We start from the raw sequence: 57,671 nt of genomic DNA on the forward strand, positions 1-57,671 counted from the left end.
GTTTTCTACTACTACCCCTGCATGCAAGAATGGAACAATTGCCAATCCACTGCCAAATACAAAGGCTCCTGCTTTTGTAAAGAAAATAGCTATCTTCATTAATACAGATGTATCGTAATTCCAAAAGCCTATTCCTAAAATAATGAATGAATTACTTGTTTTTTTGAAAGCCCATTTGGGTGGGGCTTTTATAAACATATACAACAAACCTGCAGCAACAAACAGTAAAATATTTTCCTGTTTTGTAATAACAGTTATCGCAGCGCCGGTAACAAAAAACAACCATAGCAACCAATTGGCTCTTAATGATTCAAGACTAAATTTTCCAATAGACTTGGTTGTTAGTTTATAAGTACTAATGACAATGATTCCAATAACGGCAGCCCCTACTCCATAAAATACAGCTTGCATCCAACTTAGCCCTCCATACAATTTGTAAATCATTCCTAACAATACTACCATAATAAAAGATGGAATAACAAAAGCCAATCCGGCTAACGTTGCGCCGATAAAACGATAATGTACAAAGCCCAGATAAATTCCAAGCTGTGCAGCCAAAGGGCCTGGAGCTAATTGCGCTAATGCTAATCCTTGTTTGTATTCATCCTCAGATATCCATTTTCTATTTTCAACAAGATCTTTATGCATATAACCTACTAATGCAACAGGACCGCCAAAGCCTGTGGTACCAAGCTTCAGAAAATATAAAACAAGCTGCTGTAAAGTATAATTGGGGCGAAGCTGATTCTGCATACAACTACTCTTCTACTAAATGTAATCATTAAAATGAGTGAACAATTGCTTTCGCAATGGTCTTTAATGTATCGAAACCAAAAGTCAATTTGATCAATGTATTTAAACTCAGAAAAATAATAAATGAACCAACAAATATCATTAGTGGCTTACGCCTAACCTTACGTACCAGATAAGCTGCAAACGGAGCTGCAAATACACCACCTATTATCAAACCTAATATCACCTGCCATAAGCCCGGCTCTAATCCTAAAAAAATTCCGAATATTATTGAACTTGAAAATGCAACAAAAAATTCAGATGCATTTACTGAACCGATAGTATACGTAACACTTCTACCTCTGCCCAATAAAGTAGATGTTACGATTGGGCCCCAACCACCACCACCTACGGCATCAAAAAAAGAGCCTACCAAAGCCAAAGGAGTTAATTTTGTTTTTTGTGGCTTTACAGGTTTCTTTTGAAGTGCTTTCCTAATTACTATAGCTCCTAAAACAAGTGTATAAAAAGTCACAAATGGTTTAAAATATTTTTGAAACTGATCTTCCGTAACATACCCTCCCTTTTCCAAAAGACTTAGTATAAGAGCTCCAGTTATCGAACCAATAATTCCCGGTATCACTAAACTTCTGAACAATTTCTTATTTACATTCTTTAGTCTAAAATGCGATATCCCCGATGCTCCGGTAGTAAACACTTCTGCTATATGTATGCTGGCACTACTTTGTGCAGGACCAACACCAAGGCTAGCAAGAAAAGCAGTACAGGTTGCACCATAGGCCATCCCCAGGGCACCATCTACCATTTGTGCAAATAACCCAACCAATAAATAAAACAGAAAACTCTTTGTTAAAAATGAGCTAAGTGTGTTGTACACCTTATTATGAGTTTCAGCAGAAGTTTGCGTAAATGTAATAATAGCTGTTGCTATCAAACCCAAAATAATAAGACTTATTATGAGCCATTTGATATATTTACTACGTCTATTCTCTTCATTGACCAGATCTATATATTGCTCCTGATGCTCCTCGGTAGCCGACGATTCTATAATATCATCAATAGGTGTATGTTCGTGCTGTGTCATATTATTTTAATTGAACCGACCAATTTCGGCTAAATGACTGCAAAGATACTTCTTTACATTAACCCACCAAATTAGTAGACTATTATTTTAAAAAATATTACTTTTTTTCAACTAAGCCTTTCGTAAGGTCGTTCAAATGGTCAACCTTCGCCTGAAAATCACCTGTTAGTGTGTTTCGTATTGCTTGAATATTATCTAATAGCTCGTCCAATTCATTAGGTAAAGCATCCTGAAGCACTTCCTTTAAACGCTTAGCAATTGTAGGCGATTTCCCATTCGTAGAAATCGCAATTTTTAAATTACCTTTTTGCACTACTGAGCTCAAATAAAAATCGCAGAGATCCGGTTTATCTGCCGCATTTACCAACAAACCTTTTTCATTGGCATCTTTTACTACCGCAGTACTAACAGCAACGTCATTTACTGCTGCAAAAACAAGATCAACCTCCTGCATATCAGTAACAGCATACGATTTTTCAATCAAGTTAATCGAAGGATAATTTCTGGCCAACGATTTGATCTCATCGCTGATTACTGTTGCAACCAACTTAATTTTTGTAGCAGGGGAATTTTGCAGTATGGCTGATAACTTTTCCATGCCAACATAACCGCCTCCAACTATTAGGATTCGGAGATGCTCTAACTTTAAAAAAACAGGAAACAAGTTATTTTTATCCATTGCTTTTATTTTTAAAAGAAATAGTTTTTTGAAAAAGCAATACGATATAATGTTGTGAACTTGAAGGTAATTTACTCCACATATACCCGGCTGTTAGTTGCGTTGTTTTACCGGTAGTAAAAATACCGGCAACCGATACCCTATTCTGCTGAAATAAAAAATTACCTTTTGCTAACTGACGCATATATTCTTCTCCTATCTGGAGCTTTATTTTTTCTGTCAAATCCTGAACCAATGCTACACGGTATCTTAAACGCAATGCATTGTAGGCATCAGCCTTACTGGTAGCTTCAAAAAAACGTTCTTCCGGACGAAAGCGATTCAATAACAACAGGTTTTTGTTTAGACGAGTTTCCAAAAGTACTTCTTGCCACAATCTATATTCAGATCCAAATTCATGCACATCCTTATCAATTGCCAAACGATTATTAAATAATGCAACCCCGGCCGAAGCACTCCATTTATTATTGATGATTCTTTTTACCGCAGTTCTAAACGTATATTGATTAGCAGAAGATGAAATACTAATGGTTCTGTAGCTAACATCACTGATCCAATGCCATTTATCATTCACTTTTGCAACCAATTGCAATGCATCCCAGGTAAATAATTGATTGTTCTGCCCTACACTGAATTTTATGGTAAATAAAAATATTAATAGCAATAATTTCTTCATCATACTAAAAAGTACAAAGTCAAGCTTTAAAACTTGACTTTGTATATCATTTATTTTACTAATTGTTTTCGAATGGTAAAATCACCGAAGGTTTCACCCTTGTTCCTTTCAGCTTTGTATAATCCAAACAAACTATCCATTTCAGTTAGCAATTCTGTCTCATTCAAACTTTCTTTATACTTTTTATTCAAACGCAGACCTTCATTATCACCTCCAATGTGTAAATTATATCTGCCCGGGTGTGTACCAATAAAACCAATTTCTGATGCTGCAGATCTGCCACAACCATTCGGGCAACCTGTCATACGAACGATCAGTTCTTGATCAGCAATCCCATGCTTTTCTAATAATGGCTCCATTTTAGAGATCATTTCAGGCATATAGCGTTGAGCTTCCGCCAATGCTAAAGGACAAGTAGGTAAAGCCACACAAGCAATTGCATTTTTGCGAACCAAAGACGCACTCTCTGTATGTTCAATTATCTTGAATTTGCGAAGCACTTCTTCAATCGCTGCTTTATCTTTATCTGCCACATCACTGATAATAATATTTTGTGTAGCAGTAAACATAAAATTAGATTTGTTCAATTTTGCTACTTCAAGCAAAGCTGTTTTCAAAGCAACTTTTTCATCATCCAATACTCTTCCATTTTCTACAAAAACGGTATAATACCATAAACCTTTATTACTTTTTGTCCATCCGTAAATATCCTTTCTTTCGGTAAATTCAAATGGTTTTGCCGGTGCTAATTTGAAACCAATACGTGCCTCAACTTCTTCTTTGAACTTATCAACCCCTAATTTATCTACCGTATATTTTAAACGAGCCAGTTTACGATCCGTACGATTCCCAAAATCTCTTTGTACAGTAAGAATTTCATAGATCGTTCTTAATGTCTTTTCTTCTGTATCAGTAAAACCAATAACTGTTGCCAATCTTGCATACGTTTCTGCATTACCGTGAGTTGCAGATAAACCACCACCAATAGCAATGTTAAAACCTATCAGCTTATCATTCTCTACAATTGCTACCAAGCCGATATCATTAATAAACACATCCGAATCATTGTTTGGCGGAATTGCAATACCTATTTTAAATTTTCTTGGGAGGTAATGTTTTTGATATAAAGGATCTTCTTCTTCCTTTTTATCTACGATCATTTCATTGTCAACCCAAATTTGATAATACGCTTTTGTTTTAGGCATCAATAAGTTACTGATCTTATCTGCATACGCAAACACTTCTTCATGCACAGTAGATAAAGCCGGATTAGATGCGCAGGTAACATTGCGATTAACATCACCGCAAGTTGCAATAGAATCGAGATGAGCTGTATTAAATGCCTGAATGGTTGGCTTTATTTTTGATTTATATAATCCATGCAACTGAATTGTTTCACGAGTAGTAATTTTAATTACACCAGTAGAATTTTCATTCGCAATATTATTACATGCTATCCATTTTTCAGAACTGATCAAACCTCCCGGTAAACGTAAACGGATCATGAATGAGTACAAACGATCTAATTTCTTTGCAGCTCTCTCCTCTCTTCTATCCCTATCATCCTGCTCGTACATGCCATGAAATTTGATCAAGGCTTTATCATCTTCACGGATCGCTCCTGTAATTTCATCCAGCAAACTTTCTTTGATGGTACCACGAAGTCCATCACTTGCTACTTTAATTCCTTCTATCGCCGTTAATTTTTTCTCTGCCATTTCAATTCAAAATTTAAAATTCAAAATTTAAAACAAGTCTAATAAACATCCTTCTCATACCTACCCTCTTCCTTCATCTGCTCTAGATATGCTTTCGCTTCTTCAATTGTTTTTTTACCGTATTGTTCTATAATGTGCAACAATGCATTTTCAACATCAACACTCATCGGATCTTTTTTACCACAGATATAGAAAGACGCTCCACCTATGATCCACTCGTATAGCGACTCCCCATGCTCTAACATTCTATGCTGTACATAGATCTTTTCTTTTTGATCTCTTGAGAATGCAACATTTATTTTAGTCAGTACACCTGTTTCATTCCAGTTCTGCATTTCCGTTTGATACAAAAAATCGGAAGCAAAATGTTGTTCACCGAAGAACAACCAGTTTCTTCCTGTTGCGCCGGTTGCATCTCTTTCAGCTAGGAAAGAACGGAACGCCGCAATACCTGTACCAGGCCCAACCATAATGATATCTTTATTATCAGCCGGTAAACGGAAACGTTTGTTTGGTTGAACAAAGAAATTTTGTTTTCCGTTTACTTTTAGTTTGCTCAAATAATCAGAGCATAAACCAAAACGTTTCTGGCCGTCCTTTTCATACACATCTTTCGCAACGATAATGTGTACTTCACCTTCGTGTGCTTTTGGTGAAGAAGCAATGGTGTACAATCTTGGAGAGATCGCATTCAAACCTACCAATATCTCTTCAAATTGAGATGGCACTTTTACCGGGTAATTTCTTACAAGATCTAACAGATCATATCTGCCGGCTGGAATATCATGCCCCGTTGCATCCGCATATTGCTTGACCAATCTTTCTGTAAGATGAATTATATTTATTTTACGTTTTAATAATTCGTAAATGGTGAATTTCTCTTTCTTAAATTCCAGCGATTTATTACCATCGACATTTGTCTTAGCAATAATATCGGTAACAATTTGTGAGTCATTTTCAGGAACTATGCCAATAGAATCACCACAGGTATATTCTATACCTTCAGCTTCAATTTCTATATGATAGGTTTCCTTATTAGAGCCTCTATCATTCAGATCTATATTTTTTGTAACTATTCCTGTGTAGGCAGCCTTACCTACTTTTTTAGCTGCAGGTGTTGCATGGCCGTTAGCGGATGCAGCCGGTGCTGCTGCAGGCTTTTCATTTAATGCTGCTAATACTTTATCAAACCAACCATTAGCATCAGCTTCATATTCTACATCGCATTTTTGAATAGGAACAATTCTTTTGCCTCCTAATTTTTCAAATTTCTGATCGATGTTTTCACCCACGTTACAAAACAATGGATACGATGTATCTCCTAAAGCCAATACACTGTATTTCATTTTAGCAACAGAAAAATTTCCTGCTTCAATATGATCATAAAATTTCTTTGCAGCATCAGGTGCTTCTCCATCGCCATGGGTGCTCATCAACACAAAAAAATATTCTTCTTTGGGAAGATCCGTTAATTTGTATTGATCTGCGCCAAACACTTTTGCGTTGATGCCATTCTTTTTTGCTTTGGCAGCGAATTGAGTAGCCAACGCCTTTGAGTTACCTGTTTCTGTACCGTAAACGATCGTGATCCTATTTACTGACGGAGTACCCGCTGCAACGGCAACACCATTGGTTTGTGTATGAGTAGACACTACCCCATTCAAATAACCATTCAACCACAACAATTCTTCCTTGCTTGCTGTGCTGATCAAATCTTGTACAATCTTTAATTTTGCTTCAGGTAACATTATCCTTTTTTTGTTATAATTTATTTTTAAGAAACTTTCTTTATCTCTTCGGCTGCGCTACTGTCTATCTTTCCTACCGGTTTAAAATAATACTCTTTACTATTGCTATTTTCTATCCATGAAAATTGTTGATGCAGTTCTACAACTTTACCAATAATGATCAATGATGGAGAAATAAAAGTCTGACCTTTCATTTTTTCTGCATAATCATACAAATTGATCACATGAACAGTTTGAAATGGTGTTGTTGCTTGTTCTACAACTGCTAACAACTTATCTTTTGCGATTCCATTTGCTGTTAAATTGGTAACAACATCATTCAATGTTTCACTGCTCATATAAAACACCAATGTATCCGTCGTCTTTGCCAATTCACCCCAGTACTCATTGGTAACAATATCAGATTTATATAAGGTCAAGAATCTTACTGCTGTTGAATGCCCTCTTGCCGTTAAGGGAATACCAGCATAAGCTGCAGCGCCTAAAGCGGCCGTAATACCCGGAACAACTTCGTACGGAATCTTATTTTTAACACACACTTCCAGTTCATCCAAAACATTGGAAAAAATAGAAACATCTCCTCCTTTCAAACGCACGACCAATTTTCCCTGAGCAGCATATTCAGCGATGTACGCATTAATACTTTCCTGGGGTGTAGAGTAACCTCTTCTGCATTGCTTACCAACATATATCACTTCGGCATCTTTTCTTACATGCTGATTTACAATTTCCGAACTAACCAATCTGTCAGTCAACACAACATCAGCCTGCTGCAAAAAGCGTACAGCCTTTAACGTTATAAGCTCGGGGTCACCCGGTCCTGCGCCTATTAGTATAACTTTTCCTGTTGTGTTGGTTATCATTATTTGTTAATGCTTTCGTCAGTGAAAAGTGAAAAATGAAAAGTGAAAAATCTAAAGAGATTTCAAACTAATAGCATTTTTAATTTTTCATTTTTAGTTTTTAATTAAAAAAGTCCCTCAATTGAAAGGTATCTTTCCCCAGTATCATAGTTAAATGTCAATACTTTTGAACCCTTAGGCAATTCAGTTAATTTCTTAGCAACTGCTGCCAATGAAGCACCGGTAGATACCCCTACAAGAATACCTTCTTCTTTCGCAATTCTTTGTGCGTAAGCATATGCTTCGTCTTTGCTTACTTGTATGATACCATCTAATATTCCTGTGTTTAAAATTGAAGGAACAAATCCTGCACCAATACCTTGTATTGGGTGCGGAGATGGAGCTCCACCACTTAATACAGGAGACAATTCCGGCTCTACTGCAAATACTTTTAGTTTTGGAAATTTAGCTTTCAAAATTTCTGCAACACCAGTAATATGTCCGCCGGTACCAACACCTGTGATGATAGCATCTAGGCCATCAGGAAAATCAGCTGCAATTTCTAACGCTGTTGTTTTTCTATGCACTTCACTGTTTGCAGGATTATCAAATTGCTGCGGCATCCAACCTCCGGGTGTAGACGCAACCAATTCGCTTGCTTTTTCAATCGCACCTTTCATACCTTTTTCTCTCGGCGTCAAAACAAATTCAGCTCCATATAAAGCCATCAATCTTCTACGTTCGATACTCATACTCTCCGGCATTACTAAAATTATTTTATACCCTTTTACAGCAGCAACCAATGCCAACCCAATTCCTGTATTACCGGATGTTGGTTCAATGATAACGCTATCTTTATTTAAGATACCTTTTGCTTCAGCATCTTCGATCATTGCCAATGCAATACGATCTTTGATACTTGCTCCGGGATTATTTCTTTCTAATTTGATCCACACTTCGTGACTATCCCCAAATAAATTGTTGATGCGTACATGTGGCGTGTTACCAATTGTTGCTAAAATGTTATTTGCTTTCATTCTAAAAGTTTTATGTTTAAGTTGTGAATTCTGATTTTATATAACAAAATTTGATGGGTCTGGCATTGGGTTTTTATCTCTAACAGTCACTTCACTTTTTTGATAAACAACCGAATTAGATGGAACACTATTTGTCAACCACACATTACCACCGATCACACTATCGTGCCCCACAACTGTTGCACCACCTAAAATTGTTGCTCCACTATATATAATTACATTGTCCTCAATTGTTGGATGACGTTTTGTTCTGGCTAGTTCTTTCGCTACATTCAATGCACCTAAAGTAACCCCTTGATATATTTTTACATTGTTACCAATGATCGTTGTGCCACCAATTACAATTCCTGTTCCATGATCAATAAAGAAAGACTCCCCTATTATCGCTGCAGGATGAATATCAATACCTGTAATACTATGAGCATATTCTCCCAATAAACGTGGTAATGTCTTGATGCCTTGCTTATGTAACTGATGAGCTATACGATAAATTGCAATGGCATAAATACCAGGATACGCCGCCATCACTTCTTCAATACTTTCAGCAGCAGGATCAAAATTCACTACCGCATCTGCATCTTTTTTTACATTGTGATAAATATCATTCAATGAATCAAAAAATGTTTCTACTTCTGTTGTAACTGTGCTTTTATTACCAATGAAAAATTCAAGTAAACTCGTTAACTGATCCTGCAACACCTGATATTTCACCGTCAATACCTGCTCGACATCTCCGGGAATTTGATTCCCACAGCCAAACAAAAATTGAAACAGATCATCCGCAAAAGCATGCGACTGTTTTTTGTCGGGTATTTTATTACCACAAATTTTACTTTGTGCTACAATTGCCGCTATGAGTTTTTGATCTGCCATTTTCTTAAAGTTATAAGTCGTAAGTTTTAAGTTATAAGTAAAATAGAGCCCTTCGACTTAATACTTATTAGTTAGAACTTAAAAATCGTTATTGTATCATACAAGCCCCAACAGTTACATGACTTGTTTCATCTATTAAAATTGCTCCGCCATTTACCCTTAACTTTTTATACGAATCAAAAGGTATTGGTGATGCTGTTTTTATTTTCACTTTGATTATATCATTCAGTTGTGCTTGCTCAGGGGCCGGTTCTTGCAACAAAGAATTTACATCCAACTTATATTCTATCTCCTTTACAATTGCTCTTACTGTACGACTGTTGATCTGTAAAGTATATTTGTTGCCAGGCACCAATGGCTTATTGCCCATCCAACACAACAACGCATCCACTTCATTTTCTACAGACGGCTGGTTCTCTTTTTTAACGATAACATCTCCACGGCTTACATCCACATCATCTTTTAAATGCAATACAACACTTTGGGGAGCAAAAGCTTCTTCAACCTCTTTGCCACCAATTTCTATTGCGCTGATCGTGCTTGCTAAACCTGATGGTTGCACAATAACTGAATCTCCTTTTTTATAAACGCCGCTGATTACTCTACCTGCATAACCCCTGTAATCATGCAATTCTTCTGTTTGCGGACGAATTACGTATTGTACAGGAAATCTTGCATCGGTATAATTGATATCATTTTCTATTTCTACACTTTCTAAAATATCTAACAAACAAGCACCTTCATACCAGTTTATCTTATCCGATTTTTCTACGATATTATCTCCGTTCAGGGCACTGATAGGAATGTATTTTATATCTTTCAAGCCCAACGTTTCTGCTACTTTTGAATATTCTATTACGATGTTATTAAACACATCTTGCGAATATTCAACCAAGTCCATTTTATTGATTGCCACAACAACATGTGGAATATTCAACAACGAAGCTATGATAGAATGACGGCGGGTTTGCTCTATCACACCATGTCTTGCATCTACCAAAATAATTGCCAGATCTGAATTAGACGCTCCTGTTACCATGTTACGGGTATATTGAATATGCCCCGGCGCATCTGCAATAATGAACTTACGCTTTGGTGTGCTGAAATATTTATATGCCACATCAATCGTGATACCTTGCTCTCTTTCGGCACGTAACCCATCTGTCAATAAAGCAAGATCGATCTCTCCCTCTTCCTTATTCTTACTTTGTTTTTCGATCGCTTCCAAATGATCGATCATGATCGATTTACTATCGTACAATAAACGACCGATCAATGTACTTTTTCCGTCATCAACACTTCCTGCAGTAATAAATCTTAAAATATCCATTTCTAATTAATTTGTTAATTTGATTATATTCAAATGTGCTCATGTGCTGATATGCTAATTTTTTAGTGACAAACAGCCTTATTCCATCGACCATCAGCACATTAGCTTATCAGCACATCAATTAAAAGTATCCACCCTTCTTTCTATCTTCCATAGCCGCTTCACTCACTCTGTCGTCAATCCTTGTTTCACCACGTTCGCTGGTTTTTGTTGCAATGATCTCTGTGATGATATCATCAATAGTTGATGCATCAGATTCTACCGCCGCTGTACAAGTCATATCACCTACAGTTCTATATCTTACTTTTTTAATAGAGATCACGTCATCCGGATCTTTCTGCATAAACTCAGATGTTGCAACCAATTGACCTTGCCATTCCAACACTTCTCTGTTGTGTGCAAAGTAGATAGATGGTAATGCAATATTTTCTCTACGGATATAATTCCAGATATCCAGTTCTGTCCAGTTACTGATCGGAAACACACGAACATTCTCTCCTTTATCGATTTTACCATTATAGGTGTTCCATAATTCCGGTCTTTGTAATTTAGGATCCCACTGACCAAATTCGTTTCTTACAGAAAACACTCTTTCTTTCGCTCTGGCTTTTTCTTCATCACGCCTTGCTCCACCAATACAAGCATCAAACTTAAATTCTTCGATCGTATCTAATAAAGTATAAGTCTGTAAAGCATTACGACTTGCAAACTTTCCCTTTTGCTCTGTCAGATTTTTTTCTCTGATCGTATCGCCTACATTTCTAACGATTAATTTTTCACCTAATTCAGCAGCCAGATTATCTCTGAAATCCAATGCTTCCTGAAAGTTGTGACCGGTATCAATATGCACCAACGGAAAAGGAAATTTTCCCGGACGAAAAGCTTTCAATGCAAGGTGTACCAACACGATTGAATCTTTACCGCCTGAAAACAACAATGCAGGACGTTCAAACTGCCCTGCTACTTCTCTGAAAATGTGGATCGATTCTGACTCCAACTGATCCAAATAGTCTAAACTGTATTTACTCATTACTTATTGTTTATGTTCATGGTCGATGGTGAAAAGTCATAGAAACACATATGTACCACCAACAATGAACTATTTTTTACTATTTATGTTCATGCAAACCACATTCCTTTTTATCTGCATCTTCCCACCACCATCTTCCTGCTCTGAAATCCTCTCCGGGTTTTACTGCTCTTGTACAAGGAGCACAACCGATGCTTACAAAACCTTTATCATGTAAAGGATTGTAAGGAACACTATTGTCATTGATATATTGTTTCGTTTGTTCTGTTGTCCAATGCAGGATCGGATGATATTTAATGATCTGATTGCTTTCATCCCATTCAATCATTGGTAAGTCGTGCCTGTCTGCAGAATGCTCCGCTCTTAAACCGGTGATCCAGATTGCATTACCGGCCAAAGCTCTTTTCAAAGGTTCTACTTTACGAATACCGCAACAACCTTTTCTGTTTTCTACAGATTCGTAGAAAGAATTGGGCCCTTTTTCTTCAATGAATTTTTGCAACGCCTCCGCGTTGGGATAATATGCCTTTATATTCGTTCCGTATTTTGCATTGGTACTGCTCCAGACAGAATAGGTTTCGGCAAACATCCTTCCGGTATCCAGCGTAAATATTTTGATCGGTAGATTATTACTCAATATCTCATGAGTGATGGCCTGGTCTTCGTAACTGAAGCTTGAAGAAAAAGTTACCTGTCCAGGATATTTTTTTGTAAGTAATTCCAAAAATTCATTTATCTTTAGTCCACCAAGTTGATGGACTAATTCAGAAATGTCGTTTTTAAGTATATGATTCATTTTAATAATTAATTGAAAATTAGCTAATTATGCAGATGTCATGTTTCGAAAGGCAACATTGACGCATACTTGATGAAAAGATAAAATTAGCCATAGTTGATTGTCTACTTAAATGGGGGACAAAGGTACTATAGAATGTTCAAATGAGGAAATATATTTGCCCATGCAGCTGAGCTATTTCCTCATGGCTTTATATATTTTGATAGCACTCATAAGGAGGATCATTGTCAACGCTAGCCCTACCGTGCCCCAAAGCAGACTTATGCTTTGTTTTACCACTACCAGCATTACAATACTGATCAGAAAAATAGTGGCAACCTCATTCCATATACGTAATTGAGTTGATGAGTACTTGAACACCCCCTTCATTTGCTGAATATATATCTTATGTAAAGAAAAATGATATACGTAGAGCCCTGCTACAAAAGCCAGTTTTACCATAAGCCATTGAGGAAATACGCCATATAAATAAAACATCCAGCCGCCAAAAATCAGCGTAAGAATAGCCGAAGGAAATGTGATACCTAGCCAAAGCCGCTTGATCATTATATTGAACTGGTTGCGTAGAATATTCTTTTCTACTTCAGCCTTATCCCCTGCTTCTGTATTGTATATGAATAATCGAACAATGTAAAACATTCCGCTGAACCATGTTACAATAAAAATAATATGCAATGCTTTTACGTATTCGTACATGATTAATCTTTTAAGATCATTCTATCGTTTCCAGCCACAAATTCATTCTCCCATTTTTTTAAAGTAGAAACCCAGGATGGAATTGTATTGATACAAGGTATCATTTGATAAAATTCGCCACCTGCTTCAATAAAAGATTCCCGGCCTCTTTCTTCGATCTCTTCCAAAGTTTCTAAACAATCGCTTACAAAAGCCGGACAAAGGATCAATAATTTTTTGATACCTTCTTTGGGCATTTCTTCTAAACGTATATCCGTAAAAGGCTCTAGCCAGCCTTTTCCTAATCTTGATTGAAAAGAGATACTGTATTTATCTTTTGAAACACCCAATTTTTCTGTTACCAGCCTCGTTGTTTCAAAGCATTGATGGCGATAACATTCAGCATGTGCCGACGAAGCTATCTCACAACAATTCTCTACTTTCAAACAATGGCAACCTGTTTTATCGGTTTTCATTAAATGCCTTCCCGGCACACCATGATAGCTGAATAAAATATGATCATATTCCTGATCAAGATATGGACGCATTCTATCGGCTAGTGCATTGATATAATCAACATCATTGTAAAAAGGCTTAATAAATTTCAACTTAAATGAATACCCATTTTCTTTATGTATCTCCTTTGTGTATTCAACAGCTGTTTCGTAAGATGACATTGCATAATGTGGATACAGCGGAACTGCCAACACTTCTTCCAGATCAGGAGAATTTTTAAGCAAATTATCGAAAGCAGCTTTAGGTGTGGGGTTGCCATAACGCATACCGATCTCGATAGGCGTATCAACCAATTCCTGTAATGCAGATTGTAGTTGTTTTGTAAGTACAACCAAAGGAGAACCTTCTTTAGTCCATATGGTTTTATACGCTTCCGCAGATTTTGGAGCCCTAAACGGAACGATGATTCCTTTTACCAATAAAAGCCTTGCCAGATAAGACTTATCGATCACTCTTTCATCCATCAAAAACTGGTTAAGATATTTTTTTACATCTTTCACATCAGTAGAATCCGGAGAACCCAGATTCATCAAAACAATTCCTTTTTTTGCCATGTACTTACTTTAAAATCACACAAAAGTAATCAAGCAATAAATACAAATTAAGAATTAACCATTTTCGGCACGAAATGACAATTGAGTGACAAAAAAAATAAGGTATCCTAGCTGTTGAGATTTACCTTTGCACCGATTCGAAAAACGCTTTGATGGGAGGAAATCATTTAACAGACTTACATAACTTTTTTATAGTTGGTATTAACTATAAAAAATCCGACACATTACTAAGAGGTCGGTTTGCTGTTTCGACCGATCAATACGAATCGATTTTACAAATTGCTCCACAAAAAAACCTCGCTGAATTATTCGTTATTTCAACTTGCAATCGCACAGAAGTGTATGGTATTACTAACTCCGCTGAAGAATTAATGGAAGTGCTTTGTAGTGTAACAACAGGATCAATTGAAGAACTAAAAAAAGCGGCTTATATCAAAAAAGGGTTTGATGCTGTACAACATTTGTTTTTTGTTACAGCCGGTTTGGATTCACAGATATTAGGCGATTATGAAATCGTGGGACAAATGAAAACTGCTATCCGCTTTGCAAAAGAAAGAGGTTTTATCGGCAGCCACCTGGAAAGAATTACCAACAGTGCCTTACAATCATCCAAAGAAATAAAAACAACTACTGAATTAAGCGGAGGAACCATCTCTGTTTCATTCGCAGCCATTCAATATTTAAGCAACACAATAAAAGACATCAGCAATAAAAAGATTTTAGTTGTTGGTATCGGTAAGATAGGCGGTAATACTTGCAAGAACATTGTAGATTATTTACAAACTACCAACGTCACCTTGGTCAACAGGTCTGATGAAAAAGCTGCAGCATTGGCAAAGGAATTGAATTTAAAATATGTTCCATTCATTGAACTTCAACAACAAATTAAATCGGCTGATATTATTTTAGTATCTACCCATGCAACAACTCCAATTCTTACCAAACAACATTTAGCAGGTTTAGAGGATAAAATACTGATCGATCTTTCAATACCAAACAATGTAGATCCGGAAGCGGCTACTTTACCAAATGTTACTTTGATCAATGTAGATGATCTCAGTAAACTGAAAGACGAAACTTTAAATAAAAGAAAGGCCGAAGTTCCTAAAGCTAAATCGATCATTACACATCATATCACTGAATTAAAAGCATGGTATAAAATGCGTAGTCATGTACCTGTTTTAAAAGCAGTAAAAACTAAACTGATCAATATGCATGATTGTGAACTCTTCACAACTGCATCTACGATTGAAAATAAAGAACACAATCCTGAACATGTTCAAAAAGTCATCAATGTAATGGCTACTAAATTGCGCCAGCAAAATACCAAGGGTTGCCAATACATTGAAGCTATCAATGATTATATCACGGTCAGCAACAACTCCTGATCCATGGAAAAGATCATCCGCATAGGCACGAGAGAAAGTCAATTGGCTGTTTGGCAAGCAAGTCTTGTTAAAGAACAATTGTTTATGCATGGCTTTAAAAGCGAATTGGTTTACATAAAAAGTGAAGGTGATATAGACCTTTCTACACCACTATATGAAATTGGTGTGCAGGGGATTTTTACTAAATCGCTGGATATTGCTCTTTTAAACGGTACAATAGATATTGCTGTACATTCCATGAAAGATGTGCCAACACAATTAGCGAAAGGAGTTGTACAGGCAGCAGTTTTATCAAGAGGCAATTATAAAGACATTCTTGTTTATAAGGATGATAAAACTTTTTTAGAAAACAACCTAAGCGATGCGATTGTTGCCACAAGCAGTTTGAGAAGAAAAGCACAATGGTTGAATAAATATCCAAACCATCAGATAGAAAATTTACGTGGTAATGTAAATACACGTTTGAAAAAAGTAGCTGAAAGCAGCTGGAATGGAGCCATCTTTGCAGCAGCAGGCGTAGAAAGGATTTCAGTACGTCCGGAAAATTCAGTTGACCTTGATTGGATGTTACCGGCACCGGCACAGGGTGCGATTATGATTGCTTGCAAAGAAAATGATACGTATAGTTTTGATGCCTGTCATTTACTAAATGACAAAGCAACATCAATATGTACAAAAATTGAAAGAGACTTTTTGAGAGCATTATTAGGTGGCTGCTCCACCCCAATTGCTGCTATAGCCAAATTAGAAAATGATCAAATTATTTTTGAAGGAAATATTTTGACATTAGATGGAAAAGAAAAAGCAAGTGTATCATTGAGTATTAACGCAGATGATAAAAATATCAATGACTTTGGAAAATATGCTGCTGAAGAATTACTCTTAAACGGCGGCTCTGAAATTGTGATAGCAATAAAGAATGCAACAAAATAATATCACCATATTATCTACCCGTCCTTTAGATAAGGAATCAGTTGCGGCAGCAAATGCAAATGGTATTGCTGTAGATGAGATCTCATTTATTGAAACTACCAGTAACCTTTCTACTGAAACTGTAGAAATTATCAAAGCTGTAATTTATTCAGATGCTAGTGTTGTTTTTACGAGTATGAATGCGGTAGAAGCTGTTGCAACGCAATTACACGATGCCCAACCTGAATGGGACGTATATTCTATTGGCAATACTACTAAAATCTTAATTAATAAATATTTTCCAAAAGCTACTATTCAGGCTGATGCTGAAAGTGCATTAGCATTAGCAGATAAAATAATAGAAGCAAAAAAAACATACAATGTGATATTTTTCTGCGGAGATAACAGAAGAGATGAACTTCCCCAAAAATTGGCAGAAAACAATATAATAGTTACTGAAGTGGAAGTATATAATACAATACAAACAAATCATACAATAAATAAAACCTACGATGGTATTTTGTTTTTTAGTCCGAGTGCCGTAGAAAGTTTTTTTAAAACAAATACATTAACTCCTGCTACTACCATTTTTGCAATTGGCTCCACAACTGCAACAACTGCAAAACAATTTTCATCGAACAAAATCATAGTGAGTGATGTTGCCAGTAAAGACAAATTACTGGACAAAGCCATTCAAGTTTTAACCAACATCATTCATCAATAAACAAACAATGCTGCAAAACGATCTATTATTAAGAACATTAAGAGGAGAAAAAACAGAACGTGTACCCGTATGGATGATGCGCCAGGCAGGAAGATACTTACCCGAGTACATGGTATTGAGAGAAAAGTACGGTTTCTTTGAAAGATGCCAAACTCCCGAATTAGCTTGTGCAATAACCATTCAGCCTATTGATATCATTGGCGTGGATGCAGCTATTTTATTTTCAGATATTTTAGTGGTGCCACAAGCAATGGGGTTGGAAGTGCAATTAATAGAAAGCAAGGGCCCTGTTCTACCCGACCCTATCAAATCATTAAGCGATCTATCACGTGTACGCATACCCGATGTAAATGAAAGTTTAGGATATGTATTCGATGCCATCAAACTAACCAAGAAAGAATTAAATAATCGTGTGCCATTGATTGGCTTTGCCGGTGCCCCATGGACCTTACTTTGTTATATGGTTGAAGGTAAAGGCTCAAAGACTTTTGATAAAGCAAAAGCATTTTGCTACACACAACCAGAAGCTGCACATCAGTTATTGCAAATGATCACTGATACTACCATCGCTTATTTAAAAGGACAGATAGCTGCAGGTGCAGATACTGTGCAGGTTTTCGATAGCTGGGGCGGCCTTTTAGGCCCGGATGATTTTGAGAATTTTTCATTGAAATATATTCGTCAAATCGTTGCAGCATTAAAAGATACAGTTCCTGTAATTGTATTTGCAAAAGGTGCATGGTATAGTTTGGATGCAATGGCTGCAACAGGTGCCGCCGCATTGGGTATCGATTGGTGTATCACTCCTGCAAAGGCAAGAGAGATAGCTGGAAACAATATTGTACTACAGGGAAATTTTGATCCGGTAAAATTATTGTTGCCAATTCCTGAAATAAAGAAAGAGGTAACAAAAATGCTCAATGATTTCGGAGGACACAATCACATTGCGAATCTTGGTCATGGTATTATTCCGAGCATACCGGTAGATCATGCAAAAGCATTTGTTGATACAGTTAAAGAATGGCGACCAAATAATTAATTTTTTGTAACAAGCAAAGTGCTACTATTAAACATCGTTGCAACGATAGTTAGTTATCATTTCTTTTTAGTAAAAAGAAATAATAACCACTCTTGTACTCTATACCTATATTGAGCTTTAATTATGTTTTATGACAAACAGTTTTAAAGATAAATGGATTGAATACATACACGATCTGCAAAATAAAATTTGCGATGGTCTTTCTAATGAAGATGGTAAAGCGAAATTTATTGAAGATTTGTGGGAAAGACCCGAAGGCGGTGGCGGCAAAACAAGAGTAATTACAAATGGCAATGTATTTGAAAAAGGAGGTGTCAACACTTCTGTTGTAAGTGGCGATGTTACTGATACTATGCGAAAGCAATTAGGAATTGATGGCGATAAATGGTTTGCTTGTGGCTTATCATTGGTCATTCATCCCAAAAATCCTTATGTACCAACCGTACATGCTAATTGGCGTTATTTTGAATTGTATGACAAAGATGGAAACATCATAGATCAATGGTTTGGTGGCGGCTCCGATCTTACACCCTATTATCTTTTTGAAGAAGATGTAAAACATTTTCATCAAACATTAAAAAATGTGATCGATCCCTTTGGTTCAGACCTGCATAAAAGATATAAAAAATGGTGTGACGAATATTTTTCCAATACTCATCGCAACAATGAAACACGTGGAGTTGGTGGTGTTTTCTATGATCATTTAAACCCTACCCCATCTTTCGATATAGAAAAATTATTTGCATTTCAACAGGCGAACGGCAATGCTTTTTTACAGGGTTATCTTCCTATAGTAAATAAAAGAAAAAATACAGCTTACGGAGAAAGAGAGATCAACTGGCAGGAAATAAGAAGAGGTCGTTATGTAGAGTTTAATCTGATTCATGACCGTGGCACCATATTCGGTTTAAAAACCGGCGGAAGAACAGAAAGTATTTTAATGAGCCTTCCTCCAAGAGCTCGTTGGGCATACGATTACACACCTGAAAAAGGAACTGAAGAAGATAAATTATTACAGATTTGTTTACACCCAAAAGATTGGACAACTATTGATATAGACGAAAATGAATGGGCAAGAAAAGCAAATAGTTGTTAGTTTTACACCTACAAAATTTACACCATGCATCTGCAAAGAAGAAACAGAATATTAAGAACCAATGCTTCCATAAGAAGTCTTGTTGCAGAAACAATACTTACCCCCGCAGATTTTATTGCTCCTTTATTTATTGATGAAGGCAAGAATGTTGTTTTTGAAATTCCTTCTATGTCTGGTTATTATCGCCGTTCTTTAGATGGTACCATCAAAGAAGTAAAAGAACTGTGGAGCATGGGTATTAAAGCTGTTTTGATTTTCATAAAATGTGATGATAAACTAAAAGACAATACAGGTAAAGAAGCATGGAATGATAATGGCTTAATGCAACAAAGCATTAAAGCAATCAAAGATGCTGTACCTGAAATGATCGTGATGACCGATGTGGCATTAGATCCCTACTCCATTTATGGGCATGACGGCATCGTAGAAAACAATAAAATCATCAACGATGCTACAGTAGATGCATTGGTGAAGATGAGTATCAGTCATGCGAAAGCAGGTGCTGATTTTGTTGCACCAAGTGATATGATGGACGGAAGGATCGGCGCTATAAGAAAAGGATTGGAAGAAAATAATTTTACCAACACCGGTATCATGAGCTACAGTGCAAAATACGCTTCTTGTTTTTATGGGCCATTTAGAGATGCGTTGGATAGTGCTCCCGGTTTTGGTGATAAGAAAACTTACCAGATGGATTATGCTAATCGCATCGAAGCCATTAAAGAAACATTAATGGATATTGAGGAAGGTGCAGACATTGTAATGATAAAACCTGCAATGGCATATCTCGACATTATCCGTGAAATAAAAAACAGTGTAACCGTTCCAGTTAGTGCATACCATGTAAGCGGAGAATATGCAATGATCAAAGCTGCTGCAAAAATGGGCTGGATCAACGAAGAGAAAGCGATCATTGAAAGTCTTACATCAATTAAAAGAGCTGGTGCTGATCTAATTGCAACATACTTTGCAAAAGACGCCGTTAGATTACTGAAATGAAAAGTGAAAAACTAAAAATGAAAAATAAACACAAATAGCCTTAGACTTAAAAGAGAAGAACTAAAATGAAAAATGGGAGAAAATATTTTAAAGGGCAAAAGCTATTCATTTGCAATTTCAGTCATCAAAATTTCTGAACAGATAATACAAAATAAGAAAGAATATATTTTAAGCAAACAATTAACAAGAAGCGGTACAGCAATCGGAGCATTAATCAGAGAAGCCGAATTTGCTCAAAGCAAAGCTAACTTTATTAATAAAATGTCAATATCACTAAAAGAAGCCAATGAAACTTTATACCGGATCAATTTATTAAAAGATACAAACTATATTTCTGAAGAAAGTTCGATTCAGTTAATAAATGCTTGTAAAGAATTAATTTCTATACTAGTAGCATCAATAAAAACAGTTAAATCGAAGCTTTGATTTTTCATTTTTCACTTTTCATTTTTCATTCATGAATACCGTAACAAGTAAAATACTATTCGAAAGAGCACAGAAAACTATACCCGGTGGAGTAAACTCACCGGTACGTGCATTTAAAAGTGTTGGTGGCACACCTGTTTTTATCGAAAAAGCAAAAGGCGCTTATTTATATGATGTAGATGGCAATCAATACATAGATTATATTGCTTCATGGGGACCAATGATACTTGGTCATGCACACGAATCTGTTGTTAAAGCAATACAGGAACAAGCTGTTAATTCAACTTCTTACGGAGCCCCTACTCTGTTGGAAATTGAAATGGCGGAATTGATCACCAGCATGGTTCCAAACGTTGATCTGATCAGAATGGTTAGCAGCGGTACAGAAGCATGCATGAGTGCATTGCGTTTAGCTAGAGGTTATACTAAAAGAAATAAAGTAATAAAATTTGAAGGCAATTATCACGGTCATGCAGATTCTTTTTTAGTAAAAGCCGGTAGCGGTCTTGCGACACTGGATATCCAAACCGTACCAGGCATTACTAGCGGAGTATCGGTTGATACACTAACGGCTCCGTATAACGATTTAAATGCAGTAAAAAAAATAGTTGAAGAAAATAAAAATCAGGTTGCTGCTATTATTATTGAGCCTGTTGCAGGTAATATGGGATGCATCATTCCTCAACAAGGATTTTTAGAAGGTTTAAGAAAACTGTGTACTGAGGAAGGCATTGTTTTTATATTTGATGAAGTGATGACAGGATTCAGATTAGCTCCCGGAGGCGCACAGGAAAAACTGAATATCAAAGCTGATCTTGTTACATACGGCAAAGTAATTGGCGGCGGTATGCCTGTTGGTGCTTTTGGAGGAAAAAAAGAGATCATGGAACATATTGCTCCATTGGGTAGCGTATATCAAGCAGGCACACTGAGTGGCAATCCCATTGCAATGATCGCAGGATATACGATGCTGAAAGAATTAAAAGACAACCCTTCTATCTACGCTGAATTAGAAGCTAAGACAAAATATCTTGGAGACGGCATTGAAGCTGTTTTACAAAAGCATGGCGAAAAATATCGTATCAATCGTTTTGGCAGTATGATCAGTATTCATTTCTGCGATCATGATATCATTGATTTTGATTCTGCTGCTAAAGCAGATATTCCAAGATTTAATGAGCTATTTCATTTTATGTTAGACAATGGCATTTACTTACCTCCATCCGCATACGAAAGCTGGTTCTTAAACAATGCCTTATCCTACCAAGACTTAGACAAGACCATTGCCACTATTGATAAATTTTTGCAACAGTAAAAATATTTACATTTCTTTTCTTATATTTATATGTTGATTAATACATATAGAATATGACAAGAGAAGAAAAATTTATGCAGGAAGCCATTCAATTATCATTGAACGGCGTGGTGAATAACGAAGGCGGCCCTTTTGGATGCGTAATAGTAAAAGGTGATGAAATTGTTGGTAGAGGTAATAATAAAGTAACCAGTAGCAATGACCCTACTGCTCATGCTGAAGTAACGGCCATCCGTGATGCCTGCAAAAATTTAGGCACATTTCAATTAGAAGACTGCGAAGTATATACATCCTGCGAACCCTGCCCTATGTGTTTAGGTGCCATCTATTGGGCCCGCCCTAAAATTGTGTACTACGCAAATAACAGGCAAGATGCTGCAGATATAGGCTTTGACGACTCGATGATATACGATGAAATGAAAGCCGAAATGCATGAACGTAAGATCCCCATCATTGCACTCGGACGAGATAAGGCACTTAAAGTATTTGAAGAATGGCAAAATAAGCCCGATAAAACCGAATACTGATTCTTGTTGAATCCCTTGAAATTTTCTGTTAAACATACAATAACAGCAGCAACAAAATGGCTAAGTAACGCATCATAGTAATAACTTTGCCACCTGTTTATGAATATGAAGCATTGCGTAACTGTATTGTTGATTTGTTTTTTGGTAAAGATCTGTCCTGCTCAAAACTGTACAGCTTTAGGTCAAAACCCGGCTACTGCATTCCCCGTATGTGGTACTGCTGATTTCGTGCAAACATCTGTACCCGTTTGCGGTGGCAGGCAGGTACCTGCAGCCTCTTGTCCAAGCGATTTTCTATCTGACATCAACCCCTATTGGTATAAATTTAAATGCTTCACAAGCGGTACGCTGGGCTTTGTAATTAAACCAACGGTATTTGATGATGATTATGATTGGCAACTGTTTGATGTTACAGGCCGTAACCCCGGTGATGTATACTCTGACCCTACTTTATTTGTTGCCTGCAACTGGTCGGGTGAATCAGGAAACACAGGTACGAATGCCTCTGCTCAAGCACTAGCAGTTTGCGGAAGTGCTCCCACTTTACCCATTCGACCTTTGTTCAGTAAAATGCCGGTGCTACAACAAGGACATGACTATCTTTTGTTGATCAGCCACTTTGATGGTGCTACACAAAGTGGTTACACATTATCGTTCGATGGTGGAACAGCTAATATCACCGATCCGGTTGAACCACATCTTAAAAGTGCAAGAGCTATATGTGACGGTACTCAAATGACCGTTAAGTTGAATAAGCGTATGAAGTGCAAAAGCCTTGCTGCAAACGGTAGCGATTTTACGATCTCATCTGCTGTATCATCTATCATTGCAGCTTCGGGTGTGCATTGCAGTGATGAATTTGACATGGATTCGGTGGTGCTTACTCTTGATAATCCATTGCCTCCGGGGATGTATAATATCACTATGAAAAATGGAACTGATGGCAGTACTTTATTTGACAACTGCGACAGAACAATCCCTGTTGGAGAAAGCCTTCCGGTTACTGTCTATCCTCTGTTTCCAACGCCAATGGATAGCCTGACCAAATTCTATTGTGCTCCACAAAGTTTACAACTTGTTTTTTCAAAACTCATGCAATGCAATACTATTGCAGCTGATGGAAGCGATTTTGTGATTAGCGGAAGTTTCCCGGTTTCAATTGCAAGCGCCAAAGGTGTTTGCAATACAGATAATCTTACTACTATTATTGACATTCAACTTTCTGCCCCTATACAAAAGCAAGGCAATTTCTCTCTTCGTTTAAAAAACGGAACAGATGGCAATACAATCCTCAATGAATGCGGACAGCCAACTCCTGCCGGCTCGACGATAAATTTTTCTACGGTTGATACTGTATCAGCTGTATTTTCTACAACACCTAAGCTGGATTGTAAAGTTGATGGTATTGATTATGCTCACGACGGCAGAAATGGTGTAAATATTTGGCAGTGGACATTTGACGATAACATCACAAGTACTGCAAAAGATACTTCAATAATATATTCTGTGTTCGGTCAGAAAAATGCAACATTGATTGTTTCGAATGGTGTTTGCAGAGACACATTTACGAGATCTGTTACATTAGACAATCATTTGAAAGCTGCCTTTGAAGGAACAGGCATGGTTTGCCCGACAGATATGGCTACATTTAAAGACCAAAGCATTGGTAATATTATTGGATGGAACTGGGATTTTGGCAATGGCTTAACGAGTACGCTGCAAACACCACCAACCCAACAATATCCATACACTAATATTCTAACAGATTATACTGTTCGCCTTATTGTGAAAAACAATTTAGATTGTTTTGACACTGCTACCCAAAAAATAAAAGTATTAGCTAATTGTTTTATTGCAGTACCAACCGGGTTTACTCCAAATGGAGATGGATTGAACGATTATCTCTATCCTACAAATGCTCTAAAAGCTATTGATCTTTATTTTGCTGTTTATAACCGATTAGGACAACTACTTTTTGAAACCAACGACTGGACAAAAAAATGGGATGGGACATACAATGGACAGGGCCAGGATCCCGGCACCTATGTATGGAGATTAGAGTATACTGAACCCGGAACCGGGCAGAGAAAAACTTCCAAAGGAACAACTGTGCTTATCCGTTAAATCGACGATTTTAATTGTTCTACAACTGCATCTATCTCCTCTTTTGTATTATACTTGCAAAAACTGAAACGTACTGTTACTTTATTTGAATTCGGATAAACAGAACGGATAACATGGCTACCGATATCAATACCGCTTGTACAGGCGCTTCCTCCACTTGCACAAATATTATTGATGTCAAGATTAAATAAAAGCATTTCCGACTTTTCTGTGCTTGGAAAATTGGCGCTCAAAACAGTGTACAAACTTTTGCCCAATACGTCACCGTTAAAACTAACAGCCGGAATATTTTTTATGAGTTGTTCATGCATGTAAGATTTTAAACCATTGATATAGACACTATCTTTTTCATAATTCTCAGTTGCAATCTCTAATGCTTTAGCAATACCAACAATGCCATAAAGATTTTCTGTACCGGCTCTCATATTCCGTTCCTGAGAACCTCCATGTACCAATGGATTGATCTTTACATTTTCATTAATATATAAAATACCAACCCCTTTGGGACCGTGGAATTTATGCCCTGCACCAGTAATAAAATGCACATGAGTATTTCTGAGATCAAAAGGAAAATGACCAACGGTCTGTACTGTATCGCTATGAAAAATCGCACTGTACTTTTTGCAAATGGCTCCCACTGCATGAATATCTAACATGTTTCCAATTTCGTTGTTGGCATGCATCAGAGTAACTAACGTTTTCTCTGAAGAAGAAGCCAGTAGATCTTCCAGATCAAGCAGATTAATATGTCCATCGGGCAACAACCTTACATAACTCACATTTACCTCATTAATTTTATGACGATGCTCTACTGAATGTAAAACAGCATGATGTTCGATCGGAGAAGTAATGATACGGGTACAACCCAGGTCTTTTACAGCAGCAGCTATTGCAGTATTGCTGCTTTCGGTACCACCACTCGTAAAAAATATTTCTGAAGGATGAGCATTGAGAATCTTAGCTACAGATTTCCTTGCATTCTCAATTGCCATTCTCGATTCTCGTCCATATGAATAAATAGAAGACGGATTGCCGAATTTATCAGTCAAATAAGGCATCATAGCATCCAATACTTGCTTGTCAAGTGCGGTGGTAGCGGCGTTGTCGAAATAAATTCTTTTAGAGTCCATAACTAATAGTCAATAGTCCATAGTCAATAGTTTAAGTCTCATGGACTAAGGACTATTGACCATGGACCAATTGCATTTACATTGCTTCACTAATATCTTTCATCAATCTTTTTGCGATATTATCGGCAGTTGTTTCAAAATTACTTTCTGCATAAATACGTATGATGGGCTCTGTATTACTTGTACGCAAATGAACCCAATCCGTATCAAATTCTATTTTCAATCCATCTTCGGTATTAATAGGATTGTTTTTATATTTTGTTTTGATCTTTGTAAAAACATCTTTTACATCAATACCATTTTCAAGAGCAATTTTGTTTTTACTGATAAAATAACTCGGATAAGTGTTTCTTAATTGCTTGATACTTTTTTTGCTTTCGGCAAGATGTGTCAGAAATAATGCAATCCCGATCAAAGCATCTCTACCATAGTGCAGATCCGGAACTATAATACCTCCATTCCCTTCACCACCTATTATAGCATTCACCGCTTTCATTTTTGTCACCACATTCACTTCACCTACAGCACTCGGAAAATATTCTCCACCATTCTTTTCAGTAACATCTCTCAATGCTCTGGTAGATGACATATTTGAAACCGTATTCCCTTTTCTTTTGCTTAAAACATAATCTGCAACTGCAACCAACGTATATTCTTCTCCGAACATACTTCCATCTTCACAAACAAAACAAAGTCGGTCAACATCCGGGTCAACAGCAATACCCAGATCAGCATTTTGTTTCACTACCTCAGCACTCAACTCTGTTAAATGCTCAGGCAATGGCTCCGGGTTATGAGCAAACTTTCCGTTCACTTCTTCATTCAACACAATAATATCTTTTAAGCCGAGTGCCTTTAACAGAGCCGGTACAGCAATCGCACCCGTGCTATTCACAGCATCCAATACAATTTTGAATTTCGCTTTTTTAATAGCGGCCACATCCACCAAAGGATAATTCAAAACGGCATCAATATGTTTTTGTAAAGAAGATTCATCTTTAATTACGGTTCCTAATTTATCCACCGACACAAAATTAAAATCTTCTCTTGCAGCAATCTCGAGCACTTTCGCACCTTGTGCAGCATCAATAAACTCACCGGTACTATTCAGTAATTTCAATGCATTCCATTCTTTCGGATTATGACTTGCGGTAAGTATGATGCCACCTGCAGCTTCTTCAAAAACAACCGCCATTTCAACAGTTGGTGTTGTGCTGTAATCTAAATCAACTACATCTATTCCTAACGCATTCAATGTTGCAATAACAAGGTTTTTAACCATCTCTCCGCTAATGCGTCCATCTCTTCCTACCACCACCTTTTTATTACCATTTTGCTCAAGCAATAAAGTACCATACGCTGCAGTAAATTTTACTATATCTACAGGTGTAAAATTATCATTTGTGCTCCCGCCGATAGTTCCACGAATACCCGATATGCTTTTTATTAAGGCCATCCTTTATTTAAAATTTTTGAGGTGCAAAGATACAAATTTACCTACGGATGACAGGCAGATTTTTCTCTGTTGATGATCTTTTCTGATTTTTCATTAAATTTACTTACCATGAAACCCAAACTCCTGCTCACACTACTCCTAAGTGTTGCAACATTCTATATTGGTGTTGCACAAACAGTTAAGACACTTGCAACTTTTGAAGTTTCTATCAGAGGGCTATCCGTTGTAAACGATAGAGTCATCTGGGTCAGCGGAACCCACGGCGCTATAGGCATATCCCGTGATAGTGGCAACACCTTCAAATGGATATCGGTTAGAGGTTTTGAAGAGACAGATTTTAGAGATATTGAAGCATTTGATGAAACCACAGCTGTAATAATGGGTACCGGTGAGCCTGCCTATATTTTAAGAACAGCCGATGCCGGTGAAACCTGGGAGGCTGTGTTTGTAGATAAGACCAAGGGAATGTTTCTTGATGCGATGGAATTTTGGAATGAAAACAGTGGCATTGTAATTGGTGACCCTATTGATCAGAAATTTTTCATTGGTCGTACTTTCAATGGAGGTATAACCTGGAGGGGTATTCCTCCAGAAAATTATCCAGTGGCTGATGATGGCGAAGCCTGTTTCGCTGCCAGTGGCACCAATATCTGTAAAATAAACAATAAAGAAGTGGTGTTTGTAACCGGAGGGAAAAAATCCAGATTGTTTATCAGAGACAAAAAAATTGATATCCCTTTCACTACGGACTCCGCAAGCATTGGGGCTAATTCCGTTGCAGCTAAAAATAGCAAAATGTATATTGTAGTTGGTGGAAATTATCTTGCTAAAGACAGCACAAGCAATAATTGTTTTATCACCAAAGAGGCCGGTAATAAGTGGATCGTTCCTAAAACTCCTCCATCAGGCTACAGAAGCTGCGTTGAGTATATTGAGAAAAAGCAATGGGTTACCTGTGGTTTCAATGGTGTAGATATTACCAATGATGATGGTATGAACTGGAAACGCATCAGCGATGAAGGATATAATGTTTGCAGAAAATCTAAATCGGGAGACGCTGTATTTTTTGCAGGCGACGGCAAAATAGGTAAACTTATTTTTTAAACATAAAGTATACAGCTCCAATTAAAAAAGCAAAGCTTACCAGATATTTCCAGTGAAAGGGTTCTTTAAGGTAAAAAACCGCAAATACTGCAAAAACAACCAATGTAATGACTTCCTGAGTTATTTTCAATTGAAAGCCACTTAACCCATTTGTATAACCCAGCCTGTTTGCCGGCACCATCAGGCAGTATTCAAAAAAAGCAATACCCCAGCTAATAGCTACCGCTTTCCACAAAGGCATACTTGTATTCTTCAAATGACCATACCAGGCAAAGGTCATGAACATATTAGAAAACACTAATAATAAAATGGTTCTCAACATAAAGAATGATTTATAACGTAAAATTATAGATTAAACTATCGCTAATATCCTCAAAAAGAAAAATGCGGTTTATTTTGGCATGGTTTTGGAAATTATCGGGCAAGTATCTACTTTAGCCATACATTCATTAACCAACAGACTTAAACTATGACTTTCGAAACTTATCCATCTGCAGCCCCTACCCCCCAAAGTACACCTCCCAAAAAATCAAACGTCAACTGGCGTACGGCAATAATGGTAGCACTTGTAATTGCCTTATTGGCAACCTGGGGTTATATCATTTGGGATAAAAGCAAGAATAAGGAAATATTTGCTCAGAAAGATGCCAAATACGCAACGGCAGTTTCTGAAAAAGACACATTACAATTACTGTTGAATGAAGCAACTGATAGATATGATGAATTAAATACTATCAGTATCAAGAAAGACAGTACGATCACCGCAAGGGATAAAGAAATAGCTGCAAAAAAACAAGCGATACAAAAATTACTGGCAACAGCGAATGGCGATAAGACCAAATTAGCTGAAGCTAGAAAAATGATCGAGTCGTTGAACAGCGATATTGAAGATTATAAATCGCAGATAGAAGTTTTAAAAGGTGAAAAAATACAACTTACCAGAGAGAAGGAAATGATCACTCAGGAAAAAAACAAACTCAGTAGTGATCTTGATTCTACCAAAGGTGTAGTTCAGGAAAAAGAAAACATAATTGACATTGGCTCTACCCTGCATGCATCCCACTTCTCAGTGATCGGTATTAATGAAAAAAAGAGTGGAAAAGAAAAAGAAACCAGTACTGCTAAACGTGTTGACAAATTCCGTATCACATTTGACATTGATGAAAACAGGATCACAAAATCGGGAAATAAAGATATTTTTGTTTGCATTACAACTCCAGATGGCAAGACAGTTACCGAAGATGGATTAGGATCCGGATCCTTCATTGACAGAGAAGGAAATGAAATAAAATACACAAAACGCATTGCAATAAATTATATTCAAGGTCAACGCCAATCATTAAGCTTTGACTGGAAAGCGGGTGATTATACAACCGGAGATTATAAAATTGTTGTTTACAATAACGGATTTAAAATTGGCGAAGGCGTACATCACCTGAAAAAAGGTGGATTATTCAGTTAAGAAATGAAAAGATAAAAGTGAAAAATGAATACTGCTATTTTTAGTTATTCATTTTTCACTTTTCATTTTTACACAACACTGCTTATAATATAGCCCTAACAGAAGCTCTTCCAACATGCACTACTCTTGCAGTTCCGGGCTTTCTTCCATCATATTGAATACTCAATTCTATATTGCCACCAAGTCTTTTTGTGTACTCAATATTCCACAAATAATTTTTTCCTGGCAATAAACCGTCCAATATAATGTACCCTACTGTAGAGTTAGGAGAACCTCCGTTAGTGTATTTAAAATCTATATTGTTTAAAGTAAAGCGAGCATTTATTGTACTGCTCGACAAAACATTATACTTAATATCAGCCGTTAACGCATTATTGCTAACCTCTTCATTAAATCCGGATGCATTCTTTTTACCACTGAAATTATAAGACAACGTTGTTCTGATCTTTGTTTTATAGATATAGCTGATAGCGGGTTCAACAGCCATTTCATCAATATAATAGTTCCTGTTGGCAAACTTCGGTGTACTCAAACTATTCAATCCTGAATGTGCCATTAAATTGGCTGTAATATTTCGATTAAAATTAACCCTGGCTTTGTAAACAAGCTTACGCAATTTTCTTGTTTCAATACCATAGGTCAATAACGATTTACCACTATTGACAATATGTGTAATATCCATGCCCCATTTAGCATTTGTTCTATTAAAGAAAATTGTGTTTGAAAGAAATGAGCTTAGCGTAAGTAAAGTTGTATCTGATAGTTGTTTCGAAAAAGGATCGAACAAAAACTTACCCGTAGAAATTTCTTTCTTGCTTATTTGTAATGCAGATGATGATGTAATTTTTGATAAAAATTTTGTAATTCCTGTCTTCTTATTGTTCAGAATTGCTTTCGGCGCCAGATCAACCGCATAATTAAATTGTAAATAATTAGCCTTTGAGTATTGATTGGTAGGTGTATTTACCCGAATATATTTTCTTTGATCTGTGAATAAAGCAATTTCAAATTCATTCAATTGAGCTATACCATCTCCATTATAGTCATTCCACGTATATTCTCCCTGACCCGACGGCACTTCAACAAAAGTAAATTCTCTTCGCTGTTCCTGCCCTGCACCAACTTCGTACAAAATATTACCGGACAAGAAGCCGCTAAATTCATTTACTAAATACTCCGCTCTGCCTAAAATGCTTTCATCTTTTTTTTGATTGCTGATAGAAGCATTCTTTATATGTAATTGCCGATATGTAAAATTGAATTTGAATTGATGCCTGTCGTTCTTTAGCAACTCTGTAAATAAATTGAAATTATCGCTTCTATCGGCTTCCATTAGTTTTTTTGATACAGGATAGAGGTCGTTTCTGGTAAAATACGAAGTTCCCCATCTATTCAGTTTGTTAACATCCGATTTTAAATACGCCTGCAAAACATTAAAAGCAAAACTCATTGGAGATAAAGTATCCGTATTCTTATCTCTTAACCTATTATGTTCTGCCGTATAATTTATGCCGACTTGATAGTTGCTTAATTTTTTTAAAATTGTATTGACGTCAATTGTTGGTCGAATATAGACACCTTTCAATAAAGGGTTATTTATATTAGTAACACTTACTACATCAGTGATTTTCCAATTTTTTATTTGAGCAAAATGATTCAGTTGTTGTCGTACGCCATTATAACGATCGCTTCGATTATAATTTACAAGCGTATACTTTACACTGTTACCCTTTACATCAGTTAGTGTAAATCCGGCCGTGGCAATATGTTCATCAGCAGGATTAATCGTGTAGGGCAAACTCCAATCTCTCAAAAACTCTACATTACGCAATCGCTCAACGGGCTTAAATCTTTTTTGCACATATTCGTATCCAAGAATAGATTGCAATTTCAATTGTTTTTTAAAAAGACTGATTTTGTTGTTATCATTCATTACCTCAATCTTGGCTGCTACCCCATTGTCGTTACTTTTATCTTTTGCAGATAAAAGATTAATATCATACTTGCTAATAGCAACCTCTGTTTTTAATCTTGTTTTTGTTGTAAGCCGGTAGTCTGCTGCCAATGTAAGTATCTGTTGTTTCTTGGGTGTTACCAAAAGCATTAACGGAGCCCAGTCGCCTGACTTTTGCCCTCCGATGCCGGGCATTACCCATCTAAACACTTTTCCATTGGCGCCATTGTATTCCTGCACATAGTTTCCTTTGCCAGGTCCGAGATAAGTAAATGCTACCTGGTACAAAGTATCTGTAGGATCTACAGAGAACACAAATATGGAATCATGCTGAGTGATATTATAAAGTGTATCAATTTTTCTATACAAGATCTTATCTACCGAAAAAGTATCCCTTTGTGCATCGATATAAAAAGCGGTATCTATACCATCCCCAATATTTGAAAGGAATTGACGCTGCTGATCATCCAAAGATTGATTAATGGATGAATTTTTTGCATCCTGATTAGAAAAAGCGCCAATACTCAATGATAATTTTTTATTGAAATTGATCTCATCGCTGATATAAAGATTTGAATTCAAAAAATTTCGATCGGCATATTCAAACTCTATCTGTAAACGTTTGTCCTTTGTGATCATACGTTTAGGTGTAAACGTTAGTTCAGCAGTATTGTAATTAATTACATAATCCTGATCTTCCCCCCTTTGCAACAATTCACCATCAATAAAAACCCTTTCGGTACCTGCCAGTATTGTAAAATACAATTCATTATTAGCACCCTGTAATCTGTATGGGCCTTGGTTCCCTTCTGTTGTGACAATAAAATTCCTAGTAAACTTACCCTTGGCTACCGAACCACTGACCAAAAAAGAATTACTGATATTTTTATTTATTTTATTATCTGTTATAAAAGAGGCCCCCTGCAATCTTTTATAAAAATTTAAAAAATAGTTCTTGCTTTGACGAATATCGATATCCCCAAAATTAGCCTGCCAACCTTTCTTTTTAATTTGGAGAAAAACTTTGTCAAAGTCATTTAAACTTTGTGTATTGCCATCAGGCTGAATAGGAATATTATTATCAGTAATGGCAGCAGTCAATTCAAGACTGTCGCCGATAAACCCGTTCAATTGTAAATTCAAACTCGAGTTCACAACAGCATCCTGACTGTTACCAAATGATATACCTCTGCCGAAACTACCATTGTAATTGATGCCTCCAAAATCAAATACCGGAGCCGATGATTTGTTACCATAGTTAACCGTATATGGTTTTACTGCTATAAAATTATTTCGAATACTATCGTAATTCAGATGTGAAACAATCGAATTCAATTTAAAGGGATATACCCTATAACTCACCAAAACACTATCATTTATTGGTTTGTTGATCCATGTAAGCTTTGCGTTGATCACATCTATAAAATATGCCGAAGGTGGTACGCTAAAAATATTGATCGTATTGGGAATGATACTTACTGTATCTAATTCTATTGATTGACTTGTTGTACTTATGAATTTGCTACGCAGATTCGACAAGGGTGTTTGTGCATTACACAGATGCACCATCGTTAAACAAAAAAAGAAAAAATATGAGAACCGTAATTTCAAGTTGTAGCATTAAAATTATGCTGCTAAAGTTAGCATATATTGTTTAAGACGCTGCTTATCAATAATATGCTGCAATAAAAATGCCTTCCGCTGGAAGGCATTGGGTTATTTTAACAAAAAATCGGTTATTCTTCAGTACTTAAGCCTGCAATTAGATACTCTCTGTTCAGTCTGGCAATATTAGATACAGAGATACCTTTAGGGCATTCAGCTTCACAGGCATATGTATTCGTACAGTTACCAAAACCTTCTTTGTCCATTTGAGCAACCATGTTCAACACACGACTTTCTCTTTCTGGCTGTCCTTGTGGCAACAAGGCTAATTGAGATACTTTAGCACTTACGAACAACATGGCACTACTATTTTTACAAGTAGCAACACAAGCACCGCAACCTATACATGCAGCAGCCATGAAAGCTGCATCGGCATCTTTCTTATCTATTGGCAACGCATTTGCATCCTGAGCATTACCGGTGTTTACCGATATATAACCGCCTGCCTGAATGATTCTATCAAAAGAAGTTCTGTCAACTACCAAATCTTTGATTACCGGGAAAGCTTTGCTACGCCATGGTTCCACAACAATTGTGTCGCCATCTTTAAACGCTCTCATGTGCAATTGACAGGTTGTATTTTCTGCCCATGGGCCATGAGCACGACCATTTATGTACATACTGCACATTCCGCAGATACCTTCACGACAGTCATGATCGAATGCGATCGGATCTTTCCCTTCACTGATCAATTGTTCGTTTAACACATCAAACATCTCCAGAAATGACATTTCGCTTGAAATATCTTTTACCTGATATGTTTCAAAATTTCCGCTTGCAGTGGCATTTTTTTGTTTCCAAACTTTAAGCGTAAGGTTCATATTGTAATGTTCCATATTATTGAATTGCTATGTTGTTAAATCTTTTTATAGTTACTGTATTCAAATGGCCGCCATCCAAAATTTTGCCAGATGAAGTATAATATTCTGTGTTTAAAATTTTTAAACTTCTTCTGATTTACATCTCTGTCAAAGTTCCAATCTTCTTTACTCAACAATTCTTGCATCACCGCAGGATGAGTACCTTTAAACAGGGTCAGTGTATCAACCTGTGAATAATCGTATGCTGCTGTATCATCTTTTACTTCATGAGCTATCGACCGATACAAACTTCTGAAATTCTGCTGCTTTCTATGCATCGTCACCGGGTTTCTTACCCAACCATAATGATAGATATAAGCATCGATCAGTTTAACATTCAACTTTCTGTTATCACTCCACCTAAACCCCTGAGCATCTTTGTAAGAACTAATTTTCTTATTGTTTCGTATTACACGAATTTCTTTTGAATACCAGGCCCTGCCATCTCCGGTGTATTTATAACTACCGTAGAAATGCAGGTAGTTAAACAATAACCCTTCTACTTTTTTGTCATCCTTATATTTTTGCATTGCTGCCAGTATCGTCGGATGATATTTTTCATGCACTACTTCATCTGCCTGTATATAAAAGAGCCAATCGCTATCTGTTGCCGTTGCTGCAATTGCTTTGTCTGTTTCTGCCGCCAGCACTCTTCCTCCTTCTCTTAAACTATTATCCCAAACAGAATGGATAATTTTTATTTTATCAGAACCAATAGATTCGATCAACTTCGTTGTATCATCTTCAGAATCTCCTAAGCAAACAATCATCTCATCTACTACCGGTAAAATTGAAGTAATAGATTCCACCACCGGATAACCAAACTTGATGGCATTCTTTACAAATGTAAAGCCGCTGACTTTCACTATTTATAGCTTCTTTGTGTAGGGTGTACAATTTCAAAATTCAGTACTTCCTTATTTAATTGCCAATCACTTTCTCCTTTGTATTCCCATGCTGCCACATAACTGAAGTTTTCATCATCACGTTTTGCTTCGCCATCTTCTGTTTGAGATTCTTCTCTAAAGTGACCACCACAACTTTCTCTTCTGTTCAAAGCATCTTTACACATCAACTCTCCTAATTCAATAAAGTCTGCTACCCTGCCGGCTTTATCTAATTCAAGATTCATTTCATTGATATCTCCCGGAATTTTTACATCACTCCAGAATTCTTTTTTCAAAGCCTGTATTTCAGCGATTGCTTGTTTCAAGCCTTCTTCGTTACGTGCCATACCGCATTTGTCCCACATGATCTTTCCTAAACGTTTATGGAAGCTTTCGACAGTTTTCGTTCCTTTAATATTCATCAAAGTATTGATTCTATCGCTAACAGCTTTTTCTGTTTCTTCAAATGCAGGATGTGTAGTTGGTATAGCCGCAGTACGAATATCATCCGCTAAGTAATTGCCCAATGTATAAGGAATTACAAAATAACCATCTGCCAATCCTTGCATCAACGCACTTGCTCCCAATCTATTTGCTCCGTGATCGCTGAAGTTTGCTTCGCCTAAAGCATATAAACCCGGAACAGTGGTTTGTAATTCATAATCCACCCAAAGGCCACCCATGGTATAGTGTACCGCAGGGTATATCCTCATCGGCGTTTCATACGGATCTTCACCGGTGATCTTAGCATACATATCAAAAAGGTTACCATATTTCTCTTTCACTACTTCTTTACCCATTTTGATGATCGTTTGATCATCTACGTTAGTAAGACCTTGCTTTCCTGCTTCAGTTTTCCCGTAACGAATGATCGCTGCGGCAAAATCAAGATAAACCGCTTGCTTACTGCTACCTACGCCATAACCTGCATCGCATCTTTCTTTTGCAGCACGGCTTGCAACGTCTCTTGGAACCAGGTTACCAAAAGCCGGATATCTTCTCTCTAAATAATAATCTCTTTCTTCCTCCTTTATATCTGTTGGTTTTCTATTATCATTTTGTTGTTTAGGCACCCAGATACGTCCGTCATTCCTTAATGACTCACTCATCAAGGTTAATTTGCTTTGATGATCGCCACTAACAGGAATACATGTAGGATGAATTTGTGTGAAACAAGGGTTTCCGAAGAAAGCTCCTTTCTTATGTGCTTTCCATGCAGCGGTAACATTACTACCCATTGCATTGGTACTTAAATAAAATACGTTACCATAACCTCCGGTACATAACAGTACCGCATGACCGAAATGACGTTCTAATTTTCCGGTGATCAGGTCTCTTGCAATAATACCTCTTGCCTTGCCATCGATCATTACCACATCCAACATTTCGTGACGGCTATATTGAGTTACATTACCCAATGCTACTTGTCTTTCTAAAGCACTGTATGCTCCTAATAATAATTGCTGACCTGTTTGTCCTGCTGCATAAAAAGTACGTTGTACCTGTGTACCTCCGAAACTTCTGTTGCTCAACATGCCGCCATATTCTCTAGCAAAAGGAACACCTTGTGCCACACATTGATCGATAATATTTGCACTTACTTCTGCCAAACGATGTACGTTAGCTTCTCTTGCACGGTAATCTCCACCTTTTACTGTATCATAAAATAAACGGAAAACGCTATCGCCATCATTCTGATAATTCTTTGCAGCATTGATACCACCTTGTGCGGCAATACTATGTGCCCTGCGTGGGCTATCCTGAAAACAAAATGTTTTTACCTTATACCCCATCTCTCCCAGAGAAGCGGCCGCAGAAGACCCTGCTAAACCGGTACCTACAACAATTACTTCAATTTTACGCTTATTGGCAGGATTTACAAGTTTTACATGTCCTTTGTAATCTTCCCACTTTTTGCTCATTTCGCCTTGCGGAATTTTTGAATCGAAAGCCATATCGTTGGTTAATTAAGAATGAAAAATTAAAAATTAAAAAAATGCATACGCCCGAACTAATGCTTATTGAATAATGTCAAAAAACATGAGAATCGGCATTAAAGCAAACAATACACAAACAACAACCGAGTAAACGATACCAACATTTTTTATGATCGGTGTATAACGTTTATGATTAACGCCTAATGTTTGAAATGCACTGCTAAAACCATGTACCAGGTGCCAGAATAAAGAGATCACACCAACAACATACAATACGACCCAATACCACACGCTAAAAACTTCTTTTATTTTTTCGTATGAATTTTCATTATCATCACCGAAGTATATATCTTGTTTTGTATGTACCCAGAAATGAGAAAGATGCATTACAAGAAACAATAAAAGCAGCGTACCTAAAATACCCATGCTGCGGCTATACCATTTACTGTTTTTATTTGCATCGCTAACTGCATAATTTATGGGACGGGCAGCTTTATTTTGTTGCCATAACATCAGCCCTTGAATAATGTGAAGAATCAATCCGGCAAAAAGTCCGATCTCTAAAATTCTTACTACCCAATTATGACTCATGAAGTGTGCGGCTGTATTAAATGTTTCGCCACCATCATTTACAAAGATGCAGGAGTTAACACCAACATGCACAATTAAAAAGCTAACTAAAAAAAGACCGGTAAGGCCCATTACAAATTTCTTGCCTATTGAGGAAGTAAAAAACTGTTTAAAAGTCATATAGCAGAAGTTATAATATAAATATGGTTCACAAAAGTACGTTACAAAATTTCAAAACAAACCATTTATCAATGTTTTTATGCAAACGATACCAACACATAATTTTTACTCTAATAGCTTTAGCATCCAGTTATCTATTTGAGTAAAAACTACATCCGGCTTTAACGTACGCCATTGCGGAAACTCAATCAATGATACATAATTAGTTAGTCTTGCCCGTTTAAAATCGTATTGAGTTTGCTCAGGCATGTCTATTATTGTTAACCATCCTCCACTATCCTCTACCTGCTCCCGCCACTCTTCGTAGTAGCTGTCATCGCTGCTATGGAAATTCAATACATTTTCAGCTATTAGTATAAATTTAATAATACCGTTTGCATAAAGCTGATCTGTAACATCCCGACGAATGGTCATTATATCATTTTCAATAGCATCATTCCACTCTCCTAGTAATTCTATGATTGCATATTGCTGTTCATAATCAGTAAACAAAATTTTCATGTATAATGTTTTACTACCGAAATAATCCCATTGAGGATGTATGTAAAAGTTGTAAACTGTTTGGGAAAATTCGAATTCGCTATAGGTACGGCCATAAAAAGGTGATCGAAAATCTTCTTCGGCTGTGTACAAATGCCGCCAGTTATAATAAGGCTCTATATCCTGCATTGATGAGGATTAAATATGAATTTTATGATTAGCACCAATTAAATACATTACAAAATTAATCATACAAATTCACATAAAAAAGAAGGCCGCACAATGTGCAGCCTTTGCTTATTAACCCATATAATATTTTAATTGATCAGAACTTTTTCTGAACTAACAATTTTTTTAGATGCATTTATGATCTTCACTAAATAAAAACCTCGTATTGGTTTTTGGCCAATGGTAACTGCTTTGGATGTTTCTCCTTTTGCAAGATCAATAACACTTGTTTGTAACACCTTTCCTGAAATATTTGTGAGCACAACATTATAAGTACCTGCTTCTAAGTTATTGAATTGAATATTAAATTTATTGCTTGTAATTGGATTAGGAAAAACTTTTGAGCCTTTCTTCACTTCTGTTGCATTTTCAGCAGGTATGCATCCCCCGGGAGCAATGCCATGCATTTCATTATATTGTTTTTGTGACAGCAAATTAGCATTTGCCATATCAGATGCATTGAAACTCTTCTCTTCACTTTTAACTTTGGTAGCAACATATGTTTTGCTGTTAACATTATACAAACCATCCAAAACATTAGCACTACTTACAACCAGGTTTCCGTCAGTATCAACTACAACGCCATTGGTTGTATAATTTTCAGGTAAGCCGGTAATAGAGCCAATGTGTTTAGCAGTTTTTGTATTTACATCTATAGAAAAAACATTGTGTCTTGCAGAAACTACGATCAAATTACCAAATGCATCGGCAACCATATCCCCACCCCATGCTTCAATTTTTTCATGAATGGAGATGGCTGAATTCTTTTCGTCTGTGATGGCACCAAGATCGGTTACTGTTGCTTTTTTATCGGTACTGAAGCGTATCAGGTGATTGGCATCATTAGACAATGCATACCCAAAACCATCCGCTGCTATAACCATTCTGGTGAGTTGAGCTTCTTCACTTTGAAATGCACTGTTTGCAGGCTTTGCAATTAAATTCTTTTTTACAACAGTAAAATTCACTTCTTCCTTTGACAGGTCGAGGTATTGAATTTCGGAAAAATGCATCGGCGCAAAATACAATCTGTTATGGCGTGTATCTAAAGCACAAGCCGCAGTACCATAGGCTGTAGGGTTTATTCTAGCATTATCGAAATCTGCTTTATCTAAAAATGCAGTATTGTATTTAGTTTTATCCGCTTCAAAAAGCGTTTTTAATATCTTACCTGAAGAAATATCAATTTGCTTAATATCTGCCCAGTAATAAATGTTATTAGATTTTCCTGTAATGGCATAAGCTGTCGTTGCTTGCTCTTGTGCATTGGCAAATAACGTAGCAGAAATAAAGGTTGCTGAAAGTAAAAATTTGCAGTTCATAAGAGTATCATTTTTTGTTTTAAAAAAGTATTGTAAGTTACTGAATAGGAAAATAGTAAACAAGTTAATTTTTTGCTAACGCTCCCGGTGAAATTTGACCAACCCATCCATTGGCCGTTTGATAACCTGGCCCAACTGAAGTTCATACATGTGACACATTTCCTTAAGGATATCCTTAAATCCATAAGCTACACTCCCAACAAAATGTATGGGCATTTTCCAGCTTTCGCTATACTTATATATGTGATTAAAAAAGAAGTCGTTGAACGCATCCTCAATGATATTTTCGATCATATAATGGCCTCTGTTCTCAATCAAAAAAGGTACAAAAGAGGCCAAATATCTATTAGGCAATGGCTGTCTGTACACGGCGTCAAGTATTTCTGGCGGAGAGGTGTTGAACTTAGCATTGAATCTATCCATCAGATCCGGATCAAAAGTATTGTACATATAATATTGTACGACTTTCTTTCCAAGATAAGCTCCGCTGCCTTCATCTCCCAATATAAAACCAATACCGGGGCTGTTCTTGGCAATACTCCTGCCATTAAAGTAACAGGAATTTGACCCGGTTCCCAAAATACAGGCTATTCCTTTTTCTTTGCCACACAAAGCTCTGGCCGCTGCCATCAGGTCATGATCAACCGATATAGAAACTTTACCAAATACTTTTTTTAATGCCCCGGCTACCTGTTGTTTATTAGCGGCACTGCTGCAGCCCGTTCCATAAAAAAATATTTTATCGGGCTGCACTTTTTTCATCTTAGGCAACAATTCTTTCTCAATAATTTCCTGAATTTGTGTTGCAGTAAGAAAATACGGACTGATACCCTGTGTCTCGATCGATTTTTTGGTTTTACCATTGATCAGGCACCATTCTGCCTTTGTAGAACCACTATCTGCGATTAAAATAATAGACATGTTAATTTCTTGCGATTATGGGTTGAAGTTACACCATTCGTATTAATTCGTATAACTTCGTGAAAATTTTGAGTAAAAAAGATGAATAAAAAAGTTCAGGTCTGGATTCCGTTGCTTTTCAGCGTTGCAATGATCTTGGGGATGTATTTCGGTTATCAGGTACGAGACAATATGCCGGGCAAAAAATTCTTTTCTATTGACAAGTCTAGCCCATTGCAGGAAGTATTGAGTTTGATCAGTAACCGGTATGTTGATGATGTAAAATTGGGTGATTTAGGCGATACAGCTATTATCGCCATGTTGAACAAGTTAGACCCCCACTCTGTTTTTATTCCAAAAGAAGAATTACAGGAAGTCAATGACGATATTGCCGGCCAGTTTTACGGTATTGGCCTTGAGTTTAATATTTTTGATGATACCATAAATGTAATTACGGTATTGCCTGACGGGCCAAGTTTTAGAGCAGGACTAAAAAGCGGCGATAAATTTTTAAAGATCAACGATAGTGTTGTGACAGGCAAAAAGATCAATTCAGAAAAGGTAAGAAAATTTTTAAGGGGCGATCGTGATACAAAAGTTACAATAACCGTTTTACGCAATGGTCAACAAAAAGCGTTTACAGTTATCCGTGATATTATTCCAACTACCAGTGTAGACGCCGCCTATTTTGTTGAACCTGGCACCGCCTATATCAAGATCAGTAAATTTTCTCAAAAAACATATGTGGAATTCATGCAGGCAATGGAACGACTGCAAAAACAAGGACTTAAAAAATTGATCCTCGACCTCAGGGGAAATCCGGGTGGTGTGTTAGATCAGGCAACAGAAATTGCTGATGAATTTTTAGATGGAGATAAATTAATAACCTATACCGAAGGCGTTCATTTTCCGAAAAAAGAATATCGTTGCAAAAGACCCGGATTATTTGAGAAAGGAGCATTGGTTTTATTGATGGATGAAGGATCAGCGAGTGCAAGTGAGGTATTAAGCGGAGCATTACAGGATTGGGACAGAGCAACCATTGTGGGTCGCCGCAGTTTTGGCAAAGGTCTTGTTCAAGAACAATATGACCTGAGCGACGGTAGTGCTTTGCGTTTGACCATTGCAAGATATTACACCCCTATCGGCAGAAGCATACAACGACCATATACAAAAGGTAGTAAAGCTTATATGGAAGAAATATCCAACCGTTCTCATGACGGAGAATTACTATCTGCAGACTCTGTGAAAAATGATACTACCAAACTGTACAAAACAATGGGTGGTAAAAAAGTGTACGGTGGTGGCGGCATTACTCCGGATATTTTTATCCCTATCGATACGGGGAACTATTCGTTAAATACCGCAAGAATATTTATAAGTAATACCATTGGTGATTTTGCTTACAAATATTCTTTACGAAATCAGCAGCAATTAAGCAATTACAAAACACCGGCTGATTTTGCAAGATCATTTAGCTTAACAGCTGCCGACTGGAAACAATTCGGTGCATTTATAGTGAAAGACTCTGTTAGTATCAATAATATCACCGGTAAAGAGAAAGAAGAAACACTGCTACGAATCAAAGCTTATATTGCCCGCCAGTTATGGCGTAGTGAGGGTTTTTATGAAGTATATAATACTGGTGATACCGGACTGAAAAAAGCATTAGAAGTCATAAACAAATAATCATCTTACATAATTTAAAAGCCTGTTACAAAAAATGTAACAGGCTTTTAAATTTTACAACTGATCTACTTTATTTACACTCCGTATACTGCTTACACAACTCAACAAATTTTGGTTCTTTGTCTGTTGAAAAGGCCCCACCAAAATCACCACTCTTTGCATTATCACTAACTGCTTCGCAATCTTCAAAATATTTGGCCATTTTTTTCTTTACACCAAATCCGCTGAAATATGTTACCATATCTTCTGTAGGACGTTTAAAACCCAAACTTCCCGGATCTGGTTTGAAATAATTATCCATGAATTGAACGAGTGTAATTTTATTGGAACTGTATATCACTTTAAATATTCCTTTTGAAATTCCTCCATTGTAACCATGTTTGTAAGAAATATATTTTACCGAATCCATTGTAAAGCTTACACAGTTTTGTGCAGTAAGTGTAATAGGAGCACTCGGATTATCGTTGGGTACTATCTGCAAACGGTTAGTGGTTTTTTCAAAAACAACTTTCCCTTTTACTTCCTTCATATTTTCAACCAATATTGCCTGATCGGTTGACACCACGGTTCCGGTAGCAATTGCACTGGCAATATTTTCTACTGCACTTGCAGCATCGCTTGTATAAGCCTTGCCTGTAAGACGAAAGTCTGTTACAGGATTATATACAAGATGGGTTGTGGTTAAAAAATGTTTGGCCGTTCTTACCTTGCCCATATCAACAACCGATTTTAAATAGGAAGTCAATTTTTCTTTCTTATCAGATGAATCTAATTTTTGAATGTAGAACTGTGCTTTATCAAAATCATCCAAACAATAATGTATTGTTGCAAGATTGTAATAATTACAGAAGTACAGGATATCTTCATGCTTATCTTGCGGATCGAACTTTCCTTCGAAAGATTGGAAATAAGCAAGATCTGCCTTAATCTTTTCTTTGATGATAGCCGGCTGTTCATCTGAAGTCTGCGTTTTAAAAGCATTCATTACCGCTTTTACATGACCATTGTATTCATCATCATTATCCCATTTTTTTATTTTAAAAAAATCCAATGCATCATTGTTCGGATAAAAATCAAACATATCCTTTATGTAAAAATTACAGTTATTCATAAAGGCTTTACAAAGCTCATTAATATGTGCGGTAAGTGATGCCGTTTTGCTACCTGCTAACGCACGTGCCGCTTCATATTCCGACTTATATTGTGCGCTTTCTATACTGCGTACATTATCTGTTGAATAAGCATTTTGATAGAGCACCACATTGTTTTTGCCATTCACTAACTTATAAGTTATCGGATATCTGAAATTATGAATGCGCTTGTAATAAGTAACATTTCTTTTCACCGAATCTACTTTTTCCTCCTTTGTTTCGGTAGCAGTTTTTTCATCTATGTACATATAAGGCCCATAGCTAACATACACTTTCAGGTCTGCATTATTAAAATCTACTTTATCGTAAGAAACCAATTTAATGGCAAGATCATTTGCATACTGATAATCTATGGTAAATTGGCTTGTACTATTAACTGAAATATTAGTACCGTAGTTTTTTATTTGATCGTAAATAAGTTTACTTGGTATATGCGTATTTTGATATCGCAAGGTTTCCCGATCATACTTTTGAGCACAGCAAATATTTGCAACAAAGCAAAGAAGAAACAAAAAAGAAAAGATTTTTTTCATGAGTGGTTGGGGTTATAGTTATTGACAAATATAGGCATCAAAATTTCAAAAAATAGTACATTTGGCTATGAAAAGAATTGTATATCTCTTTTGTATTATAATCTCCCTTACTAGCTGTGAAAAAGTGCTTTTAGAGAGAAAGTATGATAGAAAAATACAAGGCTCATGGCATATACAATCGATCACATTAGCAGGCAATAACAATACATACGGCATGAGTATCAGAGGCGGTGACCTTACGTTCAATTCAGATAATACAATGAAGTATGTTGATCTTGAAAACCAGGTCTATACTGGAGAATGGATATTGTACAGCATGAAAGAACCTTGGGATTGCTTTGAAGCAACTCCTGGAACAACCTATTGTAACAACAATTACAATGTAATAGTAAATGTAGATGTTAAAAATTCCGGAGGAGAAAGAAAAAGAGTTCATTTCAAATACCTAGAACTTAGAAAGAATGGTACACTCAAAGCTGAAGTATTGGGTGACAATGCTATCATATGGCACATCTATAATTTTGTAAGAAAGTAGTTTACCGAACGGTGCAGGAAGACTATACTACAAACTATTCCTATACTCAAAATTATTCAAGCTCAAGATTTTTAAAATCGCCTGACAAATTTGTTCCATCAGATAGTGTAACATCAAAAGTTCCGCTAATTCTGTTATCAACTTTTTTAGTTACACTAAAAGTTCCCGCCATTGAGCTAACTGCTGAACCGGGAGAACTCTCATCCCAAAAGCCAATCACATTTCCAAATGTATAATCCATTGTGTAAGCTCCTACAGGAAATGCATCAACACTGTGAAGGGAAACTTCGAGATGCTTTATATTAGGCCCTACAGTTGATCTGGCTTCTATATTATTTGTATAGGCATTAGCAGAGGCTTGATAATAGCCCGTATTATTTAGCTCCCACTGGAACTGAGGAGTTAAATTTCCACCGGTGGATTTTTCACATGAAATAAGCAGCAATGAACTAAAAAGAACCAATCCTGCCAATAACTTAATTGATACTACTCGTGCTTTCATGATAAGTGTTTATTTGGCTCTCAAAATAATACGAAAAAATTACAAATGCAATAACATAAAAATCCCTGCTATGCAAAGCATAGCAGGGATACTATTTTAAAGAGATAATTTTATTTAGTGCTCAACACCCTTGGTATTCTTTGTTCCAATAACATCAAATCTGCCAAAACAAAAGCTGTAACAGCCTCTAATACCACGGGTACACGAAGTGCAATGCAAAGATCGTGGCGGCCACGTACTGCAAAGGTTTCCATTTGTTGTGTTTCCCAATTCAAGGTGAATTGATCTTGTGGTGTGCTGGATGTTGGTTTGATAGCAATGCGATAGACCAGTTCGTTACCATTAGTATAGCCACCTACTACTCCGCCGGCATGGTTGGTAGTTGTTTTACCTTCCATGTTCTCGATGGGGTCGTTGTGTTCTTTACCCAACATTTTTGCAGCAGCAAAACCGGTTCCGAATTCAACGCCACGAACAGCAGGAATTGCAAACACTGCATGTGCTAATAATGATTCAACTGAATCGAAAAAATGTTCGCCTAAACCAATGGGTAAACCTGTAACACGGCATTCAACAATGCCACCAACTGAATCTTTTGCTTCAATTGCTTTTTGTAAGCCTCTTTCTGTATCTGTATCGCCACCAATTTCTGTGATGGTAGCTTTTACTTCAATTCCCTGTAATAATTTTTTAGCAATGACGCCTGCTGCAACCATGGCTACCGTTAGTCTTCCACTGAAATGTCCGCCACCTCTGTAATCTTCATTGCCTCCAAATTTTTTGCTGGCTACAAAATCTGCATGCCCCGGACGAGGGTGACTGCGTTGTTTTGCATAGTCTGTGCTACGGGTATTATTATTTTCGAACAAGATGGTGATCGGAGCACCGGTAGTTGTATCATTGAATATGCCGCTTTTGAATATCGGCAGATCAGTTTCCTGACGAGGTGTTGCACCTTTTTGTGTACCGCCTTTTCTACGTTCAATATCAGGCAAAAAATCGTCTACAGTTAATGGTAAGCCTGCAGGGCAACCGTCGATATTGATACCAACACTTTCGCCATGCGATTCGCCGAAGATGGTGAGTTTGAATAAACGTCCGAATGAATTCATTGTGTTAGAGTCTTGGTTTTGTTAGTTTAATTTTAGCTGCAAGGCGCAAGCTACAAGGGATAAGCAAAGAGATCCGGTCAGTATGCTTTCCCCTTGTGGCTTGTAGCTTGAGGCTATCGACTAATAGTTTCTTGCAATTTTTCAATACTACCTCCTATGGACTTCATGTGCTCATAAAAATCAGGATAAGATTTATTGATTGCTTCAGCTTCTTCAATAGTTGTATCACCGTCTGCTTTTAAAGCTGCTGTTGCACATGCCATTGCAATTCTGTGATCATGACGAGAATGTACAGTTGCGCCTTTTACACCTGTGCCGCCTTTTACTAGCATCAAATCATCTTGCAAAATAATTTCGACACCCATTTTACCAAACTCATCCTGTAAAGTTAATCCTCGATTGCTTTCTTTATGTGCTAGCCTGTTTACTCCTTGTATTGCAGTAGTACCATTACAATAAGATGCCAATGCTACTAACGGAGGGAATAGATCAGGGCAATCTGTTGCATCAAATTGAAAAGCTTTTAAACTCAATGGTGGGGCCACTTCTATTGCTGTATCAGTGATTGATAACAATGCTCCACTATCTCGTACCGCTTCTAATATTTTTTTATCCGCTTGTGTTGATTGTACATCTAATCCTTTAATGGTAATGCCTCCTGCAATAGCACCTGCTACTACTAAGAATGCACCGCCACTCCAATCGCCTTCAACAGTATATTTTATTGGTTCAGCGTTTGGTGCTTTGGGATTGATTGTGAATGATTCGTAATTATTATTGACTATATCATAACCAAAATGTTTCATTACCTGTAAAGTAAGATCGATGTATGGTTTGCTTTTTAAATTTTTAACGGTGATGGTTGCTGGTTTTGTTGCGGCTTTACCATAGGCCATTAATAAGCCTGTTAAAAATTGTGAGCTGAGTGAACCGTCGATGGTGATATCTGCAGGTTGTAAAGGACCTTTAATTTGTAAGGGTAATTTACCTGCTAGCGATTTTATTTCTATACCCAGTAAAGGAAAAATATCATCGAAGAAATCCATTGGACGGGTTAATAAACTTCCTGTACCATTGATGGTAATTGGTTGGCTACTTAATGCTGCTAATGGTGTGAACATTCTGATCCCTAAACCACTTTCGCCGCAATTCATTTCTGCGCCTCTTTGTTTCAGAGATGAGGTATTTATTACCAATGTATCTCCATCGTTCTTTACAATAGTAGCTCCCAATTTTTGAATAACATCAATAGCAGCCAGATCATCATTACTTTTACCCGGGTTGTATATCGTTGTTTCTCCATCTTGCAATAAAGCAGCTGCACATGCTCTTTGCATACTGCTTTTGGAAGTAGGTGCTAATATGTTACCCTTTATTGTTGATGGATGTACTGTTACGATCATTTTATTGACAAAACTTTATTTAATTAATTGTTCTAGTTGATTCATCGGAATAGCACGTACTGTTGCATCGCCGATCTTATTGAGCAACACAAAATTCATTTCGTTGCTTACTTTCTTTTTATCGAGTTTTAATACTTCCCAGATCTTAACTTTATCATATTCCATTTCTGTTGGTAAATGATATTGAGCTAAAACTTTTATCATCTTCTCAAGCTCTGTCGAATGAAAATTGTTTATCTCTTCAGATATCCTGCCTGCCGCCACCATTCCAATACTGATGGCATGACCATGCAACAACTGATAAATGTTTTCTATCGCATGTCCGACTGTATGCCCGAAATTTAATAATTTTCTATCCCCTTGCTCAAACTCATCTTCAACAACAACTTTGGTTTTTATGTTGACATTTTTTTCTATCAGATCGGCCAAGGCTACTTTATCTTTTTGGAAATAATCTAAAGTCGAATCTTCTAATAAAGTAAACAACGATTCGTCTTTTATGCAGGCATGTTTGATCACTTCTGCAAAACCATTTACCCATTGTTCTTCAGGCAATGATTCCAACAACGTATAATCAAATAACAAAAAATCAGGTTGCTTTATTAAACCTACAAGGTTTTTATAAACTCCTACATCAACCCCATTCTTACCACCGATAGATGCATCTACCATTGCAAGGATCGTTGTTGGTACAAAACCAAATTTCAATCCTCTCATATACACAGATGCTGCATAGCCGGTGATATCAGTTACTACACCACCGCCAACGCCTACAACGAAAGTTTTTCTGTCTGCGCCGAGTTTTATTAATTCGCTGATAATATAGTCAACTGTAGATTGCTGCTTATGCTCCTCTCCCGCTTTTATTACAATTGTTTTCCAACCTTCAAACCTTGATGGCTGGCTTTTGAAAACATTGTCATCAGTAATGATAACAGTATTATTTTTTGATGTGATCGTTTCTAAATAAGAAAAATCTGCATCAAAAAAATATTTGACTTGTTTATTGCCGATGTTAATAGAGGTTGTTTGCATATGGAGTAAATTGTCTGAATCAGAATTCTCAGCATTTAAGTATGAACAGAATTACAACTTTTGTACTTGTAATTTTGTTTATTCTTATTGAGCGCTAATGATTGAAATCCCAATCATCATGATCAAAATTCTGAGCATTCTTAAATGCTGAGAATGCTGATTTAAGACAAAAAAGTTTAATAATGGTATACCGTACAAGTGAGTGACACAACGATGATGCCATGAAAAACAAATGCCTGTAACAAAAAAAGTCTTACGAGTTCATTATTTTATTCTGATGATTGATACTTTCTAAATGCACCGCATCAAAATATTTAGTAATGAAATCTTCGCTCAAACCTGCTTTAGCACCACGTTGAATTCCTTTTTGTAAAATTTCGTTCCAACGGTTGGTTTGTAAGATCGTAATGTTGTTATCTCTTTTGTATTCGCCAATTTTATCAGCAATTTTCATACGTTGACCTAAAATGGTCAACAACTCATCATCTAAATGATTGATCTGCTCTCTTAGCGTAGCCAATGCGTTTAAAAATTCTGCTTTATCAGAAGTTTCGTTACGCCATACCAATGCATCGATGATCTCTCCCAAACGCTCTGGAGTGATTTGTTGTTTAGCATCGCTCCATGCATTATCCGGATCAATATGACTTTCGATCATAAAACCATCGAAATCAAGATCGATACTTTTTTGTGCAGTTGATTGCAACATTACACGGTTTCCACAAATATGTGAAGGGTCGCAAATGATCGGCATATCAGGGAAACGACGTTTCATTTCAATTGGCAGATGCCACATAGGTGCGTTGCGATATTCTGTATTTCCGTAGTTACTGAAACCACGGTGAATCATACCAATTTGTTTAACGCCCACTTTTTGTAAACGTTCTAATCCACCACTCCATAATTCAAGATCAGGATTAATAGGATTTTTCATCAGCACAGGAATATCTACTCCTTTAAGCGCATCTGCAACTTCTTGTACACTGAATGGGTTTACTGTTGTACGGGCACCGATCCAAAGCATATCCACATCAAATGCCAATGCATCTTCAACGTGTTTTGCTGTTGCAACTTCAACAGTTGTTGGTAAGCCTGTTATTTTTTTAGCTTGTGCTAACCATGGCAACCCTTTTGCACCGATCCCTTCAAATAATCCTGGTTTGGTACGTGGTTTCCATATGCCTGCACGAAGCACATCTACTTTACCTGTTTTAGCTAATCTTGTAGCTGTTTCAATTACTTGCTCTTCAGTTTCGGCACTACAAGGTCCGCTGATAATTAGAGGGCGTTTTTTCCATTTCGCCTGCATTACTTCTTTCATTGTGTTAGTTTGTGTTTCCATTTGCGCAAATTTACGTTTTTTTGCCCTTAAAGCCTAATGGCGGGGCTGATTTGATATGTTATTTAATTATTGTTCTTATTTTATTGGCATTCTCCATTAACTCTTTCAAATATTCAATATTCTCTTTTTCTAAACTCGATTTAAACTTTCTTAACTGTGTAATGTGTTCATTTAAAACGTCCAACACATTTTCCCGGTTTTGCATAAAGATGGGTGCCCACATAGCCGGACTGCTTTTTGCCAAACGCACCGTACTTTCGAAACCACCACCTGCTAATTCAAAGATGGTATTCTCTTCTCTTTCTTTTTCCAACACCGTATTTGCCAATGCAAAGGATGTGATGTGAGAAATATGACTCACGTATGCAGCATGTGTATCATGTGCAGCTGCATCCATATAGATCAGGTGCATACCAAATGCTTTGTAAATATTTTCCATTGTGGTGACTGCATCTGCTGCACTTTTTTCTTTTTCACAGATCACACAGGCCCTCCCTTCAAAAGCACCATGTACAGCTGCTTCAGGGCCACTATATTCTGTACCCCACATCGGATGCGTTGCTACAAAACGTTTACGCATCGGATGGTCTTTCAATGCATCACATAATGCAAATTTTGTAGAGCCAGCATCTGCAACTATTTGCTCGTCGGTTATTAACTCCATTACCTGTTGTATAACAGGAATGGTTGCATCAACAGGAATGGCAACATAGATCAAATCACTTTGCTTTACGGCTTCTTCTAGCGGTAACGCCTCATCAATAATACCTAACTCCAATGCTCTTTTTAATGAAGCTTCTGTTCGGCTTACGCCAATTATTTTTTTAGTGAACCCTTTTTCTTTTAATGCTAATGCAAAGGAACCACTTATTAAACCAACACCTATTATGGTAACGTTATTAAACATTCAATTAATAATGAAAAGTGAAAAATGAAAAATGAAAAATAGTATTACCAAGAAATCATTACTGTAATTAGCTTGACAAAATTTTTCATTTTAAATTATTAATTTTTAATTCTCTTTATCGCTTCTTCAATTTTTTCTTCGGTGCTACATAAACTAACCCTTACATAATTATTTCCTGCGCTACCAAATATTCCACCAGGTGTAATAAATACATTGCTTTTATGCAATACTTCGTCGCTCAATTCAAAGCCATCTTTATAATGTGGCGGTATGGATGCCCAAACAAATAGCCCAGCCTGATCTTCATCGAAATTACAATTCAATAAATGCAATAGTTCAAATACTTTTTTTCTCCTTTGTGCGTATACTTTATTTACTTCATCATGCCAATCTTGTTCTAATTCTAAGGCTTTTGCTGCAGCTAATTGAACAGGTAAAAACATTCCGCTATCCATATTACTCTTGAAACGTAATACATCATTTATTTTATCCTGAGCACCACACAGCATACCAACTCTCCAACCCGCCATGTTATGACTTTTACTCAATGAGTTTAATTCCAGAGCAACTTCTTTCGCCCCTACTACACTTAGTATACTCATTGGATTATCATTCAAAATAAAACTGTAAGGATTATCGTGAACTAGAATAACACCGTTTCTTTGAGCAAAGTGTATGAGTTTTTCAAACAACTCTTTGGTTGGTAATTGTCCTGTTGGCATTTGCGGATAATTCACAAACATCAACACGTTCCTTCCTTCGCCACCTTGTTTTTCCTGCATACTTTTATGCACACGGATTATTTGTTGCAGTTCCAGAAAATCCGGAAACCAGCTATTCTTTTTTTCTAAATTATATTCAACACAAACGCCACCAGAAATTTTTGCTGCACTTCTGTATGTTGGATAACCTGGGTTAGGGATCAACACCAGATCACCTTCATTAATATAGGTCATACAGATATGCATGATACCTTCTTTGCTTCCTATCAACGGCAAAATTTCTGTATCAGGATTCAAGGTAACGTCATACCATTTGTTATACCATTTTGCAATAGCAGTTCTAAAGATCGGACTGCCTTTATAACTCTGATAACCATGCTGATTGGGCTTTACCGCTTCTTCCTGTAAAGCTTTTATTACAGAAGGATGCGGTGGCAGATCAGGGCTACCAATACCCAAACTGATAACATTCTTACCTTGCTTATTCATCTCATCTATCTCTCTCAATTTTTGAGAGAAGTAGTATTCACCGATGCCTTCTAATCTTTTTGCTGTCTTCATTAATAATTTTATTACACTAATTAAAACGAATTACTATAATTACTTTCCATTCTTATATACTCCATACACTTTCAAACTCTCTGTTATCTTTTTCAAAGAACCCAATACTTTATCCAATTGTGATTTGCTGGTAAATTCCAGATCTGCATGAAATGAATATTTAAAATTGCTGCCAGGTATCGGAAAGGATTGCAACTTGCTAAGGTTTATCCCGGCATTTGCAATAACCATCAACACTTTGGCCAAACTCCCTTTTGAGTGATCTGTATGAAAATTGATCGATGCTTTATTAGCCCCTTCAATATCCTGCACTTCACTTTCTCTTTGTAAAACTAAAAAACGGGTATAATTATTTTTTAAGGTTTGAATATTGGGTGCAATGATATCTAGATCAAATAACTCTGCAGCCAATTTACTTGCAATGGCTGCAATATGTTTACTATGATGCTGATGAATGTGTTTAGCACTTAAAGCAGTATCTTCTGTTTCAATCAATTTCCATTTGTACTTATCTAGAAAACCATAACATTGTTGTAACGCCATTGTATGTGAATGCACTTCACGAATATCCTCCAGCTTTACCCCTTTATTCACTAGTAAGTTTTGTCTTATTTGTAAATAAACCTCTCCAACAATTTTGAGGTTACTTTTCTGTAATAAATTATAGTTCGGTAAAATACTGCCGGCAATTGAGTTTTCGATAGCCATAATACCACCATCGCTTTCATTTTTATTCTCAGCCACATCGATCAATTCTTTAAAAGTAGAACAACAAACCACTTCTACCTTCTTACCATAAAAATGGCGAGCAGCCATCTGGTGAAAACTACCTTCAAAACCTTGTATTGATACTTTTGTTCCCCCTGTCCCCCTAAAGGGGGAACTTTGACTCGTAATCTTTTTATTATCGTCCTGTTGTTTCATTGACAGCAATTTCAATTTTTGTTTTTCCAAAAACCCCTTTAGGGGTTTGGGGTGATTTAAATAAAAATCCCGACCTTTTAGTCGGGATCTTTTATGTTAATCAGTTAGTCGTTGTGTTTCAGTTTTAACAAAAAATCTCCCTTACCATTTATAAAAATAGTAGCTAAAATAAAATCGGGTGTTTTTTGCTTTTAAATTCATTGGATGGCAAAAATAATAAATTGAGCGATAAAAACCAAAATTCTCTAAAAAATAGAGTCGCCCCGTGAAAACGGGGCGACTTAACGATTGCTTGCCATATGAAAAATCTTTATATGAAACCGGTAACTCTCAACAAGCAACCTAACCGGTTGGCTTTAATTACTTTTTAGTAGTATCAGCTGCTTTTTTTGCTGTATCAGCAACTGCAGTTTTAGCTGTATCAGCAGCTACTTTAGAAGTATCAGCTGCCATTTTAGATGAATCTACTTTTAAAGAATCACCTGCAGGAGCTGCAGTTTCAGCGTTGTTACAAGCTGCGAAAGCTGTTACGATTGCGATAGCGAAAATTACTTTTTTCATTTTTTTTTGTTTTTTATTGGTTTATATAACGGTTATATGGCCATTTATACCAAATCTGCAGAAAGGTAACCCATAAATTAAAAAAAATTATTTTTCTTTGCTTAGGGTTACTATTTACCCGATTACGTATTAATAAACACAAGCCAAGTGAGCACACCAGAACAAGAAATTACCCTATTGAAAGGATTGGCACAGAACGACAGAGTGGCTATAGAGACCCTTTACCGTGAAAACTATAACATGGTACAGGCATTTATACTGAATAATAACGGATCTGTAGATGATGCCCGGGATATTTTTCAGGAAACCATAATGGTGCTATATGAAAAAGCAAATAGCAACACATTTGAGTTAAACTGCAAGATAAAGACCTACGTTTATTCAGTCTGCCGCAGGCTATGGCTTAAGAAACTACAACAGCTTCAACGATATAGTGGCCAAATTGATAGTATTGAGGAGATAGTACCAGTTGAAGAGGAACTTGAGGAACACGAAAAAAAGAACAACGACTTTATATTAATGGATGCTGCCATGAGTAAGATCGGCGAACCCTGTAAAAGTCTGTTGGATGCTTATTATCTGCAAAACAAAAATATGCAGGCAATAGCAGCAGAGTTTGGATATACTAATTCAGACAATGCTAAAACTCAGAAGTACAAGTGCCTGATGAGGTTGAAAAAGATATTTTTTGCTCAATATAAAAATGGTCAGTAAAATGGATGAGGTTTTGTTATTAGACGCCGTAGAAAGATACCTGAGAGGTGAAATGCCGCAGCATGAGGTTGGTATGTTTGAAGAATTGCGTAAAAGCAATCCGGAAATAGACCAATTGGTTGTGGAGCATATTTATTTTTTACAGGAGCTGAACAATTACAGCAATACCAGAAATATCAAACATTCTTTAATTGAGGTTGAAGCCAAACTTTTAGGCGAAGGTGTTATTGCTCAACCTAAATTAACCGGCAAAGCGAAAGTTGTTCAATTATGGAGCAAATATAAACGCAGCATTGCAGTGGCTGCTTCTATCGCAGGAATTGTTTCGTTGGGTTCTACAGGGTTGGTTGTTAATTATGCCAAAAAATATGGTAATGAAAACTACGAGCAATTGGTTCAACAAATCAAGAATACCAATGCTGAAGTTGCTAAACTAAAATCTGGCAAACAAAATTCAGCAACTGCCAAAATTGAACCTAAAGTAGATTACAGAGCTACCGGGTTTTTAATTGACGGAAAAGGATATCTTATTACCAACGCACATGTGATCACTAAAATGAAAAACATTTACGTTGAAAACAATAAAGGAGATTACTTCACTGCAATCTCAGTTTACAAAGACGAAAATTCAGATCTGGCTATTTTGAAAATAGTTGATTCTTCTTTCAAAACGATCAACAACCTTCCATACAGCATCAATAGAAACAACGCAGACCTTGGCGATCAGTTTTTCACTTTAGGTTATCCTCGTAATGAAATTGTTTACGGCGAAGGTTATGTGAGTGCAAAATCAGGCAATGAAGGAGATTCTACAGCTTACCAGCTAACAGTTTCAGCCAATCCGGGTAACAGTGGTGCTCCTATCATCAATCGTAATGGGGAGATCATCGGTATCATTACTGCAAAAGATGCAAAAGCGGATGGCGTTGTATATGCTGCAAAATCTAAAAACATTTTTAAATTATTGGAGAAGCTTAAAAAAGGCGATGACCAATACCAAAATATAAAAACACCAAGTAATACAAGTCTGAAAGGCTTAGATAGAGCACAACAGATCAAAAAAATGGAAGATTTTGTATTCATGGTTGTTGGTAACTAATTTCTTACCATTGAGCCTAAAGAAAAATCCCGAAGTAATTCGGGATTTTTTATTTTTATCAAATAGCTTGATCATATTATCTCCATAAAGCTGCAGGATACTCCCCTGATGCAACCAATGCATCGAGACTTTGTTTAACGCCGGGAGCATCTTCTTTATATGTTACACCAAACCACTGAGCTGTTGTTGGAATCACTTCAATAGTTCCGCCTAAATGATGCATGAAATTTTCAGCAATGATCGGAATAAAAAATTCCGACTTAAGATTTGCCAGATTTTCTTTTACAAAAGAATGGAACAATTTTTCTGTAACATTAAATAATGATGGATGAAAACACCAAAAATTCATCGATACACTTGAATTTTCTGCAACGGTATGCTTACCTGCTTCATCTTCATAAACAATATGATCGCCTTCTCTGTAAATCTTTGTTCTTTCTTTAATACTTACAAGATCATTCTGTTCATCTACCTGGCAAACACCTCGGCTTACGGTACCATGTTCACTTAATGTTTTAGCAAGTTGATATCCGATGATAGAATATTTTTTATCAGTACAATCATTATTCAAAAATGCAGCTGCTTTCGCAAAAGCATCTCTTCCATAGAAATCATCTGCATTGATAACAGCAAATGGCTCTTTCACCACATCCAAAGCACATAAAACTGCATGCCCAGTACCCCAAGGCTTTACTCTATCTTCAGGCACAACCACATCTCCCGGAATATGAGCATCCTTTTCCTGATACACATATTCGGTAGCTATCTTACCTTTTAATTTAGGTTCGAAAATTGCTTTAAAATCTTCGGCAAAATCTTTACGGATAATAAACACCACTTTACCAAAGCCGGCACGTATGGCATCATAAATTGAATAGTCCATAATGGTTTCTCCATCAGGGCCAAAAGACTGGGTTTGTTTCATACTTCCATAGCGACTTGCCATACCGGCCGCTAAAATTAAAAGAGTAGGCTTCATAAATAGATTTCAGATTACTGATTACAAATCGCAAATTGCGTCTGCGAAAATAGGACAATCATCCAATTAATGACAAAAAATGCTGTTTGATTATTCACATATAAAAATCGATGTGCTTGAGGACAATTGGCTTAGGGAGAAGAACATTTCGTTATCTGTACTTAGATTGGATGCGATCCACCGGGTCATATCAGGCAATAAACTATTTAAACTTCATTATTTTTTAGAAGATATTTCGTCAGGAAAAATACTTATTACTTTCGGGGGTGCCTATTCAAATCATCTTGCTGCAACGGCCTATGCTTGTAAACTATCTAACATAAAATGTATTGGTATTGTTAGAGGAGAAAAACCAAAAGAATTATCGCATACATTAAAACAATGCCTCAATGATGGCATGGAATTAAGATTTGTTTCACGAGAAATCTACGATCAAAAGGAAGATGATGGCTTTTTAAAAAAATTGGAAGAAGAGTTTAAAGAAAGTATTGTCATTCCAGAAGGAGGTTATCACTTTAAAGGTGCTAAAGGCGTAGCGATGATAATGGATCTTATACCTGATAACACTACCCATGTTTGTTGTGCAGTAGGTACTGCTACTACCCTTGCCGGATTATTAATGAATCACAAACAGAAAAAAATTATTGGGGTACCTGTGCTGAAAGGTATGCATGACATTGAAAGCAGGATATCATTTTTATCGGAAAATAATGTCGATTTGAAACAATTAGCATTATTGAATGAGTATCATTTTGGCGGATACGCAAAAAAAACTGATGAGTTGATCACATTCATGAATGAGTTACACAAGCGATATCAACTACCAACCGATTTTGTGTACACAGGCAAAATGATGTATGCCATTTTTGATCAAATAAAAAAAGGAATGTTTGCGTCGGGTAGCAA

At 36.7% G+C, this 57,671-nt stretch carries 53 protein-coding genes (2 of these 53 cut by a window edge); 17 read left to right on the forward strand and 36 right to left on the reverse strand.

The features are described from left to right. From ACQ33O_RS11100 to hemH, 14 genes are all read right to left on the reverse strand, one after another. Positions 1–753, reverse strand: partial view of a chromate transporter gene (locus tag ACQ33O_RS11100; protein ID WP_430995653.1) — the 5' portion only. Its footprint begins 420 nt before the window's first position; the window shows 753 of its 1,173 coding nt (coding positions 1–753); it begins with the start codon at positions 751–753; its stop codon lies off the left edge, out of view. 28 nt (positions 754–781) lie between these two features. After that, positions 782–1,837 carry a sulfite exporter TauE/SafE family protein gene (locus ACQ33O_RS11105; RefSeq protein ID WP_430995654.1) on the reverse strand — a complete coding sequence of 352 codons (1,056 nt, stop codon included), beginning with the start codon at positions 1,835–1,837 and terminating at the stop codon, positions 782–784. Positions 1,838–1,934: 97 nt separating this feature from the next. Further along, complete coding sequence (locus tag ACQ33O_RS11110; protein WP_430995655.1) at positions 1,935–2,516, reverse strand: precorrin-2 dehydrogenase/sirohydrochlorin ferrochelatase family protein; 582 nt, start codon at positions 2,514–2,516, stop codon at positions 1,935–1,937. Continuing rightward, a complete protein-coding gene (locus ACQ33O_RS11115; RefSeq protein ID WP_430995656.1) occupies positions 2,509–3,195 on the reverse strand; it encodes a DUF2490 domain-containing protein in 687 nt (228 codons plus the stop codon). The genes ACQ33O_RS11110 and ACQ33O_RS11115 overlap by 8 nt, the downstream gene beginning before the upstream one ends. Positions 3,196–3,242: 47 nt before the next feature. Further along, positions 3,243–4,910: an NADPH-dependent assimilatory sulfite reductase hemoprotein subunit gene (locus ACQ33O_RS11120; protein WP_430995657.1), complete on the reverse strand. Its 1,668-nt coding sequence runs from the start codon at positions 4,908–4,910 to the stop codon at positions 3,243–3,245. A 38-nt stretch (positions 4,911–4,948) separates the two neighbouring features. Further along, positions 4,949–6,658 carry a diflavin oxidoreductase gene (locus ACQ33O_RS11125; protein ID WP_430995658.1) on the reverse strand — a complete coding sequence of 570 codons (1,710 nt, stop codon included), beginning with the start codon at positions 6,656–6,658 and terminating at the stop codon, positions 4,949–4,951. A gap of 26 nt (positions 6,659–6,684) precedes the next feature. Next, on the reverse strand, positions 6,685–7,521 hold the full coding sequence (gene cobA, locus ACQ33O_RS11130) for a uroporphyrinogen-III C-methyltransferase (protein WP_430995659.1): 837 nt from the start codon (positions 7,519–7,521) through the stop codon (positions 6,685–6,687). A gap of 104 nt (positions 7,522–7,625) precedes the next feature. Continuing rightward, on the reverse strand, positions 7,626–8,537 hold the full coding sequence (gene cysK / locus ACQ33O_RS11135) for a cysteine synthase A (RefSeq protein ID WP_430995660.1): 912 nt from the start codon (positions 8,535–8,537) through the stop codon (positions 7,626–7,628). A gap of 36 nt (positions 8,538–8,573) precedes the next feature. Continuing rightward, positions 8,574–9,410, reverse strand: a complete 837-nt coding sequence (locus ACQ33O_RS11140) for a serine O-acetyltransferase (RefSeq protein WP_430995661.1) — start codon at positions 9,408–9,410, stop codon at positions 8,574–8,576. 88 nt (positions 9,411–9,498) lie between these two features. Continuing rightward, positions 9,499–10,740, reverse strand: a complete 1,242-nt coding sequence (locus ACQ33O_RS11145) for a sulfate adenylyltransferase subunit 1 (protein WP_430995662.1) — start codon at positions 10,738–10,740, stop codon at positions 9,499–9,501. Positions 10,741–10,861: 121 nt separating this feature from the next. Then, the gene (gene cysD / locus ACQ33O_RS11150; protein ID WP_430995663.1) at positions 10,862–11,770 is read right to left on the reverse strand and encodes a sulfate adenylyltransferase subunit CysD; all 909 of its coding nucleotides are present in this window, start codon (positions 11,768–11,770) and stop codon (positions 10,862–10,864) included. 79 nt (positions 11,771–11,849) lie between these two features. After that, complete coding sequence (locus tag ACQ33O_RS11155) at positions 11,850–12,566, reverse strand: phosphoadenylyl-sulfate reductase (protein WP_430995664.1); 717 nt, start codon at positions 12,564–12,566, stop codon at positions 11,850–11,852. A gap of 174 nt (positions 12,567–12,740) precedes the next feature. Further along, entirely contained in the window at positions 12,741–13,262 is a 522-nt protein-coding gene (locus tag ACQ33O_RS11160; RefSeq protein WP_430995665.1) for a CopD family protein, read from the reverse strand. A 2-nt stretch (positions 13,263–13,264) separates the two neighbouring features. Continuing rightward, positions 13,265–14,311, reverse strand: a complete 1,047-nt coding sequence (hemH, locus tag ACQ33O_RS11165; protein ID WP_430995666.1) for a ferrochelatase — start codon at positions 14,309–14,311, stop codon at positions 13,265–13,267. 152 nt (positions 14,312–14,463) lie between these two features. Here hemH and hemA point away from each other — a divergent pair, with 152 nt between their 5' ends. The 10 genes from hemA to ACQ33O_RS11215 all read left to right on the forward strand — a co-directional run bounded on the left by hemA (position 14,464) and on the right by ACQ33O_RS11215 (position 24,861). After that, positions 14,464–15,699, forward strand: coding sequence for a glutamyl-tRNA reductase (hemA, locus tag ACQ33O_RS11170; protein ID WP_430995667.1), 1,236 nt, complete (start codon positions 14,464–14,466; stop codon positions 15,697–15,699). 3 nt (positions 15,700–15,702) lie between these two features. Next, entirely contained in the window at positions 15,703–16,632 is a 930-nt protein-coding gene (gene hemC / locus ACQ33O_RS11175) for a hydroxymethylbilane synthase (protein WP_430995668.1), read from the forward strand. Further along, positions 16,619–17,335 (forward strand): uroporphyrinogen-III synthase, encoded by a 717-nt coding sequence (locus ACQ33O_RS11180; RefSeq protein WP_430995669.1) that lies wholly within the window; start codon positions 16,619–16,621, stop codon positions 17,333–17,335. Before hemC ends, ACQ33O_RS11180 begins: the two co-directional genes overlap by 14 nt. Positions 17,336–17,342: 7 nt before the next feature. Next, the gene (gene hemE / locus ACQ33O_RS11185; protein ID WP_430995670.1) at positions 17,343–18,374 is read left to right on the forward strand and encodes a uroporphyrinogen decarboxylase; all 1,032 of its coding nucleotides are present in this window, start codon (positions 17,343–17,345) and stop codon (positions 18,372–18,374) included. Positions 18,375–18,504: 130 nt separating this feature from the next. Beyond that, the gene (gene hemF / locus ACQ33O_RS11190; protein WP_430995671.1) at positions 18,505–19,470 is read left to right on the forward strand and encodes an oxygen-dependent coproporphyrinogen oxidase; all 966 of its coding nucleotides are present in this window, start codon (positions 18,505–18,507) and stop codon (positions 19,468–19,470) included. 24 nt (positions 19,471–19,494) lie between these two features. Continuing rightward, positions 19,495–20,469 carry a porphobilinogen synthase gene (gene hemB, locus ACQ33O_RS11195; RefSeq protein ID WP_430995672.1) on the forward strand — a complete coding sequence of 325 codons (975 nt, stop codon included), beginning with the start codon at positions 19,495–19,497 and terminating at the stop codon, positions 20,467–20,469. Positions 20,470–20,541: 72 nt separating this feature from the next. Then, a complete protein-coding gene (locus ACQ33O_RS11200) occupies positions 20,542–20,895 on the forward strand; it encodes a four helix bundle protein (protein ID WP_430995673.1) in 354 nt (117 codons plus the stop codon). A 31-nt stretch (positions 20,896–20,926) separates the two neighbouring features. After that, positions 20,927–22,210: a glutamate-1-semialdehyde 2,1-aminomutase gene (gene hemL, locus ACQ33O_RS11205; RefSeq protein ID WP_430995674.1), complete on the forward strand. Its 1,284-nt coding sequence runs from the start codon at positions 20,927–20,929 to the stop codon at positions 22,208–22,210. 53 nt (positions 22,211–22,263) lie between these two features. Next, entirely contained in the window at positions 22,264–22,737 is a 474-nt protein-coding gene (locus tag ACQ33O_RS11210) for a nucleoside deaminase (RefSeq protein ID WP_430995675.1), read from the forward strand. 99 nt (positions 22,738–22,836) lie between these two features. Beyond that, positions 22,837–24,861, forward strand: a complete 2,025-nt coding sequence (locus ACQ33O_RS11215; RefSeq protein WP_430995676.1) for a gliding motility-associated C-terminal domain-containing protein — start codon at positions 22,837–22,839, stop codon at positions 24,859–24,861. Here the strand turns inward: ACQ33O_RS11215 and ACQ33O_RS11220 are convergent. Next, positions 24,858–25,991 carry a cysteine desulfurase family protein gene (locus ACQ33O_RS11220; RefSeq protein WP_430995677.1) on the reverse strand — a complete coding sequence of 378 codons (1,134 nt, stop codon included), beginning with the start codon at positions 25,989–25,991 and terminating at the stop codon, positions 24,858–24,860. The genes ACQ33O_RS11215 and ACQ33O_RS11220 overlap by 4 nt on opposite strands. A 76-nt stretch (positions 25,992–26,067) precedes the next feature. Continuing rightward, the gene (gene glmM / locus ACQ33O_RS11225) at positions 26,068–27,447 is read right to left on the reverse strand and encodes a phosphoglucosamine mutase (RefSeq protein WP_430995678.1); all 1,380 of its coding nucleotides are present in this window, start codon (positions 27,445–27,447) and stop codon (positions 26,068–26,070) included. A gap of 108 nt (positions 27,448–27,555) precedes the next feature. Here glmM and ACQ33O_RS11230 point away from each other — a divergent pair, with 108 nt between their 5' ends. Beyond that, complete coding sequence (locus ACQ33O_RS11230; RefSeq protein ID WP_430995679.1) at positions 27,556–28,551, forward strand: WD40/YVTN/BNR-like repeat-containing protein; 996 nt, start codon at positions 27,556–27,558, stop codon at positions 28,549–28,551. Here the strand turns inward: ACQ33O_RS11230 and ACQ33O_RS11235 are convergent. Further along, positions 28,541–28,873 carry a DMT family protein gene (locus ACQ33O_RS11235; RefSeq protein WP_430995680.1) on the reverse strand — a complete coding sequence of 111 codons (333 nt, stop codon included), beginning with the start codon at positions 28,871–28,873 and terminating at the stop codon, positions 28,541–28,543. The genes ACQ33O_RS11230 and ACQ33O_RS11235 overlap by 11 nt on opposite strands. A gap of 147 nt (positions 28,874–29,020) precedes the next feature. Here ACQ33O_RS11235 and ACQ33O_RS11240 point away from each other — a divergent pair, with 147 nt between their 5' ends. Next, positions 29,021–30,013 (forward strand): hypothetical protein, encoded by a 993-nt coding sequence (locus ACQ33O_RS11240; protein ID WP_430995681.1) that lies wholly within the window; start codon positions 29,021–29,023, stop codon positions 30,011–30,013. A gap of 82 nt (positions 30,014–30,095) precedes the next feature. On the opposite strand, the gene ACQ33O_RS11245 is transcribed toward ACQ33O_RS11240, so the two are convergent. From ACQ33O_RS11245 to ACQ33O_RS11280, 8 genes are all read right to left on the reverse strand, one after another. Next, a complete protein-coding gene (locus ACQ33O_RS11245; RefSeq protein ID WP_430995682.1) occupies positions 30,096–33,536 on the reverse strand; it encodes a hypothetical protein in 3,441 nt (1,146 codons plus the stop codon). A 167-nt stretch (positions 33,537–33,703) separates the two neighbouring features. Continuing rightward, positions 33,704–34,468 (reverse strand): succinate dehydrogenase/fumarate reductase iron-sulfur subunit, encoded by a 765-nt coding sequence (locus tag ACQ33O_RS11250; RefSeq protein WP_430995683.1) that lies wholly within the window; start codon positions 34,466–34,468, stop codon positions 33,704–33,706. A gap of 20 nt (positions 34,469–34,488) precedes the next feature. Next, positions 34,489–35,358, reverse strand: coding sequence for a glycosyltransferase family 2 protein (locus ACQ33O_RS11255; RefSeq protein WP_430995684.1), 870 nt, complete (start codon positions 35,356–35,358; stop codon positions 34,489–34,491). Continuing rightward, the gene (locus ACQ33O_RS11260; protein WP_430995685.1) at positions 35,358–37,334 is read right to left on the reverse strand and encodes a fumarate reductase/succinate dehydrogenase flavoprotein subunit; all 1,977 of its coding nucleotides are present in this window, start codon (positions 37,332–37,334) and stop codon (positions 35,358–35,360) included. The genes ACQ33O_RS11255 and ACQ33O_RS11260 overlap by 1 nt, the downstream gene beginning before the upstream one ends. Positions 37,335–37,397: 63 nt before the next feature. Continuing rightward, on the reverse strand, positions 37,398–38,066 hold the full coding sequence (locus ACQ33O_RS11265) for a succinate dehydrogenase cytochrome b subunit (RefSeq protein ID WP_430995686.1): 669 nt from the start codon (positions 38,064–38,066) through the stop codon (positions 37,398–37,400). 105 nt (positions 38,067–38,171) lie between these two features. Continuing rightward, positions 38,172–38,735, reverse strand: a complete 564-nt coding sequence (locus tag ACQ33O_RS11270; RefSeq protein WP_430995687.1) for a hypothetical protein — start codon at positions 38,733–38,735, stop codon at positions 38,172–38,174. 128 nt (positions 38,736–38,863) lie between these two features. Further along, complete coding sequence (locus ACQ33O_RS11275; protein ID WP_430995688.1) at positions 38,864–40,096, reverse strand: T9SS type A sorting domain-containing protein; 1,233 nt, start codon at positions 40,094–40,096, stop codon at positions 38,864–38,866. 75 nt (positions 40,097–40,171) lie between these two features. After that, entirely contained in the window at positions 40,172–41,017 is an 846-nt protein-coding gene (locus ACQ33O_RS11280; RefSeq protein WP_430995689.1) for an N-acetylglucosamine kinase, read from the reverse strand. A gap of 81 nt (positions 41,018–41,098) precedes the next feature. Between ACQ33O_RS11280 and ACQ33O_RS11285 the strand changes: the two genes are divergently transcribed. Further along, a complete protein-coding gene (locus tag ACQ33O_RS11285) occupies positions 41,099–42,685 on the forward strand; it encodes a S41 family peptidase (RefSeq protein WP_430995690.1) in 1,587 nt (528 codons plus the stop codon). A gap of 70 nt (positions 42,686–42,755) precedes the next feature. Here ACQ33O_RS11285 and ACQ33O_RS11290 read toward each other — a convergent pair whose 3' ends face one another. Continuing rightward, complete coding sequence (locus ACQ33O_RS11290) at positions 42,756–44,369, reverse strand: hypothetical protein (protein ID WP_430995691.1); 1,614 nt, start codon at positions 44,367–44,369, stop codon at positions 42,756–42,758. Between the two features lie 67 nt (positions 44,370–44,436). Here ACQ33O_RS11290 and ACQ33O_RS11295 point away from each other — a divergent pair, with 67 nt between their 5' ends. Further along, positions 44,437–44,904 carry a hypothetical protein gene (locus tag ACQ33O_RS11295; protein ID WP_430995692.1) on the forward strand — a complete coding sequence of 156 codons (468 nt, stop codon included), beginning with the start codon at positions 44,437–44,439 and terminating at the stop codon, positions 44,902–44,904. Positions 44,905–44,956: 52 nt separating this feature from the next. Here the strand turns inward: ACQ33O_RS11295 and ACQ33O_RS11300 are convergent, their stop codons facing one another. The 9 genes from ACQ33O_RS11300 to ACQ33O_RS11340 all read right to left on the reverse strand — a co-directional run bounded on the left by ACQ33O_RS11300 (position 44,957) and on the right by ACQ33O_RS11340 (position 53,973). Next, positions 44,957–45,406: a hypothetical protein gene (locus ACQ33O_RS11300; RefSeq protein WP_430995693.1), complete on the reverse strand. Its 450-nt coding sequence runs from the start codon at positions 45,404–45,406 to the stop codon at positions 44,957–44,959. A 110-nt stretch (positions 45,407–45,516) separates the two neighbouring features. Beyond that, on the reverse strand, positions 45,517–46,518 hold the full coding sequence (locus tag ACQ33O_RS11305) for a chorismate synthase (RefSeq protein WP_430995694.1): 1,002 nt from the start codon (positions 46,516–46,518) through the stop codon (positions 45,517–45,519). A gap of 113 nt (positions 46,519–46,631) precedes the next feature. Then, entirely contained in the window at positions 46,632–47,921 is a 1,290-nt protein-coding gene (gene aroA, locus ACQ33O_RS11310; RefSeq protein WP_430995695.1) for a 3-phosphoshikimate 1-carboxyvinyltransferase, read from the reverse strand. Positions 47,922–47,936: 15 nt separating this feature from the next. Then, on the reverse strand, positions 47,937–48,956 hold the full coding sequence (aroB, locus tag ACQ33O_RS11315; RefSeq protein WP_430995696.1) for a 3-dehydroquinate synthase: 1,020 nt from the start codon (positions 48,954–48,956) through the stop codon (positions 47,937–47,939). Positions 48,957–49,209: 253 nt separating this feature from the next. Continuing rightward, positions 49,210–50,298 (reverse strand): chorismate mutase, encoded by a 1,089-nt coding sequence (locus tag ACQ33O_RS11320; protein ID WP_430995697.1) that lies wholly within the window; start codon positions 50,296–50,298, stop codon positions 49,210–49,212. 58 nt (positions 50,299–50,356) lie between these two features. Then, positions 50,357–51,205, reverse strand: a complete 849-nt coding sequence (locus tag ACQ33O_RS11325; RefSeq protein WP_430995698.1) for a prephenate dehydrogenase — start codon at positions 51,203–51,205, stop codon at positions 50,357–50,359. 98 nt (positions 51,206–51,303) lie between these two features. Next, positions 51,304–52,488, reverse strand: a complete 1,185-nt coding sequence (locus ACQ33O_RS11330; protein ID WP_430995699.1) for a pyridoxal phosphate-dependent aminotransferase — start codon at positions 52,486–52,488, stop codon at positions 51,304–51,306. A gap of 39 nt (positions 52,489–52,527) precedes the next feature. After that, on the reverse strand, positions 52,528–53,412 hold the full coding sequence (locus tag ACQ33O_RS11335) for a prephenate dehydratase (protein WP_430995700.1): 885 nt from the start codon (positions 53,410–53,412) through the stop codon (positions 52,528–52,530). Between the two features lie 360 nt (positions 53,413–53,772). Further along, positions 53,773–53,973, reverse strand: a complete 201-nt coding sequence (locus tag ACQ33O_RS11340; RefSeq protein WP_430995701.1) for a hypothetical protein — start codon at positions 53,971–53,973, stop codon at positions 53,773–53,775. 147 nt (positions 53,974–54,120) lie between these two features. On the opposite strand from ACQ33O_RS11340, the gene ACQ33O_RS11345 reads away from it, so the two are divergent. Together ACQ33O_RS11345 and ACQ33O_RS11350 are read left to right on the forward strand one after the other, a co-directional pair. Continuing rightward, positions 54,121–54,687, forward strand: a complete 567-nt coding sequence (locus ACQ33O_RS11345) for an RNA polymerase sigma factor (RefSeq protein WP_430995702.1) — start codon at positions 54,121–54,123, stop codon at positions 54,685–54,687. Beyond that, positions 54,662–55,786: a S1C family serine protease gene (locus ACQ33O_RS11350; protein ID WP_430995703.1), complete on the forward strand. Its 1,125-nt coding sequence runs from the start codon at positions 54,662–54,664 to the stop codon at positions 55,784–55,786. The genes ACQ33O_RS11345 and ACQ33O_RS11350 overlap by 26 nt, the downstream gene beginning before the upstream one ends. 76 nt (positions 55,787–55,862) lie before the next feature. On the opposite strand, the gene ACQ33O_RS11355 is transcribed toward ACQ33O_RS11350, so the two are convergent. After that, entirely contained in the window at positions 55,863–56,765 is a 903-nt protein-coding gene (locus ACQ33O_RS11355; RefSeq protein ID WP_430995704.1) for a nucleotidyltransferase family protein, read from the reverse strand. 79 nt (positions 56,766–56,844) lie between these two features. Here ACQ33O_RS11355 and ACQ33O_RS11360 point away from each other — a divergent pair, with 79 nt between their 5' ends. Next, positions 56,845–57,671 carry the 5' portion of a 1-aminocyclopropane-1-carboxylate deaminase/D-cysteine desulfhydrase gene (locus ACQ33O_RS11360; RefSeq protein ID WP_430995705.1) on the forward strand. It continues 70 nt past the right edge of the window, so 827 of the gene's 897 nt are visible here — the first part of the coding sequence; it begins with the start codon at positions 56,845–56,847; its stop codon lies off the right edge, out of view.

It is taken from the genome of Ferruginibacter sp. SUN002, assembly GCF_050611725.1.
GTDB lineage: Bacteria > Bacteroidota > Bacteroidia > Chitinophagales > Chitinophagaceae > Ferruginibacter.

Coding starts and splice junctions, on each gene's coding strand:
- ACQ33O_RS11105 (WP_430995654.1), bottom strand. CDS start 1,837: ATGACACAGCACGAACATACACCTATTGATGATATTATAGAATCGTCG.
- ACQ33O_RS11110 (WP_430995655.1), bottom strand. CDS start 2,516: ATGGATAAAAATAACTTGTTTCCTGTTTTTTTAAAGTTAGAGCATCTC.
- ACQ33O_RS11115 (WP_430995656.1), bottom strand. CDS start 3,195: ATGATGAAGAAATTATTGCTATTAATATTTTTATTTACCATAAAATTC.
- ACQ33O_RS11120 (WP_430995657.1), bottom strand. CDS start 4,910: ATGGCAGAGAAAAAATTAACGGCGATAGAAGGAATTAAAGTAGCAAGT.
- ACQ33O_RS11125 (WP_430995658.1), bottom strand. CDS start 6,658: ATGTTACCTGAAGCAAAATTAAAGATTGTACAAGATTTGATCAGCACA.
- cobA (WP_430995659.1), bottom strand. CDS start 7,521: ATGATAACCAACACAACAGGAAAAGTTATACTAATAGGCGCAGGACCG.
- cysK (WP_430995660.1), bottom strand. CDS start 8,537: ATGAAAGCAAATAACATTTTAGCAACAATTGGTAACACGCCACATGTA.
- ACQ33O_RS11140 (WP_430995661.1), bottom strand. CDS start 9,410: ATGGCAGATCAAAAACTCATAGCGGCAATTGTAGCACAAAGTAAAATT.
- ACQ33O_RS11145 (WP_430995662.1), bottom strand. CDS start 10,740: ATGGATATTTTAAGATTTATTACTGCAGGAAGTGTTGATGACGGAAAA.
- cysD (WP_430995663.1), bottom strand. CDS start 11,770: ATGAGTAAATACAGTTTAGACTATTTGGATCAGTTGGAGTCAGAATCG.
- ACQ33O_RS11155 (WP_430995664.1), bottom strand. CDS start 12,566: ATGAATCATATACTTAAAAACGACATTTCTGAATTAGTCCATCAACTT.
- ACQ33O_RS11160 (WP_430995665.1), bottom strand. CDS start 13,262: ATGTACGAATACGTAAAAGCATTGCATATTATTTTTATTGTAACATGG.
- hemH (WP_430995666.1), bottom strand. CDS start 14,311: ATGGCAAAAAAAGGAATTGTTTTGATGAATCTGGGTTCTCCGGATTCT.
- hemA (WP_430995667.1), top strand. CDS start 14,464: ATGGGAGGAAATCATTTAACAGACTTACATAACTTTTTTATAGTTGGT.
- hemC (WP_430995668.1), top strand. CDS start 15,703: ATGGAAAAGATCATCCGCATAGGCACGAGAGAAAGTCAATTGGCTGTT.
- ACQ33O_RS11180 (WP_430995669.1), top strand. CDS start 16,619: ATGCAACAAAATAATATCACCATATTATCTACCCGTCCTTTAGATAAG.
- hemE (WP_430995670.1), top strand. CDS start 17,343: ATGCTGCAAAACGATCTATTATTAAGAACATTAAGAGGAGAAAAAACA.
- hemF (WP_430995671.1), top strand. CDS start 18,505: ATGACAAACAGTTTTAAAGATAAATGGATTGAATACATACACGATCTG.
- hemB (WP_430995672.1), top strand. CDS start 19,495: ATGCATCTGCAAAGAAGAAACAGAATATTAAGAACCAATGCTTCCATA.
- ACQ33O_RS11200 (WP_430995673.1), top strand. CDS start 20,542: ATGGGAGAAAATATTTTAAAGGGCAAAAGCTATTCATTTGCAATTTCA.
- hemL (WP_430995674.1), top strand. CDS start 20,927: ATGAATACCGTAACAAGTAAAATACTATTCGAAAGAGCACAGAAAACT.
- ACQ33O_RS11210 (WP_430995675.1), top strand. CDS start 22,264: ATGACAAGAGAAGAAAAATTTATGCAGGAAGCCATTCAATTATCATTG.
- ACQ33O_RS11215 (WP_430995676.1), top strand. CDS start 22,837: ATGAATATGAAGCATTGCGTAACTGTATTGTTGATTTGTTTTTTGGTA.
- ACQ33O_RS11220 (WP_430995677.1), bottom strand. CDS start 25,991: ATGGACTCTAAAAGAATTTATTTCGACAACGCCGCTACCACCGCACTT.
- glmM (WP_430995678.1), bottom strand. CDS start 27,447: ATGGCCTTAATAAAAAGCATATCGGGTATTCGTGGAACTATCGGCGGG.
- ACQ33O_RS11230 (WP_430995679.1), top strand. CDS start 27,556: ATGAAACCCAAACTCCTGCTCACACTACTCCTAAGTGTTGCAACATTC.
- ACQ33O_RS11235 (WP_430995680.1), bottom strand. CDS start 28,873: ATGTTGAGAACCATTTTATTATTAGTGTTTTCTAATATGTTCATGACC.
- ACQ33O_RS11240 (WP_430995681.1), top strand. CDS start 29,021: ATGACTTTCGAAACTTATCCATCTGCAGCCCCTACCCCCCAAAGTACA.
- ACQ33O_RS11245 (WP_430995682.1), bottom strand. CDS start 33,536: ATGGTGCATCTGTGTAATGCACAAACACCCTTGTCGAATCTGCGTAGC.
- ACQ33O_RS11250 (WP_430995683.1), bottom strand. CDS start 34,468: ATGGAACATTACAATATGAACCTTACGCTTAAAGTTTGGAAACAAAAA.
- ACQ33O_RS11260 (WP_430995685.1), bottom strand. CDS start 37,334: ATGGCTTTCGATTCAAAAATTCCGCAAGGCGAAATGAGCAAAAAGTGG.
- ACQ33O_RS11265 (WP_430995686.1), bottom strand. CDS start 38,066: ATGACTTTTAAACAGTTTTTTACTTCCTCAATAGGCAAGAAATTTGTA.
- ACQ33O_RS11270 (WP_430995687.1), bottom strand. CDS start 38,735: ATGCAGGATATAGAGCCTTATTATAACTGGCGGCATTTGTACACAGCC.
- ACQ33O_RS11275 (WP_430995688.1), bottom strand. CDS start 40,096: ATGAACTGCAAATTTTTACTTTCAGCAACCTTTATTTCTGCTACGTTA.
- ACQ33O_RS11280 (WP_430995689.1), bottom strand. CDS start 41,017: ATGTCTATTATTTTAATCGCAGATAGTGGTTCTACAAAGGCAGAATGG.
- ACQ33O_RS11285 (WP_430995690.1), top strand. CDS start 41,099: ATGAATAAAAAAGTTCAGGTCTGGATTCCGTTGCTTTTCAGCGTTGCA.
- ACQ33O_RS11290 (WP_430995691.1), bottom strand. CDS start 44,369: ATGAAAAAAATCTTTTCTTTTTTGTTTCTTCTTTGCTTTGTTGCAAAT.
- ACQ33O_RS11295 (WP_430995692.1), top strand. CDS start 44,437: ATGAAAAGAATTGTATATCTCTTTTGTATTATAATCTCCCTTACTAGC.
- ACQ33O_RS11300 (WP_430995693.1), bottom strand. CDS start 45,406: ATGAAAGCACGAGTAGTATCAATTAAGTTATTGGCAGGATTGGTTCTT.
- ACQ33O_RS11305 (WP_430995694.1), bottom strand. CDS start 46,518: ATGAATTCATTCGGACGTTTATTCAAACTCACCATCTTCGGCGAATCG.
- aroA (WP_430995695.1), bottom strand. CDS start 47,921: ATGATCGTAACAGTACATCCATCAACAATAAAGGGTAACATATTAGCA.
- aroB (WP_430995696.1), bottom strand. CDS start 48,956: ATGCAAACAACCTCTATTAACATCGGCAATAAACAAGTCAAATATTTT.
- ACQ33O_RS11320 (WP_430995697.1), bottom strand. CDS start 50,298: ATGGAAACACAAACTAACACAATGAAAGAAGTAATGCAGGCGAAATGG.
- ACQ33O_RS11325 (WP_430995698.1), bottom strand. CDS start 51,205: ATGTTTAATAACGTTACCATAATAGGTGTTGGTTTAATAAGTGGTTCC.
- ACQ33O_RS11330 (WP_430995699.1), bottom strand. CDS start 52,488: ATGAAGACAGCAAAAAGATTAGAAGGCATCGGTGAATACTACTTCTCT.
- ACQ33O_RS11335 (WP_430995700.1), bottom strand. CDS start 53,412: ATGAAACAACAGGACGATAATAAAAAGATTACGAGTCAAAGTTCCCCC.
- ACQ33O_RS11340 (WP_430995701.1), bottom strand. CDS start 53,973: ATGAAAAAAGTAATTTTCGCTATCGCAATCGTAACAGCTTTCGCAGCT.
- ACQ33O_RS11355 (WP_430995704.1), bottom strand. CDS start 56,765: ATGAAGCCTACTCTTTTAATTTTAGCGGCCGGTATGGCAAGTCGCTAT.